Annotated in this window: 54 protein-coding genes and 1 tRNA gene (2 of these 55 only partly in view); 32 read left to right on the top strand and 23 right to left on the bottom strand. The window is 62.8% G+C overall.

Annotated features, from left to right (window positions below):
- The 3 genes from ASG03_RS06905 to ASG03_RS06895 all read right to left on the bottom strand — a co-directional run.
- Positions 1-1,349 carry the 5' portion of a sugar ABC transporter ATP-binding protein gene (locus ASG03_RS06905; RefSeq protein WP_244475174.1) on the bottom strand. 196 nt of this gene lie to the left of the window's left edge, so only the first 1,349 of its 1,545 coding nucleotides appear in the window; its start codon is at positions 1,347-1,349; its stop codon lies off the left edge, out of view.
- Positions 1,350-1,450: 101 nt separating this feature from the next.
- Positions 1,451-2,446 (bottom strand): rhamnose ABC transporter substrate-binding protein, encoded by a 996-nt coding sequence (rhaS, locus tag ASG03_RS06900; protein WP_062692976.1) that lies wholly within the window; start codon positions 2,444-2,446, stop codon positions 1,451-1,453.
- Positions 2,447-2,483: 37 nt separating this feature from the next.
- Complete coding sequence (locus tag ASG03_RS06895) at positions 2,484-3,296, bottom strand: DeoR/GlpR family DNA-binding transcription regulator (protein ID WP_062471644.1); 813 nt, start codon at positions 3,294-3,296, stop codon at positions 2,484-2,486.
- A 202-nt stretch (positions 3,297-3,498) separates the two neighbouring features.
- Here ASG03_RS06895 and ASG03_RS06890 point away from each other — a divergent pair, with 202 nt between their 5' ends.
- Positions 3,499-5,598, top strand: a complete 2,100-nt coding sequence (locus tag ASG03_RS06890) for a bifunctional rhamnulose-1-phosphate aldolase/short-chain dehydrogenase (protein WP_062471641.1) — start codon at positions 3,499-3,501, stop codon at positions 5,596-5,598.
- A gap of 32 nt (positions 5,599-5,630) precedes the next feature.
- On the top strand, positions 5,631-6,923 hold the full coding sequence (rhaI, locus tag ASG03_RS06885; RefSeq protein ID WP_062692975.1) for an L-rhamnose catabolism isomerase: 1,293 nt from the start codon (positions 5,631-5,633) through the stop codon (positions 6,921-6,923).
- 12 nt (positions 6,924-6,935) lie between these two features.
- Here the strand turns inward: rhaI and ASG03_RS21770 are convergent, their stop codons facing one another.
- On the bottom strand, positions 6,936-7,094 hold the full coding sequence (locus ASG03_RS21770) for a hypothetical protein (protein ID WP_164490734.1): 159 nt from the start codon (positions 7,092-7,094) through the stop codon (positions 6,936-6,938).
- Positions 7,095-7,290: 196 nt separating this feature from the next.
- Between ASG03_RS21770 and ASG03_RS06880 the strand changes: the two genes are divergently transcribed.
- A complete protein-coding gene (locus ASG03_RS06880) occupies positions 7,291-8,082 on the top strand; it encodes an EAL domain-containing protein (protein WP_062471635.1) in 792 nt (263 codons plus the stop codon).
- A gap of 19 nt (positions 8,083-8,101) precedes the next feature.
- Here the strand turns inward: ASG03_RS06880 and ASG03_RS06875 are convergent, their stop codons facing one another.
- Together ASG03_RS06875 and ASG03_RS06870 are read right to left on the bottom strand one after the other, a co-directional pair.
- A complete protein-coding gene (locus tag ASG03_RS06875) occupies positions 8,102-8,785 on the bottom strand; it encodes a Crp/Fnr family transcriptional regulator (RefSeq protein ID WP_062471633.1) in 684 nt (227 codons plus the stop codon).
- Between the two features lie 174 nt (positions 8,786-8,959).
- On the bottom strand, positions 8,960-9,202 hold the full coding sequence (locus ASG03_RS06870; protein WP_062471630.1) for a DUF6894 family protein: 243 nt from the start codon (positions 9,200-9,202) through the stop codon (positions 8,960-8,962).
- 268 nt (positions 9,203-9,470) lie between these two features.
- On the opposite strand from ASG03_RS06870, the gene ASG03_RS06865 reads away from it, so the two are divergent.
- Positions 9,471-10,406 (top strand): GGDEF domain-containing protein, encoded by a 936-nt coding sequence (locus ASG03_RS06865; RefSeq protein WP_062693086.1) that lies wholly within the window; start codon positions 9,471-9,473, stop codon positions 10,404-10,406.
- A 63-nt stretch (positions 10,407-10,469) separates the two neighbouring features.
- On the opposite strand, the gene ASG03_RS06860 is transcribed toward ASG03_RS06865, so the two are convergent.
- Positions 10,470-11,474 (bottom strand): inorganic phosphate transporter, encoded by a 1,005-nt coding sequence (locus ASG03_RS06860; protein WP_062471627.1) that lies wholly within the window; start codon positions 11,472-11,474, stop codon positions 10,470-10,472.
- A complete protein-coding gene (locus ASG03_RS06855; protein ID WP_062471624.1) occupies positions 11,474-12,118 on the bottom strand; it encodes a DUF47 domain-containing protein in 645 nt (214 codons plus the stop codon). The genes ASG03_RS06860 and ASG03_RS06855 overlap by 1 nt, the downstream gene beginning before the upstream one ends.
- A 91-nt stretch (positions 12,119-12,209) precedes the next feature.
- On the opposite strand from ASG03_RS06855, the gene ASG03_RS06850 reads away from it, so the two are divergent.
- Positions 12,210-12,767, top strand: coding sequence for an NUDIX hydrolase (locus tag ASG03_RS06850; protein WP_062692974.1), 558 nt, complete (start codon positions 12,210-12,212; stop codon positions 12,765-12,767).
- 119 nt (positions 12,768-12,886) lie between these two features.
- On the opposite strand, the gene ASG03_RS06845 is transcribed toward ASG03_RS06850, so the two are convergent.
- Both ASG03_RS06845 and ASG03_RS06840 read right to left on the bottom strand, forming a co-directional pair.
- On the bottom strand, positions 12,887-13,117 hold the full coding sequence (locus ASG03_RS06845) for a hypothetical protein (protein ID WP_062471617.1): 231 nt from the start codon (positions 13,115-13,117) through the stop codon (positions 12,887-12,889).
- A 136-nt stretch (positions 13,118-13,253) separates the two neighbouring features.
- Positions 13,254-13,343, bottom strand: a tRNA-Ser gene (locus tag ASG03_RS06840).
- Positions 13,344-13,773: 430 nt separating this feature from the next.
- Between ASG03_RS06840 and ASG03_RS06835 the strand changes: the two genes are divergently transcribed.
- The 3 genes from ASG03_RS06835 (at position 13,774) to ASG03_RS06825 (ending at position 16,453) form a co-directional block, all read left to right on the top strand.
- Positions 13,774-14,085: a hypothetical protein gene (locus ASG03_RS06835; protein ID WP_062471614.1), complete on the top strand. Its 312-nt coding sequence runs from the start codon at positions 13,774-13,776 to the stop codon at positions 14,083-14,085.
- Positions 14,086-14,332: 247 nt separating this feature from the next.
- Complete coding sequence (gene msrA / locus ASG03_RS06830; RefSeq protein ID WP_062471611.1) at positions 14,333-14,989, top strand: peptide-methionine (S)-S-oxide reductase MsrA; 657 nt, start codon at positions 14,333-14,335, stop codon at positions 14,987-14,989.
- 471 nt (positions 14,990-15,460) lie between these two features.
- Positions 15,461-16,453, top strand: a complete 993-nt coding sequence (locus ASG03_RS06825) for a BMP family lipoprotein (RefSeq protein WP_062471607.1) — start codon at positions 15,461-15,463, stop codon at positions 16,451-16,453.
- A 66-nt stretch (positions 16,454-16,519) separates the two neighbouring features.
- On the opposite strand, the gene ASG03_RS06820 is transcribed toward ASG03_RS06825, so the two are convergent.
- Positions 16,520-16,729, bottom strand: a complete 210-nt coding sequence (locus ASG03_RS06820) for a SlyX family protein (protein ID WP_062472439.1) — start codon at positions 16,727-16,729, stop codon at positions 16,520-16,522.
- A gap of 297 nt (positions 16,730-17,026) precedes the next feature.
- Between ASG03_RS06820 and ASG03_RS06815 the strand changes: the two genes are divergently transcribed.
- From ASG03_RS06815 to deoA, 6 genes are all read left to right on the top strand, one after another.
- The gene (locus tag ASG03_RS06815; protein ID WP_062471602.1) at positions 17,027-18,562 is read left to right on the top strand and encodes an ABC transporter ATP-binding protein; all 1,536 of its coding nucleotides are present in this window, start codon (positions 17,027-17,029) and stop codon (positions 18,560-18,562) included.
- Positions 18,559-19,689 carry an ABC transporter permease gene (locus ASG03_RS06810; RefSeq protein ID WP_062471599.1) on the top strand — a complete coding sequence of 377 codons (1,131 nt, stop codon included), beginning with the start codon at positions 18,559-18,561 and terminating at the stop codon, positions 19,687-19,689. Before ASG03_RS06815 ends, ASG03_RS06810 begins: the two co-directional genes overlap by 4 nt.
- A 3-nt stretch (positions 19,690-19,692) precedes the next feature.
- Entirely contained in the window at positions 19,693-20,664 is a 972-nt protein-coding gene (locus ASG03_RS06805; protein ID WP_062692973.1) for an ABC transporter permease, read from the top strand.
- A 4-nt stretch (positions 20,665-20,668) separates the two neighbouring features.
- Positions 20,669-21,061, top strand: a complete 393-nt coding sequence (locus tag ASG03_RS06800; protein ID WP_082475567.1) for a cytidine deaminase — start codon at positions 20,669-20,671, stop codon at positions 21,059-21,061.
- Between the two features lie 108 nt (positions 21,062-21,169).
- Complete coding sequence (gene deoC, locus ASG03_RS06795; RefSeq protein ID WP_062471589.1) at positions 21,170-21,946, top strand: deoxyribose-phosphate aldolase; 777 nt, start codon at positions 21,170-21,172, stop codon at positions 21,944-21,946.
- Between the two features lie 4 nt (positions 21,947-21,950).
- Entirely contained in the window at positions 21,951-23,264 is a 1,314-nt protein-coding gene (gene deoA / locus ASG03_RS06790) for a thymidine phosphorylase (protein ID WP_062692972.1), read from the top strand.
- A gap of 27 nt (positions 23,265-23,291) precedes the next feature.
- Here deoA and ASG03_RS06785 read toward each other — a convergent pair whose 3' ends face one another.
- From ASG03_RS06785 to ASG03_RS06755, 7 genes are all read right to left on the bottom strand, one after another.
- Complete coding sequence (locus ASG03_RS06785) at positions 23,292-23,822, bottom strand: TIGR02281 family clan AA aspartic protease (RefSeq protein ID WP_062692971.1); 531 nt, start codon at positions 23,820-23,822, stop codon at positions 23,292-23,294.
- A gap of 113 nt (positions 23,823-23,935) precedes the next feature.
- Positions 23,936-24,565: a uracil phosphoribosyltransferase gene (gene upp / locus ASG03_RS06780; RefSeq protein WP_062471580.1), complete on the bottom strand. Its 630-nt coding sequence runs from the start codon at positions 24,563-24,565 to the stop codon at positions 23,936-23,938.
- A gap of 107 nt (positions 24,566-24,672) precedes the next feature.
- Positions 24,673-25,647: an adenosine deaminase gene (locus ASG03_RS06775; RefSeq protein ID WP_062692970.1), complete on the bottom strand. Its 975-nt coding sequence runs from the start codon at positions 25,645-25,647 to the stop codon at positions 24,673-24,675.
- Entirely contained in the window at positions 25,644-26,861 is a 1,218-nt protein-coding gene (locus ASG03_RS06770) for a phosphopentomutase (protein ID WP_082475566.1), read from the bottom strand. Before ASG03_RS06770 ends, ASG03_RS06775 begins: the two co-directional genes overlap by 4 nt.
- A 194-nt stretch (positions 26,862-27,055) precedes the next feature.
- Complete coding sequence (locus tag ASG03_RS06765; protein ID WP_062692969.1) at positions 27,056-27,658, bottom strand: TadE/TadG family type IV pilus assembly protein; 603 nt, start codon at positions 27,656-27,658, stop codon at positions 27,056-27,058.
- Position 27,659: 1 nt separating this feature from the next.
- Complete coding sequence (locus tag ASG03_RS06760) at positions 27,660-28,262, bottom strand: TadE/TadG family type IV pilus assembly protein (RefSeq protein WP_062693084.1); 603 nt, start codon at positions 28,260-28,262, stop codon at positions 27,660-27,662.
- Positions 28,263-28,370: 108 nt separating this feature from the next.
- On the bottom strand, positions 28,371-28,745 hold the full coding sequence (locus ASG03_RS06755; protein WP_062693083.1) for a pilus assembly protein N-terminal domain-containing protein: 375 nt from the start codon (positions 28,743-28,745) through the stop codon (positions 28,371-28,373).
- Positions 28,746-29,035: 290 nt separating this feature from the next.
- Here ASG03_RS06755 and ASG03_RS06750 point away from each other — a divergent pair, with 290 nt between their 5' ends.
- The 9 genes from ASG03_RS06750 (at position 29,036) to ASG03_RS06710 (ending at position 37,956) form a co-directional block, all read left to right on the top strand.
- Positions 29,036-29,209 (top strand): Flp family type IVb pilin, encoded by a 174-nt coding sequence (locus ASG03_RS06750; protein WP_062471574.1) that lies wholly within the window; start codon positions 29,036-29,038, stop codon positions 29,207-29,209.
- 160 nt (positions 29,210-29,369) lie between these two features.
- Positions 29,370-29,882, top strand: a complete 513-nt coding sequence (locus tag ASG03_RS06745) for an A24 family peptidase (RefSeq protein ID WP_062471571.1) — start codon at positions 29,370-29,372, stop codon at positions 29,880-29,882.
- A gap of 127 nt (positions 29,883-30,009) precedes the next feature.
- Positions 30,010-30,822: a Flp pilus assembly protein CpaB gene (gene cpaB, locus ASG03_RS06740; protein ID WP_062692968.1), complete on the top strand. Its 813-nt coding sequence runs from the start codon at positions 30,010-30,012 to the stop codon at positions 30,820-30,822.
- A gap of 23 nt (positions 30,823-30,845) precedes the next feature.
- Entirely contained in the window at positions 30,846-32,393 is a 1,548-nt protein-coding gene (locus ASG03_RS06735) for a type II and III secretion system protein family protein (protein ID WP_062692967.1), read from the top strand.
- 12 nt (positions 32,394-32,405) lie between these two features.
- Complete coding sequence (locus ASG03_RS06730) at positions 32,406-33,137, top strand: CpaD family pilus assembly protein (RefSeq protein ID WP_082475565.1); 732 nt, start codon at positions 32,406-32,408, stop codon at positions 33,135-33,137.
- A gap of 27 nt (positions 33,138-33,164) precedes the next feature.
- Entirely contained in the window at positions 33,165-34,454 is a 1,290-nt protein-coding gene (locus ASG03_RS06725; protein ID WP_062692965.1) for an AAA family ATPase, read from the top strand.
- Positions 34,455-34,496: 42 nt separating this feature from the next.
- A complete protein-coding gene (locus ASG03_RS06720; protein ID WP_062471556.1) occupies positions 34,497-35,957 on the top strand; it encodes a CpaF family protein in 1,461 nt (486 codons plus the stop codon).
- A 4-nt stretch (positions 35,958-35,961) separates the two neighbouring features.
- Positions 35,962-36,972, top strand: a complete 1,011-nt coding sequence (locus tag ASG03_RS06715) for a type II secretion system F family protein (protein ID WP_062692964.1) — start codon at positions 35,962-35,964, stop codon at positions 36,970-36,972.
- 12 nt (positions 36,973-36,984) lie between these two features.
- Positions 36,985-37,956 (top strand): type II secretion system F family protein, encoded by a 972-nt coding sequence (locus ASG03_RS06710; protein WP_062692963.1) that lies wholly within the window; start codon positions 36,985-36,987, stop codon positions 37,954-37,956.
- Positions 37,957-38,020: 64 nt separating this feature from the next.
- Here ASG03_RS06710 and ASG03_RS06705 read toward each other — a convergent pair whose 3' ends face one another.
- Entirely contained in the window at positions 38,021-38,887 is an 867-nt protein-coding gene (locus ASG03_RS06705; RefSeq protein WP_062692962.1) for a tetratricopeptide repeat protein, read from the bottom strand.
- A 192-nt stretch (positions 38,888-39,079) separates the two neighbouring features.
- On the opposite strand from ASG03_RS06705, the gene ASG03_RS06700 reads away from it, so the two are divergent.
- Positions 39,080-40,498 (top strand): leucyl aminopeptidase family protein, encoded by a 1,419-nt coding sequence (locus ASG03_RS06700; protein ID WP_062692961.1) that lies wholly within the window; start codon positions 39,080-39,082, stop codon positions 40,496-40,498.
- Between the two features lie 66 nt (positions 40,499-40,564).
- On the opposite strand, the gene dnaA is transcribed toward ASG03_RS06700, so the two are convergent.
- The 3 genes from dnaA to mutM all read right to left on the bottom strand — a co-directional run bounded on the left by dnaA (position 40,565) and on the right by mutM (position 44,472).
- Positions 40,565-42,121 (bottom strand): chromosomal replication initiator protein DnaA, encoded by a 1,557-nt coding sequence (gene dnaA / locus ASG03_RS06695; protein WP_156379624.1) that lies wholly within the window; start codon positions 42,119-42,121, stop codon positions 40,565-40,567.
- A 975-nt stretch (positions 42,122-43,096) separates the two neighbouring features.
- Entirely contained in the window at positions 43,097-43,363 is a 267-nt protein-coding gene (gene rpsT / locus ASG03_RS06690) for a 30S ribosomal protein S20 (RefSeq protein WP_062471541.1), read from the bottom strand.
- Positions 43,364-43,575: 212 nt separating this feature from the next.
- A complete protein-coding gene (mutM, locus tag ASG03_RS06685) occupies positions 43,576-44,472 on the bottom strand; it encodes a bifunctional DNA-formamidopyrimidine glycosylase/DNA-(apurinic or apyrimidinic site) lyase (protein WP_062692960.1) in 897 nt (298 codons plus the stop codon).
- 327 nt (positions 44,473-44,799) lie between these two features.
- Here mutM and ubiE point away from each other — a divergent pair, with 327 nt between their 5' ends.
- The 7 genes from ubiE to coaBC all read left to right on the top strand — a co-directional run bounded on the left by ubiE (position 44,800) and on the right by coaBC (position 55,256).
- The gene (gene ubiE, locus ASG03_RS06680; RefSeq protein ID WP_062692959.1) at positions 44,800-45,576 is read left to right on the top strand and encodes a bifunctional demethylmenaquinone methyltransferase/2-methoxy-6-polyprenyl-1,4-benzoquinol methylase UbiE; all 777 of its coding nucleotides are present in this window, start codon (positions 44,800-44,802) and stop codon (positions 45,574-45,576) included.
- A 54-nt stretch (positions 45,577-45,630) separates the two neighbouring features.
- Positions 45,631-47,205 carry a 2-polyprenylphenol 6-hydroxylase gene (gene ubiB / locus ASG03_RS06675; protein ID WP_062692958.1) on the top strand — a complete coding sequence of 525 codons (1,575 nt, stop codon included), beginning with the start codon at positions 45,631-45,633 and terminating at the stop codon, positions 47,203-47,205.
- A gap of 294 nt (positions 47,206-47,499) precedes the next feature.
- Complete coding sequence (locus ASG03_RS06670) at positions 47,500-48,690, top strand: efflux RND transporter periplasmic adaptor subunit (protein WP_244475173.1); 1,191 nt, start codon at positions 47,500-47,502, stop codon at positions 48,688-48,690.
- A gap of 11 nt (positions 48,691-48,701) precedes the next feature.
- Positions 48,702-50,648 carry a MacB family efflux pump subunit gene (locus tag ASG03_RS06665; protein ID WP_062471529.1) on the top strand — a complete coding sequence of 649 codons (1,947 nt, stop codon included), beginning with the start codon at positions 48,702-48,704 and terminating at the stop codon, positions 50,646-50,648.
- A 101-nt stretch (positions 50,649-50,749) separates the two neighbouring features.
- Positions 50,750-51,310, top strand: a complete 561-nt coding sequence (locus ASG03_RS06660) for a biliverdin-producing heme oxygenase (RefSeq protein ID WP_062471526.1) — start codon at positions 50,750-50,752, stop codon at positions 51,308-51,310.
- A gap of 40 nt (positions 51,311-51,350) precedes the next feature.
- Complete coding sequence (locus ASG03_RS06655; protein WP_062693082.1) at positions 51,351-53,882, top strand: HWE histidine kinase domain-containing protein; 2,532 nt, start codon at positions 51,351-51,353, stop codon at positions 53,880-53,882.
- A gap of 111 nt (positions 53,883-53,993) precedes the next feature.
- Entirely contained in the window at positions 53,994-55,256 is a 1,263-nt protein-coding gene (coaBC, locus tag ASG03_RS06650; RefSeq protein ID WP_062692957.1) for a bifunctional phosphopantothenoylcysteine decarboxylase/phosphopantothenate--cysteine ligase CoaBC, read from the top strand.
- Here coaBC and ASG03_RS06645 read toward each other — a convergent pair.
- Positions 55,242-56,054: a class II glutamine amidotransferase gene (locus ASG03_RS06645; protein ID WP_062471521.1), complete on the bottom strand. Its 813-nt coding sequence runs from the start codon at positions 56,052-56,054 to the stop codon at positions 55,242-55,244. The two genes, coaBC and ASG03_RS06645, sit on opposite strands and share 15 nt — an antisense overlap.
- Positions 56,055-56,295: 241 nt before the next feature.
- On the opposite strand from ASG03_RS06645, the gene ASG03_RS06640 reads away from it, so the two are divergent.
- Positions 56,296-56,488, top strand: partial view of a MurR/RpiR family transcriptional regulator gene (locus ASG03_RS06640; protein ID WP_062693081.1) — the 5' end (the start) only. The gene runs 698 nt beyond the window's last position; the window shows 193 of its 891 coding nt (coding positions 1-193); it begins with the start codon at positions 56,296-56,298; the stop codon falls past the right edge of the window.

Below are 56,488 nucleotides of genomic sequence, written 5' to 3'. Positions count from 1 at the left end.
GCGTGAACGGCAGCCTTCGAGCCAATGTCGATGCCTTTGGTCGGTTCATCGAGAATGATCACCTTGGGCTGCGTCGCGAGCCACTTGCCGATGACCACCTTTTGCTGGTTGCCGCCCGACAGCGTGCCGACGGGCACGGAGAGCGCTGCGGCGCGCAGGTCCAGCCGCTCGGCATATTTGCGCGCAAGAGCAAACTCGTCGGCCAGCCGCAGGAAGCCCGCGCGGGATGTGCGACCGAGCGATGGGAGTGTCATGTTCTGGAAGATCGGCATGGGCAGCGCCAACCCGTGCCGGCCGCGCTCCTCGGGCACGTAGACGATGCCGGCACGGATCGCATCGCGGGGCGAGCGGATCGTGACCGGGCGCCCTTCGATCTGCACGGTGCCGCTGGTCGGCGCCGTAATGCCGAACAGCGCCTGGCAGAGCTCGGAGCGCCCGGCACCGATAAGGCCGTAGACGCCCAGGATCTCACCACGATGCAGCGTGAAGGAGATATCGCGGAATTCGGTCGGATGGCAGTAGCCGGAAACCTCAAGCACCGGTGCGCCGGGGGCGACCGCAAGCTTTGGAAATGCGTCGGCCACCGTGCGGCCGACCATCAGACGGACGATGTCGTCCTGTGCGGTCGATGCGAGAACACCCTGTCCCACGGCCTTGCCGTCGCGAAAGACCACGTAGTTCTCGGCGATCTCGTAGACCTCGTCGAACTTATGGCTGATGAAGAGGATGGCCTTGCCCTGGCGCTTCAGGTCGCGCACGATCCGGAAGAGATCGTCGATCTCCTTGCGGGACAGAGCGGCCGTCGGCTCGTCCATGATGACGATGCGCGCCTCGATCGACAGCGCGCGCGAGATCGCGACCAGATGGCGCTGCGCGATCGACAGGTCCTTCAGCCGGATCGTCGGCTCGATCGTGCTTTCGAGCGAGCGCAGAAGATCGCGTGCCCGTCGGTTCATGGTTGTCCAGTCGATAGTCCCGATCCGCGTGCGCGGGGCGTGTCCGAGAAAGATGTTTTCGGCCACCGTCAGCTCGTCGAAGAGCACGGTTTCCTGGTGAATGGCGGTTACGCCGGCGTCGATGGCGGCCTGCGCGTCGGCAAAGGTCACGGGCGAGCCATCGATGCGGATCTCGCCCTCGGTCGGGCGGTAGATGCCGGTCAGGATTTTCACAAGCGTCGATTTGCCGGCACCGTTTTCGCCGATCAGGGCGGTTACCGTTCCCGGATAAAGCGCGATATCAACGCCGTCGAGCGCCTTGACGCCCGGGAAGATCTGCGAAATGCCGCGCATTTCCAGAACGGCAGGCGCGGAGGTGCGTTCCTCGGCGACGGGGTGTTGTAGGGCCATCATGTCCATGTCCGGTCGGAAAGAGAGGACCGACGGCGCCCTTGGGCGCCGCCGGATTGCCTTGTCACGTCACTCTGGCACCGGAGCGGGCCAGACTGCTTTGCTCAGAACACTTTCGAGAACTGGTCGATGTTGCCGGCATTGTAGACGAAGGGATCGGCCATGGCGGCCTCGCCGTTCTCGCCGACCTTGATCTTGCCCATGCGGCCCGCTTCGATCTCCGAGCCCGGCGCGCCGTCCGTCTCGCCCTTGACGAGGCGATAGGCGATCTGGGCCGCGGAATAGCCGAGGTCGATGGGGTTCCAGATCGCGAATTCCTTCGTCGCACCGGACTTGATGGCGCCTGCCATTTCGGAGGGAAGGCCGAGACCGGTCACATAGACCTGGCCGATCTTGCCTGCATCCTTGACGGCCTGCGATGCCGCAAGCACGCCGACCGTGGTCGGGGCGACGATGACCTTGACGTTCGGATTGGAGGTCATCAAGCCTTGCGCTTCACGATAGCTCTTGTCCGAAAGGTCGTCGCCGTAGACGGTGGTGACCAGGTTGAGCCCAGGGAAGTCCTTCAGCTGCTTCTTCATTTCCTCGATCCAGATATTCTGGTTCGTGGACGTCGTCGTGGCCGACAGGACGGCGAAGTCACCCTTGCCGCCATCGAGGTGATCCTTGGCGAGCTGCAGGCACATCTTGCCGATCAGCGCGTTGGAAGACGGGTTCAGCTGCAGGATGCGGCCCTCGGGAGCAACCCCGGAATCCCACGAAATGACCTTGATGCCGCGCTGTGCCGCCTTTTTCAGCGCCGGGACGACGGCATCGGGGTCGTTTGCGGAGATGGCGATGGCGTTGACGCCTTGGGCGATCAGCGCGTTGATCACCTCGATCTGGCCTTCGGCCGTCGTGCTGGTTGGCCCGGTATAGATGATCTCGACATCGCCGAGTTCCTTGGCGGCTTCCTGCGCGCCCTTGTTGGCGGCCTCGAAGAAGCCGTTGCCGAGCGATTTGACGACGAGGCCGATCTTGACCTCGGCGGCCTGTGCGGCAGAGCCGAAGGCGGCCATGGCGAACACCACCCCGATGGCAAGCTTTTGTGCGAGTTTCATGCTGTCTCCTCCCAGTTGACGAAAAGTGCCCGGCCGCTCATGCGACCGATGCGGTGTGATCCTTCGTATCCGACGCCGCCACGGGAACCGTGACGAGCTTGACACCCGCGGCCTCCACCATGCGCACGGCCTCCTCAGACACGGCGCTGTCGGTAATGATGGTGGAAACGTTTTCGAGCGGGCAAAGAATGAGGCTCGATCGCCGCGCGAACTTGCCTGAATCGATCATGACAACGAGCTCGTCTGCCTGCCGCATCAGGCGCTGCTCGCTCTGGATGACAAGGGCATCAGACTCCATGATGCCGAGTGCGCTGGCGCCTTGCGCGCCGACGAACATGCGGCGCGCCGAGAAATTCCGGATAGCGTCGTTTTCGAACGGCGACAGGATCAGGCTCTGGTCGCGATAGATCGTGCCGCCGGGCACCGTTACGGTGCATTTCGAGTGTTTGACGAGATGTTCGGCGATCGCGAACGAGTTGGTCATCACCTGCAGGCGCCGCGCCGCCATGAAATGCACCATCTGGAAGGTCGTCGTGCCTCCATTGATGATGACGGCATCACCCTCCTCACAGAGATCGACGGCCATGCGGGCAATTGCGCGCTTTTTATCGGAGTTGATCGATTCTGATACTTTAAAGGGGCGGGCTGCGAGATGCCCGATCTGCGGAGGATGCACGGCTTCGGCACCGCCACGGACCCGACGCAGCTTTCCCTGGACATGCAAGGATGCGATGTCACGACGGATCGTCGCCTCCGACGCATCCGTCAGTTCCGCGATATCCTGCACCGTCACCACAGGTTTTTCCTGGACGGCGCTCATGATGATGCGATGGCGTTCGCGTTCGTGCATGACGATCTCCTCGAAAACGAGTTATGCGAATTCCGCACAGCGTGTCAATCAATAACGATCAAGAAATTAAATATTGCGATGCACAATGAACATTTATGATTGAAGATGATTGACACGACCGGCGTGACTGCGCGATACCGTCGTCAACACGAGGTCGACCTGCGTTCAACGCATGGGAGCCGCGATAACATGGGAGGATGACATGTCGGAACAGAGCCACCGTCTTCAAAGCCGCTGGGATGATGCCGTTGCCGAGGGTCTCGACGAGCCAGGCAAGCTTCTTTATCGCTCGAATCTGCTAGGCGCCGACAAACGCATCACCAATTACGGCGGTGGCAACACGTCGGCCAAAGTGATCGAAGCCGATCCGCTGACGGGCGAGCCTGTCCGCGTTCTCTGGGTGAAAGGCTCCGGCGGCGACGTCGGTACGATCAAGCTCGACGGATTCGCAACGCTCTATCTCGACAAACTGGAAGCACTGAAAGGCCTCTATGCCGGTGTGGCGGACGAAGACCGCATGGTCGGCTTTCTTCCGCATTGCACCTTCGCGCTCAACCCGCGCGCCGCGTCCATCGACACGCCGCTGCACGGGTTCGTGCCCTTCACCCATGTCGACCACATGCATCCCGACGCGATCATCGCGATCGCGGCCTCCAGGAATTCGCGCGAGCTGACGAAGGAGGTTTTCGGCGACGAGATCGGCTGGCTGCCCTGGCGCCGTCCGGGCTTCCAGCTCGGACTTGATCTTGCCGCCTTCGTGGCCGCCAACCCCCATGCCAAGGGCGTGGTGCTCGAAAGCCATGGGCTCTTCACCTGGGCCGACGATGCCAAGGCTTGCTACGAGCTGACGCTCGACATCATCAACCGGGCGATCGACTGGTTCGCAACGAAGACGGAGGGCAAGACCATCTTTGGCGGCGCGGTCGCGTCAAGCCTCGACGAAGGTCGACGCCGCGCCATCGCCGCGCGGCTGATGCCCGAAATCCGCGGCCGCATCGGCCGGGAGGAACGGAAGCTCGGTCATTTCGACGATCAGCCTGCCGTGCTGGAGTTCGTCAATTCCGCCGATCTTCGGCGTCTCGGCGCCCTTGGCACCTCCTGCCCCGATCATTTCCTGCGCACCAAGATCCGCCCCTTGATCCTGGATTTCCATCCCGATGCCGAACAGGGCATCGATGCGGTGGTGGATGGGCTCGATGCAGCGCTTGACGCGTACCGGGCCGATTATGCCCGTTACTACGAGACCTGCCGGCACGAAAATTCGCCGAACATGCGCGATCCGAACCCGGTGATCTTCCTCATCCCCGGTGTTGGAATGCTTTCCTTTGCTCGCGACAAGGCGACAGCCCGCATTGCTGCCGAATTCTATGTCAATGCGATCAATGTCATGCGCGGCGCGTCCACCGTGTCGGAATATCAAGGGCTGCCCGAACAGGAAGCCTTCGATATCGAATACTGGCTGCTCGAGGAGGCCAAGCTCCAGCGGATGCCCAAGCCGAAGAGCCTGGCTGGCCGCGTCGCCTTCGTCACCGGCGGTGCTGGCGGCATCGGTCGCGCCACGGCCACCCGCCTGATCGCGGAAGGGGCCTGCGTGGTGCTGGCCGATATCGACCAGGCGGCGCTCGACGGTGCCCAGGCGGACTTCGCCAAACGCTATGGCGCCGATGCGGTGCGGAGCGTCAAGCTCGACGTGACCGACGAGACCCAGGTGGCGGAAGCCTTCGCAAAGGGTCTCGTCGAATTCGGCGGCCTCGATATCCTTGTCTCCAATGCCGGCATTGCGTCCTCCGCGCCCGTCGAGGAGACCGATCTCGCCATGTGGAACCGCAATATCGACATTCTGGCGACCGGCTACTTCCTCGTCTCGCGCGAGGCCTTCCGCCTGTTCCGTCGCCAGAAGCTGGGCGGCAACGTTGTCTTCGTCGCCTCCAAGAACGGTCTCGCTTCGTCGCCCAACGCGTCGGCCTATTGCACGGCGAAGGCTGCCGAAATCCATCTCGCGCGATGCCTTGCGCTCGAAGGCGCCGAAGGCGGCATCCGCGTGAACACGGTCAATCCCGATGCGGTCCTGCGCGGATCCAAGATCTGGGATGGCGAATGGCGCGAGCAACGCGCGGCCTCCTCCAAGATCGAGGTCAGTGATCTCGAGGAACATTACCGCAAGCGATCCATGCTCAAGGTCAACATCCTGCCGGACGATGTGGCCGAAGCCATCTACTTCCTTGCCTCCGACCTGTCGGCCAAATCGACCGGCAACATCATCAATGTCGATGGCGGCAACGCGCAGAGCTTTCCGCGCTAGGGTTGCCAGGATACGTGAGGGAGGAGACCATCATGACGGATCACCGTATCGCGCTCGACCTGGTCGCTGCGCATAACGAACGCCATGCCGCGGCGCAGACTGCGGATTATCAGGCGCTCGGCGAACATTTGTCGCGTCGGGGCATCGACATCGAAAGCGTGACGGAGAAGGTGTCGCGCTTCCACGTCGCCGTCCCTTCCTGGGGGGTGGGAACCGGAGGCACACGATTCGCCCGCTTCCCGGGGATCGGCGAGCCTCGCGGCATCTTCGACAAGCTGGCCGATTGCGCCGTCATCCATCAGCTGACGCGCGCGACGCCCGGCGTGTCCCTGCATATTCCTTGGGACAAGGCCGACCCGGCCGAATTGCAGGCGGCAGCGAAAGCCTACGGGCTGCATTTCGATGCCATGAACTCCAACACGTTCTCGGATGCGGAAGGGCAGGCGCTGTCCTACAAGTTCGGCTCGCTCAGCCATGCCGATGCGGGAACCCGCACTCAGGCGGTCGAGCACAATCTAGAATGCATCGAGATCGGCCGTGCCATCGGCTCCAAGGCGCTGACGGTTTGGGTCGGCGACGGCTCGAATTTTCCGGGCCAGAGCCACTTCACCCGCAGCTTCGAGCGATATCTCGCTTCGATGGGTGATATCTACGCGGCTCTGCCGGAGGACTGGCGCCTGTTTTCCGAGCACAAGATGTACGAGCCGGCGTTCTATTCCACGGTCGTCCAGGATTGGGGCACGAGCTATCTCATCGCCTCGACGCTCGGACCGAAGGCCCAGTGCCTGGTCGATCTCGGCCACCATGCTCCGAACGTCAACATTGAAATGATCGTCGCGCGGCTCACCCAGTTCGGGAAGCTCGGCGGCTTCCACTTCAACGATTCGAAATATGGCGATGATGACCTCGATGCGGGCTCGGTCGATCCCTATCGCCTCTTCCTGGTCTTCAACGAACTCGTTGACGCAGAACATCATGGGATCCGGGACTTCAACCCGTCCCACATGATCGACCAGTCGCACAATGTCACCGATCCGATCGAGAGCCTGATGTCCAGCGCCAACGAGATCCGCCGCGCCTATGCGCAGGCCCTCCTTGTCGATCGCGCGGCACTGGATGGGTATCAAGATGAAAACGATGCCCTGATGGCGTCCGACACGCTGAAGCGCGCCTTCCGTACGGATGTGGAAGCGATCCTTGCAGAAGCGCGACGCCGCGACGGCGGGGCGATCAATCCGATTGCTGCTTACCGCACGAGTGGATACCGCCAGAGGATCGGCGCCGAACGGCCGGCGGCGCGGGCCGGCAGCGGCGGCATCGTCTGATCGGACGATCGATCAGGGCGCCTGTTGGCCAGCGCCTGCAGGCGGCTGGTCCCGGACTTCGCCGGGGCTCGACACGAACAGATAAACGCCGGCGAGCACCGCGCCGGCAAGCAGCAGCGTGATGACGAAGGTCGTCATTCTTCGAAAGGCGGGTGCCCGACGTTCTCCCATTGCATTTTCCTTTATCGCTTGTGGGTCCTCAACCCGCAGGAGAGGCGGGGGTTCCCTGCCGAATCCCCCGATCACAGGCCGATACCCTCGGTCTGGAAGCGTACGGACGACCGGATCCCCGCGTTTGGGTTGTGCGCTTTAAGACGACGTTCACATCCATCGCGTCTTATCTGGTCGTCAAAGTTGGGAAAGATCAATGTCATCAACCTGCCAGGGATGTCGCGACGGCGCCGAATTCCACATACCATTTTCCATGGCGTTTCAGCCGATCGTCGATGTCGCGACCAAGACCACCTTCGCGCATGAAGCGCTGGTCCGCGGTATCGCGGGCGAGGGCGCAGGCACCGTCCTTTCGGCCGTCGATACCGAGAACCGTTATGCCTTCGACCAGCAGTGCCGGGTCAAGGCCATCGAACTTGCTTCACGCCTCTTCGGCGCGCAAAGCGACGTCGGTCTGTCGATCAACTTCCTGCCCAATGCCGTCTACGAGCCGCGCGCCTGCATTCGACTGACGCTGGCCGCCGCCGCCCGAACCAAATTCTCACCGAAGAACATCATCTTCGAATTCACCGAGGGCGAGATCCTGGACACGGCGCATCTTCTCAACATCCTGAACACCTATCGCCAGATGGGCTTTCGCACGGCAATCGACGATTTCGGCGCAGGGCACGCAGGTCTGGCGCTGCTGGCCAAGTTTCAGCCGGATATTGCCAAGCTCGATATGGACCTTATCCGCAATATCGACACCGACAAGGCGCGCCAGACCATCGTCCGTCACACCGTGGCCATGCTGCACGATCTCGGCGTTACGCCCCTCTGCGAGGGCATCGAGACGGAAGGCGAGGCGCGCGTGCTGGAAGAACTCGGCGTGCGGTTGATGCAGGGCTATTTCTTCGCGCGCCCGAGCTTCGAGGCACTTGCCCAGCCTGCGCCGGGATCGATGACGCTCGGGCAACCGGCGTTCGCCCAGATGCGGACCGCGCATTGATCCAGAACCTCGCGCGTCATCACCCGATGACGCGCTTGTACTCGGCCTCTGCAAAGCCGTAGGAGCCTCCGGCGAGCCGTTCCAGGCCCTGGCGGTCGCGCACGGTGACGGTGCCGCGGCTGGATCGGATCAGATTGTCGCCTTCCAGGATGTGCAGCGCCGTCGTCACGCTCGGGCGACGCACGCCGAGCATCAGTGCGAGAAAATCATGGGTCAGGGACAGGTCGTCGTCGCCGGCGCGATCATGGGCCATCAGGATCCAGCGCGCCAGCCGTTCGTTGATGGTGTAGCGCGCATCGGCAAGCGCCGTTGAGGCGACTTGCATCATGAAGGTGTGGACGAATTTCATCAGCGCGCTGCGGATGGAAGGATGCTCCTTGAGCACGCGGCCCAGCCCTTCTGCACTGACACGCAGGGCTGGCCCTCCGATCTGCATGAAAGCCTGGTGCGGCGCCTCGGCGATGCCGAGCAGAAGTGGCAGGCCCGATAGCCCCTCCCGGCCAATGCAGCCGATTTCCACCCGTTGGCCGCTGGAATCCCGGATTACCTCGGAGGACAGACCGCCGAGAAAGAAATAGGCGTGGGAGATCTTTTCGAAAGGCTCGTAGAGGACCTGGCCATGCGCCAGATCGACCTGCTCGAGTTGCTCGAGCATGATATCGAGATCGGGCGAAGACAGGGAAGCAAGAAGGCCATTCTTCATGTAGATGTTAACGTCTCCGAAAAACAAGCAAAGTCAGCGCATTGAGAGTGGCATTACCAAGAGTGCGTGCCGATCTGCAAACGCACGCAGCGATTGGTCAGCGACCGTACGGAGGTTGCGGGAGGCGCGCGTTTCGGCGGGAACAATCTTTTTGCCCCGCTCCGGTTCCCTTGCTCATGGCAAAATATCGTCCATCGCCTCGTCATAGGTAACCGATGCGACGATGTCCCCGGCCTCGTCGCGGATCTGGATCGATGTCAACTCGAGTTTGCGTTCGATCTTCAGGTGCTCTGCAGCGATCTCCCGGATCGCGCGCTCTGCTTCTCGCCGCGCATCGTCCAGCGAGGCAACCTCGGCACCATCAAGATCGTCCAGCACGGCATTCCGCTCCACGATCTGAAAGTAATATCTTGGCATGCGCACGCGGGCTCCCGGTTCTGCAACGGCCTCTCGCCGATGCCCCCCGCAACCGGGGATGTGGTCGAAAGTTCCAGCAAAGCGCGCGGTTGACCGAAGCGTGAACATGGCGTTTTCACGCCCGTGGCCTGCCCAACACCCCCCTTGTTTCGGTGCCTGATCTTTGCCCGGATTTCCAGATCGTGCTTGATCCTTTGTTCATATGCGCGCTGTAATCAGGATGTTCACCCCTCGGTGAGGAGCGGAAGCCTTGGTCGAAAATGAAGCCATGCTGCATCTGGCGCAACTCATGGACAGCACCGATGTCATGGTTGCTGTCTATGATCAGGATGATCGGCTGCGCTTTGCAAACGCTGCTTTTTGCGCCGCCTGGCATATAGCCGATGACGAGCGTCCGTTATGGCCCGATCTCATGCGGCGGAACTTCGCCGCCCGTCGCGGCACCGTCATTGCGGCAGAAGATTTCGAGGCCTGGCTTCGCTCCGTTCTCGGCCGCCGTGGAAAAACCGGCTTTCGCGCCTTCGAGACCGATCTTCACGACGGTCGCTGGCTATGGATGACGGAGACCATGCATGCCGACGGGTGGATGCTGTGTGTTGCATCCGACATCACGTCGTTGCGGCCGGACGAGCGCGAACTGCGTCAGGCCCGCGACATGGCAATCAAGGTGTCCCAAACCGATGACCTTACCGGCATTGCCAGCCGCCGCTTCGTGATGTCGAAGCTCGAGGCTCTCGTGAAGACGACACCCGCCCCGTCCGCGGCGCCGACAGGGCAGATGGCGTCGGTGGGGTGCATCGCCGTTCTCGACATCGACAATTTCAAATATATCAACGACCGGTTTGGTCACAGCATCGGCGACGCCGTACTGAAGCATTTTGCCGAGACGATCCAGCGTCTCGTGCGCAAGACGGACGTTCTCGGCCGTGTCGGAGGCGAGGAGTTCGTCCTGGTTCTGCCGAATACAACGACGTGGGACGCCGAGGCGATTCTCTCCCGCATGTTGGGCGAGGTGCGCCAATCCCGCCCGGTGCGTGAGCAGGCGAGCTTTCGCTATACGTTCTCGGCCGGACTTGCCAGTGCACGGGCAGGCGACGACCCGGCCGATCTTTACCGGCGTGCCGATCTGGCGCTCTATGCCGCAAAGATGCGGGGTCGCGACCAGATCGGCATCGATGTGGACGGGCCCCGGGCGGCCGGATGAGGGTTTGAGCAGCGCCGTGCGCCTTCTTGCGGATGTCGATCTCACGACCGACCGTTCCCGGTTCTAGGAGAAGAGCAGACCCAGTCCGTAGAATGCCGCCGCAATCAGGGCTGCCGCCGGCATGGTGACGATCCAGGCGATGACGATGTTGCCTGCAAGCCCCCAGCGAACGGCCGAAACGCGGCGGGCAGCGCCCACGCCGATGATCGCGCCCGTGATGGTGTGGGTGGTCGAGACGGGAATGCCGAGCCAGGTCGCGCCGAACAGCGTCAGTGCGCCGCCCGTTTCCGCGCAGAAACCCTGCATCGGGTTCAGCCGCGTGATCTTCGAGCCCATGGTGTGAACGATGCGCCAGCCGCCGAGCAGGGTGCCGAGCGCCATGGCCGACTGACAGGTGATGACGACCCAGAACGGCACGTAGAAGTTCGATCCGAGATAGCCCTGGCTGAACAGCAGCACGGCGATGATGCCCATCGTCTTTTGCGCATCGTTACCGCCGTGACCGAGCGAATAAAGCGAGGCCGAGATGAACTGCATGACGCGAAAGGTGCGGTCAACGGCGAAGGGCGTGTGGCGCACGAAGGTCCAGGACACGGCGAGAACCAGCACCAGCGCCAGGAAGAAGCCGATGGCCGGCGACAGGAAGATGGCGCCCACCGTCTTGCCGAGGCCGCTCCACACGATCGACGAGAAGCCGACCTTGCTCAGGCCCGCACCGACCAGCCCGCCGACCAGCGCATGCGAGGAGCTCGAAGGAATACCGAAGATCCAGGTAATGATGTTCCACACGATGGCGCCCATCAGCGCGGCGAAGATGACCAGCGGCGAGACGATCGCGGGATCGATGATGCCGGTGCCGAGCGTTTCCGCGACATGCAGGCCGAAGAACAGGAAGGCGATGAAATTGAAGAATGCGGCCCAGAGAACGGCATATTGCGGGCGCAGCACGCGCGTCGAAACGATGGTCGCAATGGAGTTGGCAGCATCGTGAAGCCCGTTCAGGAAATCGAAGAACAGGGCGATCGCGATCAGGCCGACCAGCAGCGGAAAAGCCAGCGAAGCGTCCATCAGACGTTCTCGATCACGATGCCGCTGATCTCGTCGGCAACGTCCTCGAACCGGTCGACCACCTTCTCCAGCTCGCCGTAGATCTCGGCGCCGATCATATAGGCCATCGCATTGCCGGCCGTTCCATGACGGCGGAACAGATCCTTGAGACCCAGTTCATGCAGCTCGTCGGATCGGCCTTCGACCCGCGTGACATCTTCGGCGATCACGCTCAGTCGCTGTGCGTTGGCGCCGACCTTGTCAAGCAGGGGGATGGCCTGGGCAATGAGGTTTGCGGCCTTGATGATCTCGCCGCCCATCTCCCGCATCACGGGGTCGAATTCCGTCTGCTCGAACAGCCGGATGGTTTTCACCGTTTTGTGCATCATGTCGATGGCATCATCCATCGACTGGATCAGATCCTGGATGTCGCTGCGATCGAACGGGGTGATAAAGCTGCGGCGCACGGCCAGAAGCACGTCGCGCGTGATGGCATCCGCCCGGTCCTCGAGGGCCACGATGCGCGCGCAGTTCTGTTCGAGCTCGATTCCGTTGAGCAGGTCACCGAGAGCGCCGGCCGCCTCTACCACCAGGCGCGAATGTTCGGCGAACAGATCGAAGAACTTGTCTTCGCGGGGCATCAGCTTTCGGAATATGCTCATCATGTCAGTCGGCCTGCACCATTATGTCAGTGTCACAAAACTGTCATAAATGGTATCGGCACCTTCTAGCAACGCAGAGCGTCGATTTGACGGCATGAAACTTTTGAAAAAGGTTACGAAGAAGCAGACGAACCAGGCCGGTCATCTGTTGCAGCAACTGGCGACCATGCCGGCGAAGCTGTTCCAGGGCGCCTTTCGTCAGCAATATGGTGCCGTCTGTTTCCGCTATATCGGGCGTGGCGACGAGATCGAGATTCTCGTGATCACGACTCGGGAGAGCCGGCGCTGGGTCATTCCCAAGGGCTGGCCGATGAAAAAGAAGAAGCCCTATCGCGCAGCCGCGATCGAGGCTTGGCAGGAAGCGGGTGTCCGCGGTCATACGCGCAAGAAACCGGTTGGCCGCTACACCTATTTGAAATGGCTCGACGATGGCGATGTGGCGCCCTGCATCGTCGACCTCTTCCAAATCGAGGTCAAGAGCGTCAGCGATGATTTCAAGGAGCGTGGCGAACGCGTGCTTGCCTGGGTGTCGCCTGACGAGGCGGCCCGCCGCGTGCGCGAGATCGAGCTAAAATCGATCCTGGTGGAGTTCAAGCCGCAGGGGCCGCGCCAAGCGGAACCGGCGCGCCCGGGCGGGCGCAAGAGCGCCTGAGGCGCGCCTTGCCGGTCCTGCTCGCCGGTCATCCTTGCCGGCCATGCCTTTCCGTCATGCTGGCCGGCGCTGGAGAGGCAAAACGCATCCTTGCGTCCTCGTCGCCTCTCCGGTCGTCCTCAGCCAGAGAAGCTCACCCGGACGCCGCGTTGCCGGAAATAGGCCTGCATCGTCTTGCGGCCCGAGCGGTTGTTCTGTGCGAGCTTGGCAGGATCGAACACCGCCTCCGTTGCGCCTTCCCGGGCAAGCGCCGCCTTGAGGCTTGCAATATGCTCGTCGATCTCTGCATTCCCCGCCTGGAGCGATGCATAAATCTTCTCGGTTACCTCGGCTACGGTCTGTTCGCTCACACGCTCTGTCCCTTGCTTCAAAAAGCGGTCCGATAACACGATTTGGCAAATCGCCATACTGCAGACTGCCGATACATGGCATGTCGCCATTAAGATCGACAGCGATCGGGATTTCAGCGGAAGAGAAGCAGAAAGATGGCGGACAGGGAGGGATTCGAACCCTCGGTACGCTTTCACGTACACACGCGTTCCAGGCGTGCGCCTTAAACCACTCGGCCACCTGTCCTTGACATCGTCACCGCCGGTTTGTGCGATGAGCGTGTTGCGCGGATGGCGAGCGATCGCGACCGTGTGCAACGGTTCGCCGAAACCCATACCGGGAAATCCTGCGAACGGCGCGATATATACCGAGGATCTCACGGCGATCAACCGAAATCTGACAGATTTTTCCGACAGGCTGCACGGTCTCCGTCGACCGCATCTCCATGCGCGGAGCGGTGCCCGGGGTCGGATTGCCATTGCGCTCCGGCGGCGGCAACCTATCTTTAAGCAAGGATGCGTCGCCGAACGGCCGAAATGCCGCGCCGGAGCGCGTTCAGGCGTCGTCGGGCAGGACGGATCCCGGTATGCTGTTCTTGCGGGAACCTGAGCGGCTTTGCATTTAGGATCTGGCGGGTATCGGGATCTGGACGGCAAGCAGGCAGGCGGAAAAGGTCATGGCAATTCTCTTCAGGCTCGCCAGTTGTCTCGCACTGATCGCCGCGATCGTTGCGGGAACGGTGGATGCCATCCGCTCCGTTGCGGAAACCGCGGTGGTCATGACGCCGCTCGGGATCGCGGTCGCCTCGATCAGTCCCTACTGGCTGGAGGTGGTGGAGGCTCTGGAGCGACCGGACGGCAGCCTTGCCGTGTTTCAGCCCGTCCTGCGCTGGTGCCTGCAACAGCCGGCCTTCGCGGTCTTCCTGGGGCTGTCGTTGGTGTTGTGGATGGGCGGCTATCGCCGGGCGCGCAAGCGCCGACTGGCCTGAGGGCGCGCAAGCGCCGACTGGCCTGAGACGGTTTGCCACCGTCCTCATGCAGGCCCTGCGATCCGGCATGGACAGACGTGCAGCGCAGCGCAAGGCGAGCAGGACGGCGACGGACACCGGCGCCGAAACGAACATGAGTCGTCTGCCGGAACGCCCGGACGACGCCTATGCCGGGCAGGAACCCCGTTCCTGCCCATGACGTGATCCTTGGATGATTGAACGATCCCTCTGAATGGAGACGAGCACCATGTTTCTGACCGAACTTTTCAGCAAGAAGACCACCATGCCCGAGCCCCACAACGCGCTTCCGGGGCGCGAAACGCCCTTGCCCACCGCGACGCACCACGCCGTCAACGGGCAGCCTTTGAAAGGTCCTTATCCCGAAGGAATGAAAACCGTCTTTCTCGGTATGGGCTGCTTCTGGGGCGCCGAGCGCCTGATGTGGCAGCTCCCGGGCGTCTATGTGACCGCCGTGGGCTATTCCGGCGGCTTTACCAAAAACCCGACCTATCAAGAGACGACGACCGGGCTGACGGGGCATACGGAAGTCGTTCTGGTCGTCTACGACCCCAAGGTGGTCTCTTTCGGCGAGATCCTGAAGGTCTTCTTTGAAGAACATGACCCGACACAGGGCATGCGTCAGGGCAACGATGTCGGCACGACCTACCGGTCCGCCATCTATGTTCGAGACGAGGCGCAGCTCGCCGAGGCAAAGACCGCACGCGATGCGTACCAGGCGCAGCTGAAGAAGGCTGGCCACCGGGAGGCGATCACCACCGAAATCGCGATGGCCGATACCTTCTACTTTGCAGAGCCCGAACACCAGCAGTATCTCGCCAAGAACCCGAACGGCTATTGCGGTCTGCGGGGAACCGGCGTGACCTGCCCGGTGCCCGCCTTGTAGTCGCGACCGGAATGCAGGGGGAGCCGAACGCGAGGCCGCCGAACTTGAGGCCCGTGATCTCAGGCCCATGCTCTTAGGCCCGTGATCTCAGGCTGGCACCTCCTGCCTTCCAATCGAAGGCTGTGTTGCAGGAAACACGACGGTGAGATCCTTGCAACGCACCGCAACGGTGAGGCTCGAAAACCCCTTCAGGACTGCAATTTGATCGAATTCGGAGGTCGCTGGGCAACGGCGCAGCGGCCTCTCACGGGCGTCCCCACGGTCCACGATCCAGCCTCAAACCGGGTCGACGAGCGTCGGTCTATTTTTTACCAGTTGAAAAATTTCGGGTGTATTTTCCAAAGGCCCATGCAAGGATACATCTCAACCAAGCCCGCTCATCCGCGCGGCCGGTTCCGCAGACATGCTTCCGACACAAGAGAAGCGTGCGGGAGGACCCAGAAAACACATGGTAACAAACAGGGCTGCACAATGAAGAAAACCCTCCTCGGTCTCTTTGCCTTTTCGATGATGTCGGCCACGGCGCTGGCCGCTGACATCAAGCCTGCGGTCATCTACGACCTCGGCGGCAAGTTCGATAAGTCCTTCAACGAATCCGCCTTCAACGGCGCCGAGAAGTTCAAGGCCGAAACCGGCATTGCCTATCGCGAGTTCGAAATCGCCAACGATGCGCAGCGCGAGCAGGCACTTCGCCGCTTCGCCGGTGACGGCAACAATCCGATTGTCATGGCTGGCTTTTCCTGGGCCGCCGCTCTCGAAAAGGTATCCGCCGAATATCCGGACACCAAATTCGCCATCATCGACATGGTTGTCGACAAGCCGAACGTCAAGTCGGTCGTCTTCAAGGAGCAGGAAGGCTCCTATCTCGTTGGCGTTCTCGCAGGACTGGCGTCGAAGTCGAAGACCGTGTCCTTCATCGGCGGCATGGATATTCCGCTGATCCACAAGTTCGCCTGCGGCTATATCGGCGGTGCCAAGTCCACGGGCTCTGACGTCAAGGTTCTCGAAGCCTACACCGGCACCACGCCGGAAGCCTGGAACGATCCGGTCAAGGGCGGCGAAATTGCTAAGTCGCAGTTCGACCAGGGCTCGGATGTTGTCTACCACGCTGCCGGCGGTACCGGTGTCGGCGTGCTCCAGGCAGCCGCAGACGCGGGCAAGCTCGGTATCGGCGTCGATTCGAACCAGAACGGCATGCAGCCCGGCAAGGTTCTGACCTCCATGCTGAAGCGTGTCGACGTTGCCGTCTACGACAGCTTCATGAGCGCCAAGAACGATACGTTCAAGACCGGTATCTCCAATCTCGGCTTGAAGGAAGACGGCGTCGGTTATGCCGTCGACGATAACAACAAGGCGCTGATCACGCCGGAGATGCAGGCAGCTGTCGAAAAGGCGAAGGCCGATATCATCGCCGGGACGGTCGAGGTCCACGACTATATGACGGATGAATCCTGCGCTTATTGAGGGCTTGCGGGACTTGAGAGCGCTGGCGGCCTCGTGGCCGGCAGCGCCTTCGCGCTCCATCCTGGCTCAGTAATGCGGTGGCCGGGTGATGGCAGGAGCCTCTAGCGAGGTCTCTTCCAGCGTCAGGAACCGTTCGGTCAGGCGGTCGAGTTTCGTGCGAACCTGGTCCACGATCTTCCATTGATCGGCAAGCTGCTGCGACAAGTCCTCGATCGTGCGAGCCTGATGAGCGATCGTTTCCTCGAGGGTCGTCATCCGCGTCTCTGTGCTCGTCATGGTCATCCTCTTCCTCTTGCAGCGGGTCGTGTCTCGTCGTTATAGAGCATGCCGCCTGAAAGTGCGCAGCGGTTTTGGTATGGCAGGTTGCGGCGCGGGACGCCGTGCGGAAAAATGTTAAGACGAAATAAGGATGTGTTTTCGCGCACCTCTTTCGAAAGGCCTGTGGCAGTTGCCGCTGGCGATGTTACCCCAAGGCTCCGTGCTCTTCTTGAAGCGCGTCGCCGGACAGATCAAGCAAGCACCCGGCGGCATGGCCTGCCGACAACGGGTATCGGGAACGGGGATGCGGCTGCCATGAGCGATATCGCGATTGAGCTTCGGGGCATCGACAAGAGCTTCGGCCCTGTCCACGCCAACAAACATATCGACCTGGTGGTCAGGAAGGGAACGATCCACGGGATCATCGGCGAAAACGGCGCCGGCAAGTCGACGTTGATGTCGATTCTCTACGGCTTCTACCAGGCCGATCACGGCGAGATCCTCGTCGATGGCAAGGTGTTGACGATCAAGGATCCGAACGCGGCGATCGCGAGCGGGATCGGCATGGTGCACCAGCACTTCATGCTGGTCGAAAATTTCACCGTGCTCGAAAACGTCATGCTCGGTGCCGAGGACAGCCAGGTCCTCAACGCCTCCATTTCCAAGGCCCGCATCGAACTGAAGCGGCTGGAAAAGGAATATGCGCTGGAGGTCAATCCCGACGCCGTGATCGAGGAACTGCCCGTTGGCCTGCAGCAGCGCGTGGAAATCCTGAAGGCGCTTTACCGCAAGGCCGACATCCTCATTCTCGACGAGCCCACCGGGGTTCTGACGCCTCCGGAGGCCGACCACCTGTTCCGCATCCTCGAGCAGCTGAAGAATCAGGGCAAGACGATCATTCTGATCACCCACAAGCTGCGCGAGATCATGGCCGTTACCGATGCGGTGTCCGTCATGCGCCGCGGCGAAATGGTCGCCACGCGCCAGACGGACCAGACCTCGGTCGAGGAGCTTGCCGAGCTGATGGTCGGGCGGCGCGTGCTGCTGCGGGTCGAAAAGGGCGAGGCCCGTCCGGGCGACGTCAAGCTTTCGGTGCGCAACCTGACGGTTCGCGACGGTCGTGGCGTCACCATGGTCGACGATGTGTCCTTCGATCTCCGGGCCGGCGAGATCGTCGGCATCGCAGGCGTTGCGGGCAATGGCCAGTCCGAACTTCTCGAAGCCATCGCCGGCATCCGCCGCGCAACCGGCGGAACGGTCGAGCTCAACGGCTCCGCGGTCGACATCACCGGTCTTGCGGACCCGGCCGAGCTGCGCACTCGCGGTCTTGCCCACGTACCGGAAGACCGCCATCACGTCGGACTGGTGCTGAAATTCGAGGAAAGCGAAAATGCCATCCTCGGCTATCACCGCGATCCCGCCTACAAGAAGGGTGCGCTGCTCGACATCGCCGCCATGCGTGCAGATGCCGAAGAGAAGATCGCCCAATACGACATCCGCCCTCCAAACCCGCGCCTAAAGACGGCCAACTTCTCCGGCGGCAACCAGCAGAAAATCGTGCTGGCCCGCGAGATGGAGCGCAATCCCGATGTGCTGATTATCGGCCAGCCGACGCGCGGCGTCGATGTTGGCGCCATCGAGTTCATCCACAAGCGGATCATCGAGATGCGCGACCAGGGGAAGGCGGTGCTTCTGGTTTCGGTGGAGCTGGACGAAATCCGCGCTCTGTCGGACCGTATCCTCGTAATGTTCGCCGGCCGCGTTGTCGGCGAGCGCACCTCGGATGCCAGCGAGGGCGATCTCGGCCTGTTGATGGCCGGCGTCGAAAACCGCATGGAGGCCGCGCAGTGAGCAACCCTTACGCCAAATTGCCCGGCTGGGCCGAATACGGGCTCATTCCGCTCATCAATCTCGTCGTCGCGTTCCTCGTTGCCGGCCTCGTCGTGCTCCTGGTGGGTGAAAATCCGCTGGAGGCCGCCTATCATCTGATCAACGGCGCTTTCGGTCGCGGCGAATACATCGGTTTCACGCTCTATTATGCGACGACCTTCATCTTCACCGGCCTTGCGGTCGCCGTCGCCTCCCATGCCGGCCTCTTCAACATCGGCGGCGAAGGTCAGGCTTATGTGGGCGGCATCGGCGTAGCGCTTGTCTGCCTCTGGCTCGATCGCATCATGCCCTGGTACGTCGTCTTCCCCTTGGCGATCCTGGGGTCCGCAGCCTTCGGTGCCATGTGGGCCTTCCTGCCCGGCTGGCTGCAGGCCAAGCGCGGCAGCCACATCGTCATTACCACCATCATGTTCAATTTCATCGCTTCGAGCCTGATGGTCTACCTCTTGACCCGTGTTCTCAAGCCGCTTGGCTCCATGGCCCCGCAGACGCGCACCTTCGAGGCGGGCGGGCAGTTGCCGAAACTTGACTGGCTGCTTGGCCTCTTCGGCCTCGACATCGGCAATGCCCCGTTCAACGTGTCCTTCCTGCTGGCGCTTCTGGCCGCCTTTGGCTGCTGGCTCCTCATCTGGCGCACGCGGCTTGGCTACGAGATGCGCGTCATGGGTCACAGCCCCTCTGCCGCGCGCTATGCCGGCATCAAGGATGCCCGCATCACCGTTATCGCCATGATGATTTCGGGCGCCTTGTGCGGCATGATGGCGCTGAACCCGATCATGGGCGAGCAGTTCCGCATGCAGCTCGATTTCGTGCAGGGCGCGGGCTTCGTCGGCATCGCCGTCGCCCTCATGGGGCGCTCGCACCCGGCCGGCATCATTCCCGCCGCCATCCTCTTCGGCATGCTCTATCAGGGCGGCGCAGAGATCGCCTTCGAGATGCCGACGATCTCGCGCGACATGATCGTCATCATCCAGGGCCTCGTCATTCTCTTCGCCGGTGCGCTCGAAAACATGTTCCGCCCGGCGATCGGGCAGATCTTCGCCTCTGTCGCCAGCCGCCGGTCGGCTGCCGCCACCAAGGGAGCCTGATCCATGGATGTCTTTCACATGCTGGTGACGGTGCTGGAATCAACCATCCGCGTCTCCGTGCCCCTCATCTTCGCAGCCTTGGGTGGCCTGTTCACCGAACGGGCGGGCGTCTTCGACATCGGGCTCGAGGGCAAGATGCTGGGTGCGGCCTTCGCCGCCGGCGCCGTCGCCGCGGTCACAGGCTCGGTCTGGGCCGGTCTGCTGGCTGCGATCCTTATTTCCGTGCTTCTGTCGCTGGTGCATGGCTATGCATCGATTACCCAGCGCGGCAGCCAGATCGTCTCGGGCGTTGCCATCAACTTCATCGTCTTCGGCTCCACCATCATTCTCGGCGAAGCATGGTTCCGCCAGGGGGGCCGTACCCCGGCGCTGGCGGGCGATGCGCGTTTCGCCACCCTCACGTTTCCCTTCGCCGACGAGATCCGCCCCGTTCCCGTCATCGGTCCGATCTATGCGGACCTGATCTCCGGCCATTTCTTCCTGACCTATCTCGCCTTCGCCATGGTCCCGATCACCTGGTGGATCCTCTATCGGACCCGATTCGGCCTGCGGCTGCGCGCCGTCGGCGAAAATCCGGGTGCCGTGGATACGGCCGGCATTTCGGTCGTCTGGATGCGATACCGCGCTGTCATCTGCTGCGGCATTCTTGCGGGTCTCGGCGGGGCCTATCTGTCGCTCGCCATGACGGCCGGCTTCGTCAAGGGCATGACGGCGGGCAAGGGCTACATCGCGCTTGCCGCGCTGATCTTTGCAAAATGGAAGCCGCTCAACGTCATGCTCGCCTGCCTGCTCTTCGGTTTCCTCGATGCGCTGGCCATTCGCCTGCAGGGCAATCCGCTTCCGTTGATCGGGCAGATCCCGGTGCAGCTCATGCAGGCGCTGCCCTATATTCTCACCGTCATCCTTCTCGCCGGTTTCATCGGCAAGGCCGTGCCGCCCAAAGCCGGCGGGGTACCCTATGTCAAGGAGCGCTGATCTCATGGCGAATGATCTCTTCGAGGCTGCACGCAAGGCCATGGCGCTGGCGCATGCGCCTTATTCCAAGTTTCCCGTTGGGGCGGCCATTCGCGCCGAGGACGGCACGATCTATGCTGGCGCCAATATCGAGAACCTCTCCTTTCCCGAAGGCTGGTGTGCCGAAACCACTGCGATCAGCCACATGATCATGGGCGGCGCGCGGAAGATCCTGGAGGTCGCCGTCATCGCCGAGAAGTTGCCGCTTTGCCCGCCGTGTGGTGGCTGCCGCCAGCGCCTGTCGGAATTTGCCGAAGCCGGCACGCCGATTTATCTCTGCGACGAGACCGGGGTGAAGAAGACGGTCGTTCTCTCGGACCTGCTGCCGCATTCCTTTGCCACGGACACGATCGGCTGAACCTCTGCGTCCACGGCCGCGGATGGCCGTCAAGGCGTGTGAATGGCTTTGCCAAACCCCGGCAAAACCTTTACCGCATCAGGACCGAACGCGCCCAAGGAGGCACCCATGACTCTGGAAGCCAGCAACCGTCAGCTCGCCTCTCTCGCGCTGTCCCTGCTCGATCTCACCGACCTCAACGATGATTGCACGTCGGAGGCGATCGAGGCTCTGTGCGCCAAGGCGCGCACGCCACATGGCTCGGTCGCCGCGATCTGCATCTGGCCGCGTTTCGTGCGCCAGGCCCGCGACATTCTCGGAAGCGCAAACCCCGTGCGCATTGCGACCGTCGTCAATTTTCCCTCGGGCGCCTTGTCGGTCGATGAGGTGGTCGCCGAAACCGCGCGCGCGATCGCCGACGGCGCCGACGAGATCGACCTTGTCATTCCCTACCGCGCTCTGATGGCAGGCGACGAGCAGGCGGTGCGCGACATGATTCGCGCCGTGCGCACGGCCTGCGGCGATGCAGTCCTTCTCAAGACCATTCTGGAAACGGGCGAACTGAAGGAGCGGGGGCTGATCCGCAACGCCTCCCTTCTTGCCATCCAGGAGGGTGCGGATTTCATCAAGACCTCCACCGGCAAGGTGGCCGTCAATGCAACGCTGGAAGCGGCCGACATTATGCTGACGGCGATCCGCGAGAGTGGTCGGCGCGTCGGCTTCAAGCCGGCGGGCGGCGTGAAAACCGTGGCGGACGCTCGGCTCTATCTGACGCTTGCCGCCACCATTCATGGTCCGGACTGGCTGATGCCCTCGACATTCCGCTTCGGTGCGTCGGGTCTTCTCGGCGATATCCTTTCCGTTATCGATGGACGCGAGTCGCTTGCAGCCCCAGCGGCGTATTGAGGCGATGATCCCGCAGGAGATCATCCGCCGAAAGCGTGATCGCGTCGTTCTCGAACCCGACGACATCGCGGCCTTCGTCGCCGGAATGGCCGATGGATCCATTGCGGATGCCCAGGTGGCGGCCTTTGCCATGGCGACGTGGTTCTCCGGCATGACGCGTGCCGAAACGGTGGCGCTGACGGTTGCCATGCGCGACAGCGGCACGGTGCTAGACTACAGCGCGCTCGGACGCCCCGTGGCGGACAAGCATTCGACCGGCGGCGTCGGCGACAATGTCTCCCTCATGCTTGCGCCCATCCTTGCAGCGTGCGGTCTCGTCGTCCCCATGATTTCCGGCCGTGGCCTCGGGCATACCGGTGGAACCCTCGACAAGCTCGAATCCATTCCCGGCTACGACATCGCCCCCTCCGTGGAAACGCTGCGTCGCGTGATGGACAGCGTCGGCTGCGCCATCATCGGCCAGACGGCGGATCTCGCACCGGCCGATCGCCGGCTTTATGCCATTCGCGACGTGACCGCCACCGTGGATTCCGTGCCGCTGATCACCGCCTCCATCCTGTCGAAAAAGCTTGCGGCCGGCCTCGGGTCGCTTGTGCTCGACGTGAAAGTTGGCAGCGGCGCATTCATGGAGTCACAGGGCGAAGCCGAAATCCTCGCGCGGTCGCTGGTCGATGTGGCCAATGGCGCAGGGCTGCGCACGACCGCGCTCATCACGGACATGAGCGAGCCCCTGGCCGATGCCGTCGGCAATGCGCTTGAAATCCGCAATTGCCTCGCCTTCCTGCGCGGGGAAAAGCAGGGCATGCGTCTGGAGCAGGTGGTGATGGCGCTTGCGTCCGAGATGTTGCTGGTGGCCGGCGTCACCTCCGGCCCTGTCGAGAGCCAGGATGCGGCGCGGCGGGCGCTCGAAAGTGGAGCGGCGCTCGAGGTCTTCGGCCGGATGGTGGCAGGACTCGGCGGGCCGGCCGATTTCGTGGAGCGTCCAGACATCTATCTGACGACGGCGCCCATTTCGCGTCCTGTCGTGTCCGACCACGCGGGCGTTCTGCAGACCTGCGACGCGCGCGCGATCGGGATGGCTCTGATTGGGCTCGGCGGAGGGCGGACCCGCGCCGACCAGGCGATCGACCACAGCGTCGGCTTTTCCGACATCGTCCCGCTCGGCCACCGCGTCGCAGCGGGCGAGCCGCTGGCCGTCGTCCATGCCGCAAGCGATGCTGCCGCCGACGAAGCTGCGGCCGCCTTCAAGGCAGCCTACACGGTGACAGACGGCGCATTCGAACGGCGTCCCATCATTCTGTCGCGCCTCACCGCCTGAAAGCCGACCGCAGACCGAAAGCCGATCTCAGCGTCTCAGACGCAGGGAACCGTCTTCGACGGCGAAGGACGAGAGGCGGTTGAGAAAGCTCATTCCGACCAGCGTTTCCGAAAGGGCCGTATCCGGCAGCACCATCGCCTGCACGTTGTCCACGGCGATGCTCCCGATCTTCACGCGCTTGAGCGTCACCGAAGCCGCCTTCGCCAGGCCATTCGCGGTGGAAACCGGGACGGAATAGTCGAGCGTCGAGAGCGAAAGACCGATACGCCGTGCGGTGCTCTCGTTCAGTGCGACCACGGTTGCGCCCGTATCGATCACGCCGCGAACACTGCGGCCATTCAGTTCGAGCGCGGCACTGAAATGCCCGCCTTGTGTCGCCGAAAGGACCACTTCGCGCGTGCCGACCGCAGCCGGCAACGCCGGATCTGCGGCGGCAGGTATCCGCTTCACCGAAGCGTCCGGCTTTGACGCCCGGTCAAGCGAGCGGTCTGCAAGATGCGGCAAGGTATAGGCGCAAAGGCCGGCAAGACCGGCGATCATCAGCACGCGGCTCAGCATGCCCGCAACTCCTGAACGAAAGGACGATGGCTGAGCGTACCGCACAGGGTCTTTAACAAGGTGCAAGGACGGCGCCGTCTGCCCGGTCTCTCGTCTGGAAGAGTTAACGAACCTTACTTCGTGCCGTACATCCTGTCCCCGGCGTCGCCGAGACCCGGCATGATATAGCCCTTCTCGTTGAGGTGGCTGTCGATCGAGGCGGTGAAGATCGGGACATCCGGATGTACGGCGTGGAAATTGGCGATCCCTTCGGGAGCGGCGAGAAGGCAGAGGAACCGCAGGTTGACGGCGCCGCGCTCCTTCAGCTTGTCGATCGCGGCAATCGAGGAGTTTCCGGTTGCCAGCATCGGATCGACGACGATCACCAGCCGTTCCGCCATGTTCTCGGGCGCCTTGAAGTAGTATTCCACCGCTTCGAGCGTTTCGTGATCGCGGTAGACGCCGACATGCGAGACGCGCGCGGAGGGAACCAGCTCCAGCATGCCTTCGAGAAGACCGTTGCCAGCCCGCAGAATGGAGGCGAACACCAACTTCTTGCCTTCGAGCACGGGCGCCTGGATCTGCTGCAGCGGCGTATCGATGGTTTCCATCGTCAGCTCCAGGTCGCGCGTCACCTCGTAGCAAAGCAGCGTGGAAATCTCGCGCAGAAGCCGGCGGAACCCTGCGGTCGAGGTTTCCTTCTTGCGCATGATCGTCAGCTTGTGCTGGACGAGCGGATGGTCGATGACGGTAACGCTGGTCATGCTGGAAGCCTCTTGCCGCGACGGATGGTCATCCGTCCTTTTTCCATGGAAAGACCTGCCGCTGCAAGTCCGCCGCCACACCGTCCCCAACCGATCGGGCGCCGGGCCTAGGCTTGGAGCTTGGACAGCAGCGTCGCGCGGGTGTCCTCGTCGACGAAGGCGGCCTCGATCGCGGTGCGGGTCATCGCATCGATCTCGTCGTCGCGAAACCCCATGACCTCCGAGGCAATATCGTACTCCTGGGCAAGCGACGTCTGGAAAAACGGCGGGTCATCCGAATTGAGCGTGACGCGGCACCCGGCATCGCGCAGTGCCCGTAACGGATGCGCGTGAAAGCCGGGAAAGACATTGAGCGCGATGTTGGAGCCGGGACAGGTTTCCAGGACCACGCCCTCTGCAGCCACCCGGCGGACGAGATCGCCATCCTCGATGGCGCGCACGCCATGGCTGATGCGCGAAGGCCTGACGACGTCGAGCGCATCGCGTACGCTCTCAGCCCCTGCCATCTCGCCAGCATGGATGGTGAGGCCGAGCCCCGCATCGCGGGCGATGTCGTAGGCGCGGGCAAAATCGGCGACCCGGTACATGCGCTCCTCGCCTGCCAGATTGAGGCCTGTCACCAGAGGGTGATCGCGCCGAGCGGCGAAGCGTGAGGTCTGTTCGGCTCGTTCGGGGCCGAGATGCCGGATGAGCGTGATAATCATCCGGCCCTCGATGCCGGTCTTTGCCTTGGCGGCCTTGATCCCTGTCGCCAGGCCCCGGAGATAAGCGTCGGCGCCGATGCCGATCGTGTTTCCGTGATCGGGCGACACGATGATCTCGCTGTAGATCGTGCCGGCTGCGCTCAGCTCCGTCAGATAGGTTTCCGCGAGCGCGGCATAGTCTTCCTCGGTGCGGAACAACGAGGCGACGCGATCGTAGCACACGATGAATGCGCTGAAATCACTCCAGACATAGGCTTCGTCCTCGATCAGACCGGAGACGTCGACACCGTATTTTTGCGCCTGCGCACGTGCAAGCGCGGGTGGTGCCGCGCCTTCGATGTGGCAGTGCAACTCCGCTTTCTTCAGGTGCAGCGTCACAAAAAGCTCCTTCCATGGGGGCCGGGGGCAATGCCGAGATGCTTGGCCACCGTCTCGCCGATGCCGGCAAAGCCTGGAATAATTCCGATGGACCGGCTGCCGAGACCGGGTCCGAAGACCAGGACGGGTACACGCTCTCGCGTATGGTCGGTGCCGCGCCAGGTCGGATCGCAGCCGTGGTCGCCGGTCAGGATGACGATGTCGCCGGGCTCGAGCACGGCATCGAGTTCGGGCAGCCTGCGGTCGAAGGCTTCGAGCGCCGCCGCATAGCCCGCGACATCCCGGCGATGGCCGTAGAGCATGTCGAAATCGACAAAATTGGTGAAGACGAGATCGCCATCTTCAGCTTCGACGATCGCCTTCAGACTGGCGTCGAACAGCGCATCATTGCCGTTCGCCTTGATCGTGCGGCCGACGCCCTGATGCGCGAAAATATCTGCAATCTTGCCGACGGCATGAACGGTACGGCCCGCCTCAGTCAACCGGTCGAGCAGCGTCGGCTCCGGTGGCAACACGGAATAATCGCGCCGATTGCCCGTGCGTGTGAAGTCTTGCGCGCTCCGTCCGATGAAAGGCCGCGCGATCACCCGCCCGATATTGACCTCGTCCAACAGGCGGCGAACCGTCTCGCAGAAGGCCAACAGACGCTCCAGGCCGAAGGTTTCCTCATGTGCAGCGATCTGGAAAACGGAATCAGATGAGGTGTAGCAGATCGGCTTTCCCGTCCGCAGATGTTCCTCGCCCAGCCGCGCGATGATATCGGTTCCCGAGGCATGGCAATTGCCGAGAATGCCGGGGACGTTGCCCTCTTCGCAGATTCGCGCGACCAACGTTTCCGGAAAGGCATCGCCCTCATTGGGAAAATAGCCCCAGTCGAACTGCACCGGCGTGCCTGCAATTTCCCAGTGGCCCGACGGCGTGTCCTTCCCGCGCGAGATCTCTTCGGCCGCGCCGTGGAGTCCCGTGACGGTCTCGGGCAGCGCGACGCCGGCCGGCATACCGCCACTCGACAAGCGGGCAGCATGGTAAAGCCCGCGTGCGGCCATGTTGGGAAGCATGAGAGGTCCGCTGCGCAGACCGGGCCGGTCGGCGGCCCCGGCTGCACAGAATTCAGCAATGTGTCCGAGCGTGTCGGCACCCTCGTCACCGAAAGCGGCGGCATCCGGCGCGCCGCCGATGCCGAGGGAATCCAGAACGAAGAGAAATGCCCGCACGCCCCGCAGTCTCCTGAACGATCTGCCGCGCAAGGCGGCGTCATGAGATCGGCGCTTGAGCTGCGCCGACAGTGGCGGCAAGAGATACGCTTCGCCTTACGCTTTTGCAAACCGAGTGCCGTGGGACGGATAGGGCAGGGAGGGGATGCTGCGGGATGTGGCGGTTGGGCAGTACGGCAACGGCGCGGAACGGGCTATTTGCAGAGCGAGCAGGTGATCCCGAGGCCGACGCGCTGGCGATAATAGTAGCTTTCCGACAGGTTCATGATGCGGACGGAATTCTCCTGCATGCCGGGCGGCGACATGAGCACCAGTTCGTAGGGAACCGAAAACTCCGAACGGACGACGAAGGTGTTGAGAACGTTCAGATCCGCGGGAACGGCGACAATCGCGTTCACGGCATAGGGGGTTCCCCCTTTTTCGTCGCGCGACCAGGCAACCACTCCGACGCCCGGGGCCGTCACGCGAATACCGGACACTTTCAAAGCGTAGTTGCTCACGGTAAATGGTGCCATGATGCTCAGTGCGACATTCTTCATGCCGTCGAGTTCCGTCGGTGTCACCTCCGTCTTCTGGCTGAGGATATCGGCGACGGTGCCGGTCGCTTGGGAGACCTTCTGTGACATGTTGAAGCCGACGGACAGTTCGAACGCTCCGAGATAGATCATCAGGAGGATCGGCGCGATGAGCGCAAACTCGATGCCGCTCGTTCCCCGCCGATCCCGGACAAGGCGTTGGATCCGGGAGAAGGGGCTGGGGACGGTGCGGCGGTCGTTGCTGAGGTTTGCGCCCGGCATGTCAGTATTTCTCGTTCATGAAGGCGGCGGTGGTTGCCATCAGGTAGTCGTTCGGCATTGAGCTGCCGGCAGCACGCAGATTGGTGATGTAGGGCCGCACGAGATCGGTCACGACGGTCCAGCGGTAATAGGCGCGGATCAGGTTGATCGATCCAGGGCCGCCGGGGGCAAAGTTGAAGCCGGACGTGTCGAGATCTGTGCCCTTGCGCGGAATGGCGGTCGGAATATCGGCAAAGCTCGCATAGCTGCGGACGTCGATCAGCAGCTTGGAGGGTGCTCCTGCCTCGGTTGCCGAGCAGCTGAGCATCGCCGTCAGTTCGCTGCAGAAGGCACTGCGGAACTGGGTCTGGCTCATGTTCGCCGGCAGGAGGCCGGTTCGGATCTTGCGGGCCATGGTCTGGGTCGCGTTGGCGAGAATCTGCTCGCCGGTAAAAGCGATGAAGGTCTCGATCGAGGCAAAAATGACCATGAGAAAGGGGATGACGAGAATGGCGAACTCGATAGCCGCCGCGCCCTTGCGGTCGCGCGCAAAGCGACCGGCAAGCTTCCCGCGCGCCGGTGCCGCCCTACGATCCCGTTCGTCATCCCGTCTGGTAAGCGCCATTGTCCCCGCCATATTTTGCGTGAACGCCAGCTTACTTGGAAAGCGTTTCCACTTCGTAACGTCGTGAAGAGGCATTGTCGTGAAGAGGCAGGCAAACGGCGAAAGCCGTCACTTCTTCGAATGCTCTTCGCAGCTCGGCGTGCAGGTGAGAATGGCGCGAGCCGTGGAGCGATAGACGCGCAAGGTGTTGCCCTCGTCCGTCGAGACGAGGATGCGCTGATCGACGATCGGGTTGTCGTTCTCGTCGAGAATGACGATGTTGGTCGTGCCAATGGACTTGCCGGTCAGCACGATGGTCTGCGCGTCGGCCACGGTCGCATCGGCAATTTCAGCGCTGCCGATAATGACACGGCTGACGCTGCGATCGAGCTTCAGGACCCGTGCGTGATTAAGGTAGACGTTCATCAGCGCTGCATCCTGCGCCATCGCCGGCCCGGCACTGATAAGGCCCGCAAGGCAGATCGCAACGCCGAGGCCGGCCAGCCGGCGGGCAGAGGCGGAACGGAGACGGTCGAGGGGCGGAATGAAAGCCATGGTGATGCAGGATCCGGTGATGCCGATGCACCACTATCCCCGCTTTTGGTGAATGAAGGCTTAAACACACGCAGCGCTGCGGATCGCAGCCTGCGACAGATGCCCGAAGGATTTACGTTCCGGTAACGCTTTTCTTTAAGTCACTCGAAATATGCGTTGTGTAAGTTGTTTGTAACCGGCCGGCAGAGACATGTCGGAGGGAGTGCTGAACACGAAACAAGTGATGTAGGAGAAATGACATGACCGCAATTTTCGCACGTTTCATGAAGGACGAGTCCGGCGCGACCGCCATCGAATACGGCCTGATCGCATCGCTGATCGCTGTTGCCATGATCCTCGGTGCCAGCGCACTGGGCAACCAGATCAACACGACCTTCACGAACCTCAAGGACAAGCTCGCAAAGCCGGTCTGAGACAGTTCAGCATACCTTGCCATTGTCCAAGGGCGATGGAGGAAACAAGTGGCTGCTCCAAGAGCGGCCACTTTTTTCGTTATGACGCTTCGTGACGGTCGTTGATTCGCATTTCCTTAAGGCGCCTCCTCTAGGATCGCCCTGTTTCCGGAGATGGTTTATGGTCCAGGCTGCGATTTTCGTCATTTTTCCTTTGTGCCTGGCCTTTGCGGCCTGCTCCGATTTTCTCTCCATGACCATCCCCAACCGTGTCTCGGCCATCCTGCTCGGCAGCTTCGTCGTCATTGCGCCCCTGGCCGGCCTGGAAATGACCCAGATCGGCCTGCATCTCGCTGCGGGCCTTGCCGTCTTTGCCGTCTGCTTTGCCCTCTTTGCCACGAACGTCATGGGCGGTGGCGACGCGAAGCTGCTGACGGCAAGCGCCGTCTGGTTCGGCTGGAACATGAGCCTTCTGACCTTTCTTGTGGCCGTTTCCTTCCTGGGCGGCGTGCTGGTGCTGGCGGTTCTTCTTCTGCGCAAGGAAGAGAACGTCATTCTGGCGTACCGAATTCCGATCCCGGAACAGCTCTTCCACGGTTCCAAAGTCCCCTATGGTGTCGCCATTGGCTGCGGCGCCTTGCTGACCTTTCCGGAATCGCCCCTGATGCAGCTTGCTCTGGTGCATATGCGGTGACTTCGACGATCGGCGCGCGCCCGATCTTAAGACTTCATTAAGTATAGTCGGTCGGTTTTCGTTAACCTTAATTACACCTTTACGCCGTAGCCTTTTCCGGAGTTCAGGGGAAGGGTTCGGTGATCAGATGAAGCCGGCACGCGTTTTCATTTTGGCTGTTGCGGTCGTCTCGGCCGGCCTTGCCGGCCTGCTGGCGATGAGCATCACCGGGCCGACCGTGATCGAGGCGGCGCAGCCGGTCATCGAGCGGGAGCCGACCGTCAACGTCCTCGTCATGGCCAAGAGCCTGCCGGTCGGTTCGCGTCTCAGTTCGGACGCGATCCGATGGATGGCTTGGCCCAAGGCCGGCATCGTCGATGGCTTCATCACAGACGAGGCCCGCCCGGATGCCGTGACCCAATTGCAAGGCTCCGTCGTGCGCCTGCCGCTTCTCAATGGCGAGCCGGTTCGCGCCGAGAAAATTGCCGATGCCTCCGGTCGCATTCTCTCTTCCATCCTGCCAGCCGGAAAGCGGGCTGTCGCCACCGAAATCACGGTGGCCACCGGCGCCGGCGGCTTCATCCTGCCGAACGACCGCGTCGATGTGATCATGGTGCGCAAGGGCGAGGGCAAGGCGTTCAACACAGAAACCGTGCTCAGCAACGTTCGCATCCTCGCCGTCGACCAGCAGATCGAGGAAAAGGATGACGGCTCCAAGACCGTCATCGGCACGACCGCAACCCTCGAGCTAACGCCCGACCAGTCGAAGGTCCTCGCGGTCGCCCAGCAGATGGCCGATCGCCTCTCTCTTGCTCTGCGCTCGGTTGCCGACGCGCAGGAGCCGGACACGATCGCTGCCGATTACCTGCTCTCCGGCGGCAGCCGTCCGGCCGTCCAGCTGATCAAATCCGGCTCCATCGTCTCCTCAGACGGCGAGACCAAGACGGGAGCAATGCAATAATGGCCAGCCGAGGAAAGACCCCCATGACGTTCGGGACGACGTTGCGCGCACCGCTTGCCGGCGCGCTTGCCATGGCGCTGGCCCTCACGGCTGCGCCGATGATGCCCGGCACCGCAGGTATCGCGCAGGCTGCAGACAGTGCGCTCCTGCGCATCGTCGACAGCGGGCCCGGCGCCAAGAAGACCATCAAGCTCGGCCTCAACAAGGCCATCGTCATCGACTTGCCGGCCGATGCGCATGACATCCTTGTTGCCGACCCGTCTCTTGCCGATGCGGTGACGCGCACGTCCCGCCGCATTTATCTTTTCGGTAAATCGGTCGGGCAGACCAACATCTTCATCTTCGGTGCCAATGGCGAGGAAATCGTCAGTCTCGATCTGGAAATCGAACGTGACGTTTCGACGCTCCAATCCAATCTGCGTCGCTACCTGCCGGACTCCGACATCAACGTCGAAATCGTGTCGGACAATATCGTGCTGACAGGCTCGGTCCGAACCCCGCTCGATTCGACGCGCGTCGTGGAACTGGCACAGGCCTTCCTCCAGGGCGGCGAGGCCACGACCCGCAATATTACCGCGCAGGGCACCAACGGCGATGCCGACATCTATGCGGAAGACCGCCAGAAGTCGAAGATCGTCAACCTCCTGACGATCGATGGCGAAGACCAGGTCATGTTGAAGGTCACGGTTGCCGAAGTCTCGCGCCAGATTCTCAAGCAGCTCGGCTTCTCCGGTGCTGTGCGTGGCAACAACGCCGAGATCTCGTTCCAGAATCCAGCCAACCTCGGTAACGCCCTCAATGCCAGCTCGTCCATTATCACAGGCAGCATTGCCGGCGGTGCTGTTGGGCTCGCCAGTTACATCAATGCGATGGAGCAGGCTGGCGTCATGCGGACGCTGGCGGAGCCGAGCCTGACGGCCATCTCCGGCAAGAGCGCCAAGTTCTTTGTCGGGGGCGACTACCGCATCCCGGCCGGTCAAGAAGTCACCACAGAGGAAGACAAGGTGACCGGGAAGGAGAGGCCTGTCCTGGAACGCAAGGTCGAAACGGTTGAATACGGCGTCGAGCTGAACTTCAAGCCGGTGGTCCTCGGTCCGGGACGGATCGCGCTCGACATCGAGACCAACGTGTCGGAGCCGACTTTCGAGGGCAGCGTCGCCAGTGGCGCCTATAGAAACATCGCGGGCCAGAACTACATGTCGATCCGCAAGCGCGAGGCATCGACCAGCGTCGAGCTCCCCTCCGGCGGCTCCATCGTCATCGGCGGTCTCGTGCAGGACAATATTCGCCAGGCGATCTCCGGCGTCCCCGGATTTGCCAAGATCCCGATCTTTGGCACGCTGTTCCGCTCGCGCGATTTCCAGCGCAACGAGACGGAACTGGTCATCATTGCCACGCCCTATCTCGTGCGTCCCGTCGCCCGCAACCAGATCTCCCGGCCCGACGACAATTTCAATCCGTCTGCCGATCTTCCCGGCTTCTTCCTCGGCGAAGTCAATCGTCTCTACGGCAACCGAGGCGCTCAACCGGTCGGCCAGTATCACGGCAATGTCGGCTTCATTTACAAATAGGCGGGGACGGACATGACATCATCCATTGCACTCCCCAGTTTCGAAAGGCGCCCGGCCATGCCGTTCCCCGTCCGCATTGCCCGCATCGCTCTTCTCAGCCTCAGCATTGCAGCCAGTCTTGCGGCCTGCGCCAAACGTGACGATCTGTCGACGGGCGCCATCCCCGATGACTATCGCACGCGCCATCCGATCGTCGTCGGCGAAAACGAGCGGTCGATCGACATTCCCATCGCCTCCAGCGATCGTCGTCTGCCGGTTGGCACGCGCGAGGTCATCAAGGGCTTTGCCCAGACGTACCGTGGCTCGGCCAACGGCGTCGTCCAGATCATGCTGCCGAGCGGATCCGCAAACGGTGCGGCGGTCGAGGCCGTGCGCCGCGACATCCGCGCGCTCCTCGTCCAGATGGGCGTTCCGGCAAACCGGCTTCTCGAGGCCCGCTACAACGCGGCAGCCAGCGGGGACGCAGCACCTGTGCGCCTGAGCTTCACGGCGATCACCGCCTCCACCGAACCGTGCGGCGCCTGGCCCGAGGATCTCGTCAAGGATACGACGCAGAACCGCAACTGGAGCAATTTCGGCTGTGCCAGCCAGGCGAACCTTGCCGCCCAGATCGCCAATCCGACGGACCTTCTCGGACCCCAGGCGCAATCGCCCATCGATGCGGCCCGGCGCGGTCAGATCATTAACGATTATCGGGGTCTGACAACGACAACGAATACCACGATTTCCATCACGACCAACTGACGCAGCGAACGCGTCGCGGGGCACCACATGAGCGCCATTGATTATACGATCGAAAGCCTGAGCGGCAGCGCGGCGGCACCGGCCGACGTCGTTCTGCCGCAGGACATCGAGCATCTTCGTCCGCTGCCCCGCATTTCGATCCATGCCTTCTGCGAAACAGAGGCCGTGCAGCGCAGCCTCGAGCGGTGCGGGCAGGACCGGCGCATGGCCAAGGTCGGCTTCCGCATCAACAGCGGCAACATGGCGGCTGCGGCCAACATGTTCGCCACCATGCCGACGCCGAACCTGATCATTCTGGAAACCGCTTCTGAGCCCGGCGCTCTGATGCAGGAACTCGCGCCCCTCGCACAGGTCTGCGATCCCAGCACCAAGGTCATCCTGATCGGCCGCTTCAATGATATCGGCCTCTACCGGGAGCTGATCCGCAACGGCATCTCCGAATATCTGGTGGCGCCCGTCGCCATGGCGGATCTAATGGGCGCGATCTCCTCGATCTTCGTCGATCCCGAAGCGGAGCCTCTGGGCCGCAGCATCGCCTTCATCGGGGCAAAGGGCGGCGTCGGCTCCTCGACGCTCGCGCACAACTGCGCCTGGGGCATATCCCACCTCTTCGCAACCGAGACCGTCCTTGCCGATCTCGACCTGCCCTACGGCACCGCCAATATCAATTTCGATCAGGATCCGCCGCAGGGGGTGGCCGAGGCCGTCTTTTCGCCAGAACGCCTCGACGAGGTCTTCCTCGACCGGCTCCTCACGAAATGCTCGGAGCATCTCTCGCTGCTCGCCGCGCCGTCTATGCTCGATCGCGCCTATGATTTCGACGGAAACGCCTTCCAGGCTCTGGCCGAAATTCTGCAGCGAAACGCGCCGGTGTCGGTCCTCGACGTGCCCCATACCTGGAACGCCTGGACGCGCAACGTCGTTGGCGAGGCCGACGAACTCGTCATCACGGCCGTTCCCGATCTCGCCAATCTGCGCAACGCGAAGAACCTGTTCGATTCCATTCGCAAGCTGCGTCCGAACGACAAGGCGCCCCATCTGGTGCTCAACCAGGTCGGCATGCCGAAGCGGCCGGAAATTCCCGTCGCCGATTTCTGCGAATCCCTCGAAGTCGAGGCGGCGGCGATCATTCCCTTCGACGCCGTGCTTTTCGGTTCGGCGGCCAACAGCGGACGCATGATCGCGGAAACCGACAAGAAGGCACCGACAGCGGAGATCTTCTCGCAGCTGGCGCATCTGCTGACGGGTCGGGTCACGGCCAAGAAACCGCGAAAGGCAGGCCTCGGCATGGTGCTCGGCCTTCTCGGGCGCAACTGAGCCGGGGGACAGCGACGATGAGACGGAACCAGGTGGACAGCCATGTTTGGTAAACGCGGAAACGACAGCGCCGGCCGGACACAGACCCCGCCGCCGGCCATGGCGTCGGCAGCCGCTGCCGTCATCGAGCGACCGGCAGCCCCGGTTTTGCAGGAGAGCGCCCGTGAGGCGGCCGCCCTCGTTCGCCAGCCGCCGCCGCCGGCACCCCGCAAGCGTACACCGCGCACGGACGATTACTATGACACCAAGGCGCAGGTCTTCTCTGCGCTGATCGACACGATCGACCTGTCGCAGCTGGCCAAGCTGGACGGGGAGAGCGCGCGCGAAGAGATTCGTGACATCGTCAACGACATCATCACGATCAAGAATTTCGCGATGTCGATTTCCGAGCAGGAGGAACTGCTCGAGGACATCTGCAACGACGTTCTCGGCTACGGGCCACTCGAGCCGCTGCTCGCCCGCGACGATATCGCCGACATCATGGTCAACGGTGCCGGGCAGACCTTCATTGAAGTCAACGGCAAGACCATCGAGAGCGACGTCCGTTTCCGCGACAATGCCCAACTGCTGTCGATCTGCCAGCGCATCGTCTCCCAGGTCGGCCGCCGCGTTGATGAAAGCTCGCCGATCTGCGACGCTCGCCTTCCGGACGGCTCGCGTGTCAACGTCATCGCCCCGCCGCTCGCCATCGACGGCGCAGCGCTCACCATTCGAAAGTTCAAGAAGGACAAACTGAAGCTCGACCAGCTCGTCCGATTCGGCGCGATCACGCCGGAGGGTGCCGTTCTTCTGCAGATCATCGGACGTGTGCGATGCAACGTCGTCATTTCCGGCGGAACGGGCTCCGGCAAGACGACGCTCCTCAATTGCCTCACCGGCTACATCGATGCGGACGAGCGCGTCATCACCTGCGAAGATACCGCCGAACTTCAGCTGCAGCAGCCGCATGTGGTGCGCCTGGAAACGCGACCGCCCAATATCGAGGGCGAGGGCGAAATCACCATGCGGGACCTTATCAAGAACTGTCTCCGCATGCGGCCTGAACGCATCATCGTTGGCGAAGTCCGCGGAGCCGAGGTGTTCGACCTGCTCCAGGCCATGAACACCGGCCATGACGGCTCCATGGGGACGATCCACGCGAACACGCCGCGCGAATGCCTCGCCCGCATGGAATCGATGATCGCCATGGGGGGCTATACCTTGCCCGCCCGGACCGTGCGCGAGATCATTGCCGGCTCGATTGACGTCATCATCCAGGCGGCGCGCCTGCGCGATGGTTCACGTCGGATCACCCACATCACCGAAGTGGTCGGGATGGAAGGCGACGTCATCATCACGCAGGATCTCATGCGCTACGAGATCGAGGGCGAGGACGCCGTCGGCAAGATCGTCGGCCGCCACAAGGGTTCGGGCATCGGCCGTCCGCATTTCTGGGATCGTGCCCGCTACTTCAACGAGGACAAGCGGCTCGCCGCCACGCTCGACACTTTGAACAAGGAGTAGCGGGATGTTCGGTCTGGACCCGCTGATCATTGCTATCGCGGCTCTCGTGGCCGTATCCACCGCAGGCCTTGCCTACGGGTTCCTGTTCTCGCGCATCCAGGATGAAAAGAAGGCGGACGTCCGCTTTCGCAAGATCAAGGCGGCGGAAACGGACCGGGTCAACATCAAGGCCGCCCGCGATCGCATGAACGAGCTGTCCAAGCGTCGAAAGTCGGTGCAGGACTCGCTGAAGGATCTCCAGAAGAAGCAGAAGGAAAAATCAGCGCGCGCCAAGCCGCCGATCAAGGTGCGGCTGACCCAGGCGGGGCTGTCCATCTCGCTGGCAAAGTTTTACGTTTTCAGCGGCATCTTCGGCTTTGCCGCATTCCTGACCGCGCTTGTCGTCGGCGGGTCCTTGCTGATCGCCGCCGGTGTCGCGATCTTTGCGTCGCTCGGCCTGCCGCGCTGGATCCTCGGCTATCTCGTGAAGCGGCGCTGCAACAAGTTCATCGAGGAGTTTCCGAATTCGCTCGAGGTCATGGTGCGGTCGATCAAGTCCGGCCTGCCGCTCAGCGACGCCATCCGCCTGATCTCCAACGATGGACAGGAGCCGGTCAAGACGGAGTTCCGCCGTGTCATCGATGCGCAGGGTGTCGGCATGACCGTTCCTGAAGCCTGCGCGCGCATGATCCAGACGGTGCCGCTGCAGGAGGTCAACTTCTTTTCGGTGGTCATCACCATTCAATCGCAGGCGGGGGGCAATCTGTCGGAAGCGCTGACCAACCTTGCCAGAGTGCTGCGCGAACGCCGCAAGATGAAGGCGAAGGTCCAGGCGCTTTCGATGGAAGCCAAGGCTTCTGCCTGGATCATCGGCGCGCTCCCCTTCATTGTTGCGACGCTCGTTTACCTCAGTTCGCCCGCCTACATCATGGTGCTGTTCACCGACCCGCGCGGGCATCTGATCATGGGCATTTCCGCCATCTGGATGGGCATCGGCATCTTCGTCATGCGGCAGATGATCAACTTCGATATGTAGGGAATTCGCGTCATGTTGGGCCTCCTCACACCGGCGACCATCGTCGCGGTCCTTGTCTCCATCGCCGTCATGGCGACGATCTACACGCTCGCCGCGCCCTTCCTCGAAGGCGATGATCTCCAGAAGCGGATGAAATCCGTCGCCTCGGAGCGGGAGCAGATCCGTGCCCGCGAGCGTGCGCGGCTGAACAACGAGATCACCACCGGACGCGCCTCCCTTCGAGCCAAGAACAACACGTCGGTCCTGCAGGTCGTCGAACGTCTGAATCTTCGCAAGGCGCTGGTGGACGACAAGACCGTCAATCGGCTGAAAATGGCCGGCTACAGGTCGCAGAACGCGCTCAACATCTTCCTGTTCGCCCGCTTCGTCCTGCCTTTCGTTCTTCTCGGCGTTGCGGCGGTCTATGTCTTCGGTCTCGGCGCCTTTGCTGACAGGCCGCAGGCCATGCGTCTCCTCGGCGTTATCGTCGCCGCCTATATCGGCTTCTACCTGCCCAACATCTTCATCGGCAATGCGGTCGGCAAGCGGCAGTCCTCCATCCGCCGCGCCTGGCCGGATGCGCTCGATCTGCTGCTGATCTGCGTGGAGTCCGGTATTTCCATGGAACTCGGCATGCGCCGCGTGGCAGACGAGATTGCCGGGCAGTCGCCGGCGCTTGCCGAAGAGATGGTGCTGACCACGGCCGAACTCTCCTTCCTGCCCGATCGCCGGGTTGCGCTCGAAAACCTTGGTCTTCGAACCGGCATCGATGACGTGAAGGCGGTGACGCAGGCCCTGATCCAGGCGGACCGCTATGGCACGCCGATCGCGCAGGCGCTCCGCGTTCTCGCCCAGGAAAGCCGCGACCAGCGCATGAACCAGGCCGAAAAGAAGGCCGCAGCCTTGCCGCCGAAGCTGACGGTGCCGATGATCCTGTTCTTCCTGCCGGTTCTGATTGCCGTTATCCTCGGCCCGGCCGGCATTCAGGTTGCCGATCGTATGTGAACTCGAACGAAAGGCGCCGCATCCGATAAAGGATGCAGGCGCCGTTTGCTGAGAAAACGAAAGATCAGTTCGTTCCGGTTTCGGTCGCCTTTGCCGGCTTCCCGTCCTTGGCAAGCTTCTGCCATGCGTTCTGCTGCGACAGAATCGACCGGAGATAGGCGACGTTCGCCTCGGCCTGCAGGGAGGAGAGTTCCTGGCGGGCGATGGCTTCCGCTTCCGGGAAGCGGCCTTGCAGGCCGATGGCCAGTGCCAGGTTCTGGCGAACGCCGCTGTCGGCACCCGGCTGTTCCGCCGCCTTGCGCAGATAGGTTTCCGCCGTCTTCAGGTCTTTCGACAAGAGATAGGACATGCCGAGATTGGAAAGCACGGACGGTTCGTTCGGCTGGATGTCCAGGGCCTCACGGTAACGCTGCCGCGCTTCCGGCGAGCGTCCGAGCTGGTCGAGGATCGCCCCTTCGGCCGATTTCAGCTTCCAGTCCGGACGATCGGGCGTCTGCGCGCGGCCGACGGTGAGCAGCGCCTGTTCAAGCTGGCCGGCTGCGGCCTGCGACTTGCCATAGGCGGCCAGCACCTCGCGATCGGCCGGATACTGGATCGCCACCTGCTGCATGACGGCGAGCGCCTGGTCGTTGCGGCCGGTCTGGCGCAGCACGTTGGCATAGTTGAGACCGGTCGTCCGGTCCTTCGGGTTCTTCTCATAGGCCTTGCCGAGGCTCTGAGCCGCGGCATCGAGCTGCCCTGCATTCATGGAAGCGCTGTTCACCGACGCCAGGCCATTCGAGGCTCTGTTGGATATCGACCCCGTGGTCAATTCCTTGCGCGGAGCCGCGCAGCCCGATAGCAGGCCTGCAATCAGGACGGCGGAGAGGGACAGGTGGACGGTCGCGCGGCAGGCGTGCCGCGAACGAGGCTGGTCAAGTGATGCCGCCATGGCAAAGCTCCCGGAAAAATGGGGAAAGCACCGGCACACATCAACTTTCACGGCGCAATCGTATCCTCATCAATAATCTGTTAACCCTAATAGAGTGTTAATTTCCGCTTCGGTCTTGCGCGCAGTCCCAGCCCGTCCGGCGGGTCGGACGAGGCCGGGCGCGGCTGCCGTCAATGGATTTCAGGAGAACCCATGCCTCCCTTTTGCCTCGAACATCGCCCGTCGCCTTTCACGTCCGGTGAGGGCGCCGCTCCGAACGCAGCCCTTCCGGTGTATGCGCTGACGCCGGACGACCTCGAGAGTGCCGCGCTCGATCCGTTCGTCCGCAACTGGGCGCGTCAGGCAGGCTTCAAAGCCGAAAGCGGGGCGCTGCTCCTCATTCCGGCACATCCGGACGGGCAGGGCGGGGCGGATGGCCTCGGCGGTGCCCTCTTCGGTCTCGGCAGCACACCGTTCGATGCGCCCTTCGCTACGGGCAAGCTCGCCCGCACATTGCCACCCGGAGATTGGCGTATTGTCTCCGATAGCCTGTCGGCCGAACAGGCTGCCCTCGGCTTTGCGCTCGGCGCCTATAGCTTTGACCGCTACAAGGTGGGGAAGGCCGAGCGGCCGCAGCTTAAGCTGCCGGAGAGCGTCGATCGGCCGGCCCTGGACCGCACAGTGGCCGGCATCTCGCTGGTCCGCGATCTCATCAACACGCCGACCAACGATCTCGGACCGGACGCCCTGGAAGAAGCGTTCCAGGCGCTCGGCAGGCATTACGGCGCGACCGTCACAACCATCCTTGGCGATGACCTGCTGGTGAAGAACTTCCCCCTGATCCACGCGGTCGGCCGCGCCGCCCACCAGGCGCCGCGCCTTCTGGACCTGCGCTGGGGCTCCGGAGCAAAAAAGATCACGCTCGTGGGCAAAGGAGTCTGCTTTGATACCGGCGGACTGGACATCAAGCCTGCCGCTTCCATGCTTCTAATGAAGAAGGACATGGGCGGGGCTGCAAACGTCATGGGCCTGGCGCTGATGATCATGGATGCCGGGCTCGACGTCTCGTTGCGCGTCCTGGTCCCCGCGGTCGAGAATTCCATAGCCGGCAATGCTTTCCGCCCGAGCGATATCTATCGGTCGCGCAAGGGCCTGACGGTGCAGATCGACAATACGGACGCCGAGGGTCGGCTCGTCCTGGCGGATGCGCTCGCTTACGCCGGCGAGAGCGAGACCGACCTTCTCATCGACATGGCGACGCTGACGGGGGCTGCCCGGGTCGCGCTCGGCCCCGACCTGCCGCCCTTCTTTACCGACGACGAGACGCTCGCCACAGATCTGTCGCAGGCAAGCCTTGCCACTCACGACCCCTTGTGGCGGCTGCCGCTCTACAAGGGGTACGAGAAGGACGTGACGTCCCGCATCGCCGACCTCACGAATGCGCCGTCCGGCGGCATGGCCGGGGCAATCACCGCGGCCCTGTTTCTCAAGCGCTTCGTGGCCGAAACGCGCGGCTGGGTCCATCTCGATGTCTATGGCTGGAACCCGAGCGAGCGTCCGCACGCGCGTGTCGGCGGCGAGGCACAAGGCATCCGGGCTCTCTATGCCCTGATCGCACGCGATCTCTCGTAAGCCTTGAACACAACGAGAAAGGCGCCGAACTGCTTCGACGCCTTGAATGCTTCCAGAACGAACCGTCTATTCGTTGATCAGGCGCTTCAGGAGTTCGATCTCATGGCTGAGCTTCGTGTCGCCGGAGATCAGGTCCTCGATCTTGCGCACGGCATGCAGCACCGTCGTGTGATCGCGTCCACCGAACCGGCGGCCGATTTCGGGAAACGAGCGAGGCGTCAGGGTCTTTGCCAGATACATGGCGATCTGGCGCGGCTTGACGATGACGCGCGTGCGACGATTGGACACGAGCTCCTGGCGGGAGACGTTGTAATGCTTGGCGACAACGCGCTGGATATCCTCGATCCGCACGCGGCGTGGCTCGCCGGCATTGACGAGATGTCCGAGAAGCTCGTCGACGCGCTCGATCGAGAGCTGGGGTTCGAATGACATGCGGAACAGGAGCTGGTTGAAGGCCCCCTCCAGTTCGCGGCCGCTGGCGGTGATGCTGCGGGCGACGTGGCTCAAGATATCGGCGGGAATGTCGAGGGAGGGATCCTCCTCGCGCGCCACATCCAGCCGACGCTTCAGAATCTCCAGCCGCATCTCGTAGTCGGGCCCGTCCATCTCGATGGCCACGCCACCCTGAAGGCGCGAACGAACGCGCGGGTCGAGCGATTCCAGCTCCCAAGGCGCCCGGTCAGCCGCCACGACGACCTGTTTGGCGCTGTCGAGCAACATGTTCAGGAGATGGCAAAACTCGTGCTGGATCGACTTTCCCTGCAGGAACTGCATGTCGTCGATGACGAGCAGGTCGATATTGCGCAAGGTCTCCTTCAGCGACAGCGCATCATTGTCGCGGATGGCGGTGGCGAAGCGCCACATGAAATACTCGGCCGTGAGATAGACAACGCGCGAGGCGCGCGGGCTCTGGATCGCGGCAATGGCGATCGCCTGGAGGAGGTGCGTCTTGCCGAGGCCGACGGAGGAGTGAATGAAGAGCGGATTGAACCGCACTGCTCCGGCGCCCGCTTCCGCGATCGTCTTGGCGGCAGCCAGTGCGACGCGGTTGGATGAGCCTTCGACGAAGCTTGCAAAGCTGTAGCGCGGGTCGAGCGGAGAGCCAAAAAGCGGCGTGGCGACGGGAAGCTTCGCCGCAGCCGGCAGGGCAGCCGTTGCCTGCTGTCCGATGCTCTGGACACCGGTCTTGCGCGCCGACGTGGCGGTTGGCGCAGCAGGAACGGTCTCGCCGGCGACCATGTCGGCTTCATTCGGAGCACGGGCGCCACGCATCGCGCTGCGCACCACGATCTCGACCTTCAGGATCTCGGAATCTTCCTGCTGGAACAGGGTCGTGATCTGGTCGAGATACCGGTTGTTGATCCAGGACTTCAGGAACGTGGTAGGCACGGAAAGACGCACGACGCTCTTCGACATCGAGTGCAGCTTGAGCCGGCCAAACCAGCTTGCAAAGACGTCAGGTCCGACCTGCGCCTTGAGGAGAGCGCTGACCCGGTCGAAAAGTGCGCTCTGGGTCATGATGGCCTGCTCTCCTGTCGTCTGTTCGTTCTGCGCGCTCTTGATCGGCCGAGCATGTTCGCCAGCAGCGAATGTGCGCCCCGAGGTCACCGAATTTAAAAGCATGTGCCGCCTTCCAATGTCTGTCCCGATACCGGCTTTGATGGCCGGCAGTCTCGTGTCGGATGTGCCGCCTTGCGGCGGCATTACCATGGCTGTTCAAACGGACGGGGCCCTCGTGTGCCCGCGCGTTTCCGATCCCTCGGCAAACCCCTCAGACCGTGGCCGAAACCGGCCTCTGCCATCCGGGTCCCCGCTTGCCGTGGGACCGATCGAGCCTGCTGGAGTGACGTTCGTGCCACCCAGGCCTTGCTCCTCTTTCCTGATGCAATCGTCCTCGAACCGAAACGGTTCAAGACATCTTGCAGCAGATCTTTCCTCCGGCGCATCCGCCGGGCTTGCTCTCCCACAACGGGTCTCGCAGTCGATCGACGGCCTTTCATTGCCGGCGACGTTCAATAGAGCCTTCAACCTTAAGACGCGGTTTCTCGCTCCTTGACGACGAAAGCCATCAAGGTGTGACGTTCCTTCAGTTGATGGAAAATTGTGATGTCCACCTTGGTCCAGGAAATATGGAGGCTGCGCAGCCCTTTTCAGGGCCCGTTGCCGACATCGAAAACTCGCTGTCCCACATCTCTTGCTGAAAGCATTTAGGCAGGATCATGACCCAAGATCAATCGCCATTTTTACGGCCGGCAGGGCCTTGGCCGTTGACTCTCAACCGGCGTTTTGCAACTGCCCCGGGCCGCCATTTGAGAATCGCAGTCGAATCAAAGGCTTTGTTTTTGGGCGTTTCAAAGGTGCCCGGAAAAGCAAGAAAAATAAAAAATCGCTTGACTCGGATTCACTTCAACGGCCCCTCCTCGTGGAAGGGCAACGTGTCATAAACTTCAGCAAGCCGTTGTTAATATGGAGATTATTTGGTCACATCCATGACATGATCTCGTCATGGGCAATGATCGACCGGAAAAGCCGGCGTACGAATCGAAAGGGCCCGGTCAATGACCGGGCCACTCTCTTATAAGGCGGAAATGATAAGGCTTATGCCGACAATGCGTTGACGCGGCTGGCCAGGCGCGAAACCTTGCGCGATGCCGTGTTGGCATGCACGACGCCCTTGCTGGCAGCGCGCATCAGCTCGGGCTGTGCCACGCGCAGGGCTTCCTGTGCAACGGCCTGATCGCCGGACGCGATGGCTTCTTCGACCTTGCGGAGGAAGTTGCGAACGCGCGAACGGCGCGACTTGTTGATCTCGGTGCGACGAGCGATCTTGCGGGTCGCTTTTTTCGCCGAAGTTGTATTGGCCATGGGTTTCTCTCTTCAGATTCTGACAAGCACCTCCGCCTCGCCGTGTCGGGTCACTGCGACCTGTCATCCAAGCTCTTCGGAGGCAATAGCGAGAAACCTGCAACGTGGCTTCCCAAACTGTGGGCGCCGTATAGACGCAAACGCCCATTTCGTCAACGCGCTATTTCAGGCGCCGTCTATAGTGCATGGGCGGGGTTGCCGCCATTCCGGGCCTACACCTGGCACGAAGCGCAGTAAAATGTCGAGCGCCCCGCCTGGGGGATCCGGGCGATGATGCCACCACAGCCAGGCCGCGCGCAGGGTTTGCCCTCCCGGTCGTAGACGGCGAAGCTATGCTGGAAATAGCCGAGCGATCCGTCCGCCTGGATATGATCGCGGAGAGACGAGCCTCCGGCCGCGATCGCGTCGGCGATGACGGCGCGAATTGCTTCCGTCAGCACGATCAGCGGTGCCCGCGGGCGCCCGCGCGCATCGACCAGCTTTCCCGACGGCTTGACCGGCGAGAGCCGCGCCCGCCACAGTGCCTCGCAGACGTAGATGTTGCCCAGTCCGGCGATGATCCTCTGGTCGAGCAGGGTCGACTTCAGCGGTTGCGCCTTGCCGGCAAGCCGGCTGGCGAGATAGGCAGCATCGAGCCGGTTGCCGGTCGGCTCCTCCCCGAGCTGCCGGAAGAAGGCGTGCGCCGCCAATGTTTCGCGCGGCCCGATGTCCATAAAGCCGAACCGGCGCGGATCGTTGTAGATGACCTGCACGGTTCCGCGGTCCGATAGAAGATGGAAAACGACATGATCGTGCCGCTCGTCCTTGCCGCGGGGATGATGAAAGTCGCCCGGCGTGGCGGCATCGGCAGAGGCCGCCTCGATCACCCGGAACGAGCCGGACATTCCCAGATGCGCAATGACGACATCGTCGTTGTCGAGCTCGATCAGCAGATATTTCGCCCGGCGGGACAGAGTGAGTATCCGGCGATTTTCGAGGCGGCGGGCGAAATCCATCGGAAAGGGAAACCGCAGGTCGGGACGCCGCACCTCGGCACGGGTGATCAGTGCACCCTCCATAACGGGCGCAAGGCCCCGGCGGACCGTTTCGACCTCGGGCAGTTCGGGCATAGGCAGTCCTTTTTGCGGCGCATTTCGGGCCGACAGCCGCGTCGCGGCGCTTCCTTTCCCAGGAGATAGCGTTGCCGGTGCGAAATCGCTATGGTCCGACGCGTCGAATGGTCCGTATTCCGGATCTGGTCGGATGGACGTAAACGTCCTATGTGCCGTTGATTGTCCGAGACTGTGGGTCGGATGAACATGTCGCTGGACGGTCAGGATGGCCGGATCAGACGTATGACGGCTCACGTCTGCGGGCACAGGACGAATGGGGTTCCGATCCGGACTTCGGGCGATCAGGCTGGAAACGAACGGTCTGGAAATGGAAAGGTGTAGAGTATGACGGACGAACGGGTTTCCGCCGAAGGCGGCATGGAAACGTCTTATGGTTTTCGCCGCGTCAACGAGGGCGAGAAGCAGGGTCTTGTCAACGACGTCTTCCATAAGGTCGCCAAGCGCTACGACATCATGAACGACGTGATGTCGATGGGCCTTCATCGGGCCTGGAAGGATGCGATGGTCGCCGCGCTCCACCCCCGCCGCAGCCCCGACTACAGGGTCCTCGACGTTGCCGGCGGCACGGGCGACATTGCATTTCGCATCGTCGAGGCCTCCGCCCGGCAGGCGCAGGCGACGGTGCTCGACATCAATGGCTCGATGCTCGGCGTCGGTGCCGAGCGCGCCCGGAAGAAAGGTCTGACCGACAATCTCGAATTCGTCGAGGCCAATGCGGAAAGCCTGCCGTTCGAAGACGGTCGCTTCGACGCCTATACGATCGCCTTCGGCATCCGCAACGTGCCGCGCATCGATGTCGCGCTGTCGGAGGCCTATCGCGTGCTGAAGCGCGGCGGACGTCTGCTGGTGCTCGAATTCTCCGATGTCGAGATGCCGCTTCTCGACAAGGTCTATGACGCCTGGTCGTTCAACGCCATTCCGCGCTTCGGCAAGATGATCACCGGCGAGGCCGAGCCCTACCAGTATCTCGTCGAGTCCATCCGGAAGTTCCCGGACCAGAAGGATTTCGCCCGCATGATCGAGAAGGCCGGCTTTTCGCGCGTCACCTACACCAATTACACCGGCGGCATCGCGGCACTGCATTCCGGATGGAAGATCTGAGCGCATGATCAGCCTCCTGTTCCCGCCGTGTCTCCAGGGGAGCCTTCGGTACCGATGAGCACGCCTGCCACCTATCTCCGCATCGCCAGGATTGGCTGGGTTCTCGTCCGCGAAGGCGTCGTCACGGCGATACCGCCGGAGAACCTGCCGCCCTTTGCCCGCTTTGCCCAGAAGGTTGCGGGCCTTCTCGAGCGACGCCGTGCCCAGTTCGAGGAGCGAAGCGACCGCCTTTCGCGGGCGATCGGCCGGCTCGGCCCTTCCTATGTGAAGATCGGTCAGTTTCTTGCCACCCGTCCGGACGTGGTCGGTGCCGAATTTGCCGCCGATCTCGCCTTCCTGCAGGACCGGATGGCGACCTTCCCGGTTACCGAAGCCTATGCCGCCGTGGAAGGTTCGCTCGGCCGTCCGGTTGCGGATCTCTACAGCCGCATCGACGATCCCATCGCGGCCGCCTCCATCGCCCAGGTCCATCCGGGCTGGGTGATGCGGGACGGGCGGGAGGAGAAGGTCGCGATCAAGGTGATCCGGCCGGGCATCCGCCAGCGCTTCGCCCACGATCTCGAGGCCATGTATCTTGTTGCCCGCCTGCAGGAGCGATTTCTGCCGCACACGCGGCGTTTGCGCCCGGTAGAGGTAACGAAGACGCTGGAGCAGACGACCAAGGTCGAGATGGATCTCCGGCTCGAAGCCGCAGCTCTATCGGAAATTGCCGAGAACACGGAGAATGACGAAGGTTTCCGTGTCCCGCGCGTCGATTGGGAACGCACGGGTCGCGATGTCGTCACCATGGAATGGATCGACGGCACCCGCATGGCCGATGTGGAGGCGCTGCGCGCTGCCGGTCACGACCTCAACCGGCTGGCGGAAACGCTGATCCAGTCCTTCCTGCGGCACACCCTGCGGGATGGCTTCTTCCATGCCGACATGCACCAGGGCAACCTGCTGGTCGACCGGAAGGGCATGATCGTTGCCGTCGATTTCGGCATCGTCGGGCGCCTTGGCAAGAAGGAACGGCGGTTTCTTGCCGAAATCCTGTTCGGCTTCATCACCCGCGACTATCGCCGTGTGGCCGATGTGCATTTCGAAGCCGGCTACGTACCCTCCCATCACGACGTCGCAAGCTTTGCCCAGGCCATTCGCGCCATCGGCGAGCCGATCCACGGCCAGCCGGCCGAGACGATTTCCATGGCGAAGCTGCTTACCCTGCTGTTCGAGGTCACCGAGCTTTTCGACATGGAAACGCGTCCCGAGCTGGTCATGCTGCAAAAGACGATGGTGGTGGTCGAGGGCGTTTCCCGCTCCCTCAATCCGCGCTTCAACATGTGGAAGGCCTCCGAACCTGTGGTCGGCGCCTGGATTCGCGACAATCTCGGGCCCAAGCGGGTGGTTACCGACCTCAAGGACGGTCTGCACGCAGCGCTGAGGCTGGCGGAGGCTGCCCCGGAAATCGTCGCAAAGACGGAACGCTTCTCGCGTGATCTGACCGAAATGGCCGAACACGGGCTGAAATTTGACGCAGAGACGGCCGAGGCCATCGGTCGCGCCGAAGCCCGCCACACACGCTCTGGCCGCGTCGCTCTCTGGGTAATTGCACTTCTGCTCGCCATCATCGTCATCAAGGTGCTTTGACGAACGCTCCGCCTCCGTGTTTGCCCTCGTGCGGCGAGACGTCCGCACGTAGAAACCGCGCACATGACAGAGATGTAATCTGGTGCGACTTCAATTTACCGCAGTCCGGACGTAATTGGGGGTTGAAGAAACCCTTTCGAAGGACCGGCCTGAATGGCGGATGCCTATCCCAAGATCGTCGAGCCCCAGCCTGAGTCCCAGACTGGACCTCAGACTGGGCTGCAGCCTGAGCACGCGTCTGAGTCTCAGCCTGAGCTTCGATCCCCGCTCGACCATCCGCCTCAGGCGGCACCTTTGCAAAAGGCAAAGCCCCCGCGCCGCAGGGGGCGTGCGATGCTGCTTGCGAGCCTCGTTGCGGTCCTTGGCTTCGGCAGCTGGTACGGATGGAAGACCTATGGTGCGGCAGGCACCACCCAAGCCGTGGTCAGCGAAGAGGTCACCCGCAGCGATATCGAAAACAGCGTCACCGCCTCCGGGCTTCTTAGCCCCATCCGCGACGTGGATGTCGGCGCCCAGGTATCGGGTCAGTTGAAGAGCCTTAAGGTCGATGTCGGCGACATGGTCACGCAGGGGCAGTTGATCGCGGAAATCGACAGCGCCTCCATCCAGACACAGATCGAGATTGCGGAGGCCGAGCTTGCCAATCTCGATGCGCAGATGATCGACAAGAAGGCACAGGTCGTGCTCGCCGGCGCCAATCTTACCCGACAGCGTAGCCTTGTCGCTGGAAACAGTGCGGCGCAGTCAGCGCTCGACGAAGCGGTGGCGGCACGTGCCACCGCCGAAGCCAACGTGGCCGCGCTGGATGCGCAGATCCGCAAGCAGCAGGCGACACTGAAGGACGCCCGGATCAGTCTCGGCTACACCAAGATCTACGCGCCGCTCGCCGGCACCATCGTCGATGTCGTCGCCAAGGAAGGCCAGACGCTGAACGCCAACCAGTCGGCCCCCACCATCGTGACGGTGGCGGATCTCGACACGATGACCGTCGAGGCCGAGGTCTCCGAAGCCGATATCGGCAAGCTCTCGATCGGCATGGAAGCCTATTTCACGCTGCTCGGCCAGCCCGGCAAGCACTATGCCGGCACGCTGCGGCAGATCAAGCCGACGCCGTCGACCGAAAACAACGTCGTGCTCTATTATGCGCTTTTCGATGTGCCCAATCCTGACCGCCGCTTGATGATGAACATGACGGCGCAGGTCTTCTTCGTCCAGTCGCGCGCAACCGATGTTCTGACCATTCCCGCGGCAGCGCTCCGCATGCGGGACGGCGGCAAGCGCGCCGAGGTCGCGGTCGTCACCGGCGATGGCCGGCAGGAGGTGCGTACCGTTCAGCCCGGCATCCGCAATCGTGTCCGGGTCGAGATTGTGAGCGGCCTGTCGGAAGGCGAAAAGGTCGTCGTCGGCTCCGGCACGGAGGGCCGTGCCACCAATGCCCAGCGCGCGGCAACCCGGACACGCGGCGGACCGCCGCCGATGTTCTGAGGCGCCGACGCATGACGCCTCTGATTTCGCTCAAGAACATCCGCAAGACCTTCATGACCGGCGACGTACCGGTGGACGCCTTGCGCGGCGTCTCGCTCGACATCCAGCCGGGCGAGTTTGTCGCGATCGTCGGCCAGTCCGGGTCGGGCAAGTCGACCCTGATGAACATTCTCGGCTGTCTCGACCAGCCGACCGGCGGTGCCTACCATCTGGATGGCGAGGACGTTGCGGGTTTCGATGCCGACCAGCTGGCCGAGCGCCGCCGCCAGATGTTCGGCTTTGTGTTCCAGAGCTACAACCTGGTCGCCACCTCCACCGCCCGCGAGAATGTTGAGATTCCCGCCATCTATGCCGGCGTGTCGGCAAAGCGCCGGGAAGCGCGCTCCCGCGAGCTGCTCGAGGCGCTCCGGCTTGGCGATCGCATGGATCACCTGCCGAACCAGCTTTCGGGTGGCCAGCAGCAGCGCGTCTCGATTGCCCGCGCCCTCATGAATGGCGGCCAGATCATCCTGGCGGACGAGCCGACCGGCGCCCTCGACAGCCAGAGCGGCAAGGATGTCATGGCGACTCTGCGGCGCATGAACGAAGACGGTCATACCGTCATTATCATCACCCACGCGCCGGATCTTGCGGAATCGGCCGATCGCGTCATCGAGATCCGCGACGGGCTCATCGTGGCCGATCGGCTGCCGCGGCGTATCAGCCGGCCAGTTCGTCCGGCACCACGCGTCTTTGCGACGCAGGCCGGCAAGGCCGCCCTGTTTTCGGATGTGGCGGAAGCCGTGCGCATGTCGTTCCGGGCGCTGCGGGCCAATTTCTTCCGCACGGTGCTGACGCTTCTCGGTATCGTCATCGGCGTGAGCTCCGTCGTCGCCATGCTCGCGATCGGCACCGGCGCGCAGAACCAGGTGCTGAGCCGCATCGCCGCCATGGGGTCGGATCTTCTCGTCATCCGGCCGAACATGGCCAATTTCCGCGGCGGCGAGGGCGGGAGCGTTGTTTCGCTCGTGCCCGCCGATGCGGATGCAATCCTGGAATTGCCCAACATCTCCTTTGCCGTGCCGGAGATGTCGAGTTCGCTGACGGTGCGCGCCGGCAATCTGGATACCCAGACAACGGTCAACGGCACGGTGCCGCAGTTTCCCGAGGCGAAGACCTGGTCGCTGGCCGAGGGCGCCTTCATCGCACCGGCCGACATGCGCAGCTATGCGACTGTCGCCGTTCTGGGCAAGACTGTTGCCGATACGCTGTTTCCGGATGGCGCCGACCCGCTCGGCCAATATATCCTCATCAAGAACATTCCCTTCCAGGTCATCGGGGTCATGGCGCCAAAGGGGGCGACCGCCGGTGGAAACGATCAGGACGATACGGTCCTCGTGCCGCTGTCGACGGGCAATCTCCGTCTCTTCGGTGCGCGCAACGTCCGTTCCATCACGGTGCAGGTGAAGGATGACAGCGCCATCAACATCACGCAGGACCAGATCCAGGCCTTGCTCGACGAGCGCCACCAGCGTCAGGATACCCAGATCGCCAATCTCGCTGCCATCCGTGAGGCCTTCACCGAGACCTCCAACATCCTCAAGGTCTTTCTCGGCTCCATCGCCGCGATCTCGCTTCTGGTCGGCGGCATCGGGGTCATGAACATCATGCTGGTCAGCGTCACCGAACGGACGCGGGAGATCGGCATTCGCATGGCGACCGGCGCGCGAGGCCGCGACATCCTTACGCAGTTCATCGTCGAGGCGCTCGTGGTCTCGGCACTCGGCGGCATTATCGGCGTTGGTCTCGGCCTGTCGATCGGTCTGATCGCCCAGTCATTTGGCGTGCCCGTCACCTTCTCCGCCGGGCCGGTTCTGCTGGCCTTTGCCAGCGCCTTCGTTACCGGTCTTGTTTTTGGCTACCTCCCGGCGCATAACGCGTCGCGCCTTCAGCCGGCTGTTGCCCTGTCGGCGCCCTGAGGCGAGAATTTCTAAAAAAGTTTGGCGCGCGATGGAACTGAACCGCATCCTGAAACCTTCTCCCTGTCTGACCTCTTTTTGTTGATCTCCGGAACACCTTTATGCCTGATCGGTCGCGCCGAGCCTTTCTCCGCGAAAGTACTGCCGACGCCCATGCGGCGCTCGACGACATGATCGGCGCTTTCGACAGCCTGTCGTCCTACAAGACCTATCTGCGAGGAATGAGCGCTTTCCGCATTCCCGTGGAAACGATGCTAGCCGGGCGCGCATGGCCTGACGATCTCGATCTCTGGTCGCAGCAGACCTTCGGCGCGCTGATCCGCACCGATCTTTCCGACCTCGAAATCTCTGCCGATGCGACCGTACCCGTGCCGCCGATGGGTGCCGCGCGGGAGGACATGCTCGGCATGCTCTATGTTCTCGAGGGCTCTGCACTCGGAGCCCGGCTTCTCTATCGCCGCGCCCAGGCGCTCGGATTGCGGGCCGATTTCGGCGCCCGGCATCTGGCGGCCCAGGCAGAAAAGAGCGACCGGTGGCCGCGCTTCCTGCATCTCCTCGAATCCATCGACGCTATCGAGATCGATCGTGTCGCAAGCGCGTCCAGAGCCACATTCATGGTCGCGGAAACAGCGTTCCGAAGGGCTTCCCATGCCGCTGAATGACCCTGCGAACGTCAAGACCGCATCCGCGACAAGCCGCATGATGAAGCCGGGCGAGACCATCGATCTCACAAACTGCGATCGCGAGCCGATCCATATTCCGGGCAGCATCCAGCCGCATGGTTGCCTGCTTGCCTGCGATGCTCGCGCCGGCATGGTGCTGCGCCATTCCGCCAACGCGCCGGAGTTTCTGGGACTGGATGGCGAGATCAATGGCCAACCGCTGGAAGCCCTCATCGGATATGAGGCGACGCACACGCTGCGCAACGCCGTGGCGGCGCTGCGCGACGGCAGCCGCCCGGCGCTGCTTTCGGGCCTTGAGATCGCAAATGTCAGCTACGACGTTGCCATTCATCTCAACAAGGCGATCGTCATCATCGAGTTCGAGCCGGCCACCGAGGGGCAGCCGCTGCAATTGGCGCGCACGCTGATCGGCCGCATCACCGATATCAACGACGTCGACCAGCTTTTGAAACAGTCGGCACGCCTCATCCGCGGCATGCTCGGCTACGACCGCGTGATGATCTATGCCTTCGAGCAAGACGGTGCCGGCAAGGTCATGGCGGAAGCCAAGCGCGGCGATCTCGAGAGTTTTCTCGGGCAATATTTTCCGGCAAGCGACATTCCGCAGCAGGCGCGCGCGCTTTACCTTCAGAACACCATCCGCATCATCGGCGATGCCAGCGGCACCCGCATCCCCCTGATGCCCGATATCGACGTCTCGGGGGAGCCGCTCGACATGTCGCTCGCCCATCTGCGCAGTGTTTCCCCGATCCACTGCGAATATCTGCGCAACATGGGCGTTGCCGCGTCCATGTCGATCTCGATCATCGTCGATGGCAAGCTCTGGGGGCTCATCGCGTGCCATCACTACCAGCCGCGGATCCTGCCCATGGCGCAGCGGGTGGCCGCGGAAATGTTCGGCGAGTTCTTTTCGCTGCATCTCCATGCGCTGAAACAGCGGCAAAAGCTCGACACCGCCAACCGTGCCCGGTCCTCTCTCGATCGCTTCCTGCGCATGGCGTCGCACCACGCCGACATGGGCGAACTCCTGCGCGATCATCTCCCGCACTTCACCTCGCTGATGGCCTGCGACGGCATCGGGCTTTGGATGAACGGGACCTGGACCTCCTTCGGGTCGACGCCGCCTGCAAGTGCCGTGCCATCGGTCCTCAGGCTCATGGGGTCTGTGGTCGCGGGACAGGTCTGGGCGACGCATGCCATGGCGCAGCGCCTTCCGGAAGCGGAAGCCTTCCGCGAACAGGCAGCAGGCGTGCTGGCCGTGCCGCTGACCCAGTTGCATCGCGACTATCTCTTCTTCTTCCGCAAGGAGTTCGTCCAGACGCTGAACTGGGGTGGCGATCCCAACAAGTCGTATGAAAGCGGCCCTTTCGGCGAGCGCCTGACGCCACGCAAGAGCTTTGCGATCTGGAAGGAAACGGTGCAGCTCCAGGCCCAGCCCTGGACCGAGGCCGACCGCGAGATCGCCGAGGTCACCCGTGCAGCGCTCGTCGAAATCGGCCTTCGGCATAGCGAGCTGATGGCCGAGGAGCGCAGCCGCGCCGATGTGCGCCAGCGCATGCTGAACGAGGAACTCAACCACCGGGTCAAGAACATCCTGGCGCTGATCAAGTCTCTCGTCAGCCAGCCGGTCGGCGACGGACGCAGTCTGAGCGAATATGTGAGCTCTCTCAAGGGGCGCATCCAGGCGCTGTCCTTTGCCCATGATCAGGTCGTGCGGGGCGATGGCGGTGGCATGCTGTCGGATCTGCTCGATGCCGAACTTGGCCCCTATCGCAACACGGCCAATGTCCTGAACCTGTCCGGTCCGCCGGTCCTGCTCAATGCCCGAGCCTTCTCGGTCATGGCGCTGGTTCTGCACGAACTCTCGACCAATGCCGCCAAATACGGCGCCTTGTCGCGACCCGGCGGCGCCCTGTCGGTCAGCTGGCGCCTGACGCAGGCCGGCGATTGCGAAATCGCCTGGCGCGAAAGCGGTGGCCCGGCCGTGCTGCCGCCCACGCGCACCGGCTTTGGCAGCGCACTGATCGACCGCAGCGTCCCCTATGACCTTGACGGGCGCAGCACCGTCGTCTTCGCGCCGGTTGGTGTCGAGGCGGATTTCGTGCTGCCGGCCAAGCACGTCACCCTGTCGGAACGTAACGAGACCTTGAGCCTCGCGGCCGGAGCGGACACAACAACCGCAGGGGCCGATCTCGATCCCGACATCCGCGTGCTCCTGGTGGAAGACCAGATGCTGATCGCCATGGATGTCGAGGGCATGCTGGCCGATCAGGGAATCCAGACGGTCCTGACCGCAGCGTCCGCGGACGAGGCTCTGGCCAAGCTCGCGACGTTCAAGCCGGATGTGGCGATCCTCGACGTCAATCTGGGCACCGGCACCTCGATCGAAGTGGCGACGGAACTGACGCGCCGGGATATCCCCTTCCTGTTTGCTACCGGCTACGGCAACATCTCGCCTATTCCGAGCGGCTTTGCCGGCGTGCCGGTTGTGCGCAAGCCCTATGAGCGCGACGCGCTGGTGCGAACGATGAGCACGCTGCTCGACCCCTGAGATCAGGGCTCCGGCACGCGCGATCAGCCGAGAGCGGCGGCCCGAAATCGATTTCGATTTCGGGCATCATGCAGTAGGGTCGCGCATCGATCATGCCGTCTCGGTGGTTTCATGCCTTCATCCACGTCCCCGGCCGTCAGCCTCTCGGGCAAGCGCATTCTTCTCATCATCTCCGGTGGCATCGCCGCCTATAAGAGCCTCGATCTGATCCGCCGCCTCCGCGAGCGGGGCGCGAGCGTCCGTCCCGTCATGACGGCCGGTGCGCAGGCTTTCGTGACGCCGCTCGCCGTCGGCGCTCTGTCGGCCGACAAGGTTTTCACCGAGCTTTTCTCGCGCGAGGATGAGCAGGATGTCGGGCACATCAGGCTGGCGCGGGAGTGCGATCTGGTGCTCGTTGCGCCGGCGACCGCCAACATCATGGCGAAGATGGCGCAGGGGATGACCGACGATCTTGCCTCCACCATTCTGCTGGCGACCGATCGGCCGGTCCTCTTGGCGCCCGCCATGAACCCCAAGATGTGGTCGCATCCGGCGACCCGGCGCAATCGCGATACCTTGGCCGGCGACGGGATCGCCTTCGTCGGCCCCGGTCTCGGCGAGATGGCGGAAAGCGGCGAGCGGGGCGAGGGCCGCATGGCCGAACCGCTGCAGATCGTGGCCGCCGTGGAGTCCTGCCTCGAAGGCTCGCAGCCACTCGCGGCGCCGACCACCCTCCCGCTTTCCGGACGCCATGCCATCGTTACCTCGGGACCGACCCACGAACCGATCGATCCGGTGCGCTACATCGCCAACCGCTCTTCGGGGCGGCAAGGCCACGCCATCGCGGCGGCGCTCGCCCGCCTTGGAGCCAACGTCACGCTCGTCTCGGGTCCGGTCACGATCGCTGACCCTGCCGGCGTCACCGTGGTTCCTGTCCAGACGGCGGTCGAGATGCGGGATGCGGTGCTGGCCGCCTTGCCGGCCGATGCCGCCGTCATGGTTGCCGCCGTTGCCGACTGGCGGGTCGCAGACGTTTCCGGAGGCAAGATCAAGAAAGCGCCCGGCGAAGCGCCGCCGCCGCTGCAGCTGACGGAAAATCCGGACATTCTCAAAACGGTCGGGCACCATGCGGAGCGGCCGCGCATCGTCGTCGGCTTTGCGGCGGAAACCGACGATCCGGTCGCGAACGGGCGTCTCAAGTTGGCGCGCAAGGGGGCGGATATCATCGTCGCCAACGACGTCTCCGCCGGCAGCGGCGTCGCCGGGGGCGTCATGGGGGGCACACGCAACCGTGTCACCATCATCGGCCGCGACGGGGAGGAAACCTGGCCCGAACTCGACAAGGAGGCCGTGGCCGACAGGCTGGCGGCCCTCATCGCCTCACGGCTGGCGTAGGGCCCGCTTCGCTTCGATCTCCTGATCGAGCTGGAAGATGCGCATGTCGAACCCGTTCTCGCCGATGACGACGGCCGTGCCGTCTGGGATTTCCACCCAGGCATCGTCGTCGTCGTTGAGCGGTTCGGACACGAGGCAATAGCCGCCTTGCGGACCCATCGGCGCGGCATAGAGTGTCGGGGCGAACCGATCTGACGCATAGCGCACGGCGTAGAGATCGACGCCATCGGAAAAGGCGGCGGTGAATCGCACGAGAACCTCGTGCTTCATATGCGTTGCCAGCCGTTCGACGAAAGACAGTGTTTCGGCCATGGCGCCCAACGGATCCCGCTCCAAACCGAACTGCAGGGCCATCAGAAACAGGAGTTCGCTGTCGGTGGTGCCGGTGCGCGCCGTGTAGAGCGCATCGTCCAGCATTGCCTCCATCGGCCGACGCAGATGCTCGAAACCGCCGATCTGCCCGTTGTGCATGAACGACCAGCGACCATTGACGAACGGATGGCAGTTGTCGCGGCGGGTGCCGCCGCCGGTCGCCGCCCGGACGTGCGCAAGAAACAGCGGTGAGCGGATCTGGCGGGCGATGCTCTTCAGGTTGCAGTCGGACCAGGCCGGCAGGATGTCGCGGTATCGGCCGGGCTCAGGATGGTCGCCATACCAGGCAATGCCGAAGCCGTCGCCGTTCGTGGAGGTCTTTGCCCGCGTTGCACAATGGGACTGCTCGATCAGGGAGTGCGCCGGCGAGGACACGAGATCCTCCAGATAGAGCGGCTCTCCGCGATAGGCTGCCCATCGGCACATGTGCTGAAACTCCGTGGCTGTCCGGGGAACGCGAATCGCTTGGCGGGACGGCGTTAACCATATGTCTGCGGTATCTTCAGGCGAAAGATGGTAAAAATGCGTTAACGATCTCCTGTGCCCTTTAAGTGACAGCCGCTTCTGGAACGAACGTTCTATCATTCTCGTCGTCGAGGCGGTACACTGCGTGCGATGAGACCGGGCCCAGAAATACGGGAATGACAGCATGACGCCGGATGCCGCGATGGAGGGGCTCCAGGAGAAACCGGATGCCGAGGCTGCGCTACCGAGCGCCGGCGTGCCGCAGGATTTCGATGCGCTGAAGGCCGTCATTCTGGAACGCAAGACGCAATTGCCCAAGCGCTTGCGCCAGGTCGCCGCCTATGCGCTCGATCAGCCGGACGAGATCGCTTTCGGAACGGCTGCCAGCATCGCCG

It is taken from the genome of Rhizobium sp. Leaf341 (assembly GCF_001424325.1).
Classification (GTDB): Bacteria; Pseudomonadota; Alphaproteobacteria; order Rhizobiales; family Rhizobiaceae; genus Ferranicluibacter.
Note: the sequence above shows the minus strand (reverse complement) of the source record. Positions and strands in the feature narration are given on the sequence as shown.

Excerpts from the sequence above, each read along its gene's own strand:
- rhaS (WP_062692976.1), bottom strand. The coding sequence starts at position 2,446 with ATGAAACTCGCACAAAAGCTTGCCATCGGGGTGGTGTTCGCCATGGCC.
- ASG03_RS06895 (WP_062471644.1), bottom strand. The coding sequence starts at position 3,296 with ATGCACGAACGCGAACGCCATCGCATCATCATGAGCGCCGTCCAGGAA.
- ASG03_RS06890 (WP_062471641.1), top strand. The coding sequence starts at position 3,499 with ATGTCGGAACAGAGCCACCGTCTTCAAAGCCGCTGGGATGATGCCGTT.
- rhaI (WP_062692975.1), top strand. The coding sequence starts at position 5,631 with ATGACGGATCACCGTATCGCGCTCGACCTGGTCGCTGCGCATAACGAA.
- ASG03_RS21770 (WP_164490734.1), bottom strand. The coding sequence starts at position 7,094 with ATGGGAGAACGTCGGGCACCCGCCTTTCGAAGAATGACGACCTTCGTC.
- ASG03_RS06880 (WP_062471635.1), top strand. The coding sequence starts at position 7,291 with ATGTCATCAACCTGCCAGGGATGTCGCGACGGCGCCGAATTCCACATA.
- ASG03_RS06875 (WP_062471633.1), bottom strand. The coding sequence starts at position 8,785 with ATGAAGAATGGCCTTCTTGCTTCCCTGTCTTCGCCCGATCTCGATATC.
- ASG03_RS06870 (WP_062471630.1), bottom strand. The coding sequence starts at position 9,202 with ATGCCAAGATATTACTTTCAGATCGTGGAGCGGAATGCCGTGCTGGAC.
- ASG03_RS06865 (WP_062693086.1), top strand. The coding sequence starts at position 9,471 with ATGCTGCATCTGGCGCAACTCATGGACAGCACCGATGTCATGGTTGCT.
- ASG03_RS06860 (WP_062471627.1), bottom strand. The coding sequence starts at position 11,474 with ATGGACGCTTCGCTGGCTTTTCCGCTGCTGGTCGGCCTGATCGCGATC.
- ASG03_RS06855 (WP_062471624.1), bottom strand. The coding sequence starts at position 12,118 with ATGATGAGCATATTCCGAAAGCTGATGCCCCGCGAAGACAAGTTCTTC.
- ASG03_RS06850 (WP_062692974.1), top strand. The coding sequence starts at position 12,210 with ATGAAACTTTTGAAAAAGGTTACGAAGAAGCAGACGAACCAGGCCGGT.
- ASG03_RS06835 (WP_062471614.1), top strand. The coding sequence starts at position 13,774 with ATGGCAATTCTCTTCAGGCTCGCCAGTTGTCTCGCACTGATCGCCGCG.
- msrA (WP_062471611.1), top strand. The coding sequence starts at position 14,333 with ATGTTTCTGACCGAACTTTTCAGCAAGAAGACCACCATGCCCGAGCCC.
- ASG03_RS06825 (WP_062471607.1), top strand. The coding sequence starts at position 15,461 with ATGAAGAAAACCCTCCTCGGTCTCTTTGCCTTTTCGATGATGTCGGCC.
- ASG03_RS06820 (WP_062472439.1), bottom strand. The coding sequence starts at position 16,729 with ATGACGAGCACAGAGACGCGGATGACGACCCTCGAGGAAACGATCGCT.
- ASG03_RS06815 (WP_062471602.1), top strand. The coding sequence starts at position 17,027 with ATGAGCGATATCGCGATTGAGCTTCGGGGCATCGACAAGAGCTTCGGC.
- ASG03_RS06805 (WP_062692973.1), top strand. The coding sequence starts at position 19,693 with ATGGATGTCTTTCACATGCTGGTGACGGTGCTGGAATCAACCATCCGC.
- ASG03_RS06800 (WP_082475567.1), top strand. The coding sequence starts at position 20,669 with ATGGCGAATGATCTCTTCGAGGCTGCACGCAAGGCCATGGCGCTGGCG.
- deoC (WP_062471589.1), top strand. The coding sequence starts at position 21,170 with ATGACTCTGGAAGCCAGCAACCGTCAGCTCGCCTCTCTCGCGCTGTCC.
- deoA (WP_062692972.1), top strand. The coding sequence starts at position 21,951 with ATGATCCCGCAGGAGATCATCCGCCGAAAGCGTGATCGCGTCGTTCTC.
- ASG03_RS06785 (WP_062692971.1), bottom strand. The coding sequence starts at position 23,822 with ATGCTGAGCCGCGTGCTGATGATCGCCGGTCTTGCCGGCCTTTGCGCC.
- upp (WP_062471580.1), bottom strand. The coding sequence starts at position 24,565 with ATGACCAGCGTTACCGTCATCGACCATCCGCTCGTCCAGCACAAGCTG.
- ASG03_RS06765 (WP_062692969.1), bottom strand. The coding sequence starts at position 27,658 with ATGCCGGGCGCAAACCTCAGCAACGACCGCCGCACCGTCCCCAGCCCC.
- ASG03_RS06760 (WP_062693084.1), bottom strand. The coding sequence starts at position 28,262 with ATGGCGCTTACCAGACGGGATGACGAACGGGATCGTAGGGCGGCACCG.
- ASG03_RS06750 (WP_062471574.1), top strand. The coding sequence starts at position 29,036 with ATGACCGCAATTTTCGCACGTTTCATGAAGGACGAGTCCGGCGCGACC.
- ASG03_RS06745 (WP_062471571.1), top strand. The coding sequence starts at position 29,370 with ATGGTCCAGGCTGCGATTTTCGTCATTTTTCCTTTGTGCCTGGCCTTT.
- cpaB (WP_062692968.1), top strand. The coding sequence starts at position 30,010 with ATGAAGCCGGCACGCGTTTTCATTTTGGCTGTTGCGGTCGTCTCGGCC.
- ASG03_RS06735 (WP_062692967.1), top strand. The coding sequence starts at position 30,846 with ATGACGTTCGGGACGACGTTGCGCGCACCGCTTGCCGGCGCGCTTGCC.
- ASG03_RS06730 (WP_082475565.1), top strand. The coding sequence starts at position 32,406 with ATGACATCATCCATTGCACTCCCCAGTTTCGAAAGGCGCCCGGCCATG.
- ASG03_RS06725 (WP_062692965.1), top strand. The coding sequence starts at position 33,165 with ATGAGCGCCATTGATTATACGATCGAAAGCCTGAGCGGCAGCGCGGCG.
- ASG03_RS06720 (WP_062471556.1), top strand. The coding sequence starts at position 34,497 with ATGTTTGGTAAACGCGGAAACGACAGCGCCGGCCGGACACAGACCCCG.
- ASG03_RS06715 (WP_062692964.1), top strand. The coding sequence starts at position 35,962 with ATGTTCGGTCTGGACCCGCTGATCATTGCTATCGCGGCTCTCGTGGCC.
- ASG03_RS06710 (WP_062692963.1), top strand. The coding sequence starts at position 36,985 with ATGTTGGGCCTCCTCACACCGGCGACCATCGTCGCGGTCCTTGTCTCC.
- ASG03_RS06705 (WP_062692962.1), bottom strand. The coding sequence starts at position 38,887 with ATGGCGGCATCACTTGACCAGCCTCGTTCGCGGCACGCCTGCCGCGCG.
- ASG03_RS06700 (WP_062692961.1), top strand. The coding sequence starts at position 39,080 with ATGCCTCCCTTTTGCCTCGAACATCGCCCGTCGCCTTTCACGTCCGGT.
- dnaA (WP_156379624.1), bottom strand. The coding sequence starts at position 42,121 with ATGCTTTTAAATTCGGTGACCTCGGGGCGCACATTCGCTGCTGGCGAA.
- rpsT (WP_062471541.1), bottom strand. The coding sequence starts at position 43,363 with ATGGCCAATACAACTTCGGCGAAAAAAGCGACCCGCAAGATCGCTCGT.
- mutM (WP_062692960.1), bottom strand. The coding sequence starts at position 44,472 with ATGCCCGAACTGCCCGAGGTCGAAACGGTCCGCCGGGGCCTTGCGCCC.
- ubiE (WP_062692959.1), top strand. The coding sequence starts at position 44,800 with ATGACGGACGAACGGGTTTCCGCCGAAGGCGGCATGGAAACGTCTTAT.
- ubiB (WP_062692958.1), top strand. The coding sequence starts at position 45,631 with ATGAGCACGCCTGCCACCTATCTCCGCATCGCCAGGATTGGCTGGGTT.
- ASG03_RS06665 (WP_062471529.1), top strand. The coding sequence starts at position 48,702 with ATGACGCCTCTGATTTCGCTCAAGAACATCCGCAAGACCTTCATGACC.
- ASG03_RS06660 (WP_062471526.1), top strand. The coding sequence starts at position 50,750 with ATGCCTGATCGGTCGCGCCGAGCCTTTCTCCGCGAAAGTACTGCCGAC.
- ASG03_RS06655 (WP_062693082.1), top strand. The coding sequence starts at position 51,351 with ATGAAGCCGGGCGAGACCATCGATCTCACAAACTGCGATCGCGAGCCG.
- coaBC (WP_062692957.1), top strand. The coding sequence starts at position 53,994 with ATGCCTTCATCCACGTCCCCGGCCGTCAGCCTCTCGGGCAAGCGCATT.
- ASG03_RS06645 (WP_062471521.1), bottom strand. The coding sequence starts at position 56,054 with ATGTGCCGATGGGCAGCCTATCGCGGAGAGCCGCTCTATCTGGAGGAT.